The sequence below is a fragment of the Granulicella tundricola MP5ACTX9 genome (assembly GCF_000178975.2).
Lineage (GTDB): Bacteria > Acidobacteriota > Terriglobia > Terriglobales > Acidobacteriaceae > Edaphobacter > Edaphobacter tundricola.
In genome coordinates, this window is sequence record NC_015057.1 from 173015 (window position 1) to 229995 (window position 56981).

The 56981-nt window shown below is 58.8% G+C and carries 56 protein-coding genes (1 of these 56 cut by a window edge); 7 read left to right on the forward strand and 49 right to left on the reverse strand.

The features are described from left to right. From ACIX9_RS19420 to ACIX9_RS19455, 8 genes are all read right to left on the reverse strand, one after another. Positions 1-730, reverse strand: the 5' portion of a protein-coding gene (locus tag ACIX9_RS19420) for a hypothetical protein (RefSeq protein WP_013572794.1). 77 nt of this gene lie to the left of the window's left edge; 730 of the gene's 807 nt are visible here — the first part of the coding sequence; it begins with the start codon at positions 728-730; its stop codon lies beyond the left edge, outside the window. 79 nt (positions 731-809) lie between these two features. After that, positions 810-1859, reverse strand: a complete 1050-nt coding sequence (locus tag ACIX9_RS19425) for a DUF6807 domain-containing protein (RefSeq protein ID WP_013572795.1) — start codon at positions 1857-1859, stop codon at positions 810-812. Beyond that, a complete protein-coding gene (locus tag ACIX9_RS19430; protein WP_013572796.1) occupies positions 1852-3219 on the reverse strand; it encodes a Gfo/Idh/MocA family protein in 1368 nt (455 codons plus the stop codon). The genes ACIX9_RS19425 and ACIX9_RS19430 overlap by 8 nt, the downstream gene beginning before the upstream one ends. Before the next feature lie 96 nt (positions 3220-3315). Then, a complete protein-coding gene (locus tag ACIX9_RS19435) occupies positions 3316-6774 on the reverse strand; it encodes a TonB-dependent receptor (protein WP_013572797.1) in 3459 nt (1152 codons plus the stop codon). Between the two features lie 405 nt (positions 6775-7179). After that, positions 7180-7812, reverse strand: coding sequence for a response regulator (locus ACIX9_RS19440; RefSeq protein ID WP_013572798.1), 633 nt, complete (start codon positions 7810-7812; stop codon positions 7180-7182). 111 nt (positions 7813-7923) lie between these two features. Beyond that, positions 7924-8901: an NADP-dependent oxidoreductase gene (locus ACIX9_RS19445; protein WP_013572799.1), complete on the reverse strand. Its 978-nt coding sequence runs from the start codon at positions 8899-8901 to the stop codon at positions 7924-7926. Positions 8902-9064: 163 nt separating this feature from the next. After that, the gene (locus ACIX9_RS19450) at positions 9065-12103 is read right to left on the reverse strand and encodes a sensor histidine kinase (RefSeq protein WP_013572800.1); all 3039 of its coding nucleotides are present in this window, start codon (positions 12101-12103) and stop codon (positions 9065-9067) included. Continuing rightward, the gene (locus tag ACIX9_RS19455; RefSeq protein WP_013572801.1) at positions 12078-13175 is read right to left on the reverse strand and encodes a LamG domain-containing protein; all 1098 of its coding nucleotides are present in this window, start codon (positions 13173-13175) and stop codon (positions 12078-12080) included. Before ACIX9_RS19455 ends, ACIX9_RS19450 begins: the two co-directional genes overlap by 26 nt. A 158-nt stretch (positions 13176-13333) precedes the next feature. Between ACIX9_RS19455 and ACIX9_RS19460 the strand changes: the two genes are divergently transcribed. Next, positions 13334-15478 carry a mechanosensitive ion channel family protein gene (locus tag ACIX9_RS19460; protein WP_013572802.1) on the forward strand — a complete coding sequence of 715 codons (2145 nt, stop codon included), beginning with the start codon at positions 13334-13336 and terminating at the stop codon, positions 15476-15478. 88 nt (positions 15479-15566) lie between these two features. After that, a complete protein-coding gene (locus ACIX9_RS19465) occupies positions 15567-17459 on the forward strand; it encodes an APC family permease (protein WP_013572803.1) in 1893 nt (630 codons plus the stop codon). Positions 17460-17477: 18 nt separating this feature from the next. Here ACIX9_RS19465 and ACIX9_RS19470 read toward each other — a convergent pair whose 3' ends face one another. The 3 genes from ACIX9_RS19470 to ACIX9_RS19480 are packed head-to-tail and all read right to left on the reverse strand — an operon-like array spanning position 17478 to position 19232. Then, positions 17478-18221, reverse strand: a complete 744-nt coding sequence (locus ACIX9_RS19470; RefSeq protein WP_083808532.1) for an OmpA/MotB family protein — start codon at positions 18219-18221, stop codon at positions 17478-17480. Then, complete coding sequence (locus ACIX9_RS19475; protein WP_013572805.1) at positions 18221-19024, reverse strand: flagellar motor protein; 804 nt, start codon at positions 19022-19024, stop codon at positions 18221-18223. Before ACIX9_RS19475 ends, ACIX9_RS19470 begins: the two co-directional genes overlap by 1 nt. Next, positions 19017-19232, reverse strand: a complete 216-nt coding sequence (locus ACIX9_RS19480) for a flagellar FlbD family protein (protein ID WP_013572806.1) — start codon at positions 19230-19232, stop codon at positions 19017-19019. Before ACIX9_RS19480 ends, ACIX9_RS19475 begins: the two co-directional genes overlap by 8 nt. Before the next feature lie 408 nt (positions 19233-19640). Between ACIX9_RS19480 and ACIX9_RS19485 the strand changes: the two genes are divergently transcribed. The 3 genes from ACIX9_RS19485 to ACIX9_RS19495 all read left to right on the forward strand — a co-directional run bounded on the left by ACIX9_RS19485 (position 19641) and on the right by ACIX9_RS19495 (position 22432). Beyond that, positions 19641-20459 carry a flagellin gene (locus ACIX9_RS19485; protein WP_013572807.1) on the forward strand — a complete coding sequence of 273 codons (819 nt, stop codon included), beginning with the start codon at positions 19641-19643 and terminating at the stop codon, positions 20457-20459. A 146-nt stretch (positions 20460-20605) separates the two neighbouring features. Continuing rightward, positions 20606-21955 (forward strand): flagellar filament capping protein FliD, encoded by a 1350-nt coding sequence (fliD, locus tag ACIX9_RS19490; protein WP_013572808.1) that lies wholly within the window; start codon positions 20606-20608, stop codon positions 21953-21955. Positions 21956-21961: 6 nt separating this feature from the next. Beyond that, positions 21962-22432 carry a flagellar export chaperone FliS gene (locus ACIX9_RS19495; RefSeq protein ID WP_013572809.1) on the forward strand — a complete coding sequence of 157 codons (471 nt, stop codon included), beginning with the start codon at positions 21962-21964 and terminating at the stop codon, positions 22430-22432. Between the two features lie 520 nt (positions 22433-22952). On the opposite strand, the gene flgL is transcribed toward ACIX9_RS19495, so the two are convergent. From flgL to ACIX9_RS25040, 25 genes are all read right to left on the reverse strand, one after another. Next, complete coding sequence (flgL, locus tag ACIX9_RS19500; RefSeq protein WP_013572810.1) at positions 22953-23846, reverse strand: flagellar hook-associated protein FlgL; 894 nt, start codon at positions 23844-23846, stop codon at positions 22953-22955. A gap of 5 nt (positions 23847-23851) precedes the next feature. Further along, positions 23852-25225, reverse strand: a complete 1374-nt coding sequence (gene flgK / locus ACIX9_RS19505) for a flagellar hook-associated protein FlgK (RefSeq protein ID WP_013572811.1) — start codon at positions 25223-25225, stop codon at positions 23852-23854. Positions 25226-25256: 31 nt separating this feature from the next. Beyond that, positions 25257-25691 (reverse strand): hypothetical protein, encoded by a 435-nt coding sequence (locus tag ACIX9_RS19510; protein ID WP_013572812.1) that lies wholly within the window; start codon positions 25689-25691, stop codon positions 25257-25259. Positions 25692-25735: 44 nt separating this feature from the next. Beyond that, positions 25736-26035, reverse strand: coding sequence for a flagellar biosynthesis anti-sigma factor FlgM (locus ACIX9_RS19515; protein ID WP_013572813.1), 300 nt, complete (start codon positions 26033-26035; stop codon positions 25736-25738). Between the two features lie 74 nt (positions 26036-26109). Next, positions 26110-26529 (reverse strand): rod-binding protein, encoded by a 420-nt coding sequence (locus ACIX9_RS19520; RefSeq protein ID WP_013572814.1) that lies wholly within the window; start codon positions 26527-26529, stop codon positions 26110-26112. Continuing rightward, entirely contained in the window at positions 26530-27678 is a 1149-nt protein-coding gene (locus ACIX9_RS19525) for a flagellar basal body P-ring protein FlgI (protein ID WP_013572815.1), read from the reverse strand. It abuts the gene before it with no gap. A gap of 4 nt (positions 27679-27682) precedes the next feature. Then, entirely contained in the window at positions 27683-28378 is a 696-nt protein-coding gene (locus tag ACIX9_RS19530) for a flagellar basal body L-ring protein FlgH (RefSeq protein ID WP_013572816.1), read from the reverse strand. A gap of 1 nt (position 28379) precedes the next feature. After that, positions 28380-29012 carry a hypothetical protein gene (locus tag ACIX9_RS19535; RefSeq protein WP_013572817.1) on the reverse strand — a complete coding sequence of 211 codons (633 nt, stop codon included), beginning with the start codon at positions 29010-29012 and terminating at the stop codon, positions 28380-28382. Positions 29013-29021: 9 nt separating this feature from the next. Beyond that, positions 29022-29813: a flagellar basal-body rod protein FlgG gene (gene flgG / locus ACIX9_RS19540; protein WP_013572818.1), complete on the reverse strand. Its 792-nt coding sequence runs from the start codon at positions 29811-29813 to the stop codon at positions 29022-29024. A 29-nt stretch (positions 29814-29842) separates the two neighbouring features. Then, entirely contained in the window at positions 29843-30583 is a 741-nt protein-coding gene (gene flgF, locus ACIX9_RS19545) for a flagellar basal-body rod protein FlgF (protein ID WP_013572819.1), read from the reverse strand. 188 nt (positions 30584-30771) lie between these two features. Beyond that, complete coding sequence (locus ACIX9_RS19550) at positions 30772-31458, reverse strand: HDOD domain-containing protein (RefSeq protein ID WP_013572820.1); 687 nt, start codon at positions 31456-31458, stop codon at positions 30772-30774. A gap of 97 nt (positions 31459-31555) precedes the next feature. Further along, entirely contained in the window at positions 31556-32341 is a 786-nt protein-coding gene (locus ACIX9_RS19555) for a FliM/FliN family flagellar motor switch protein (protein WP_013572821.1), read from the reverse strand. Then, positions 32328-33293 carry a flagellar motor switch protein FliM gene (locus tag ACIX9_RS19560; protein WP_013572822.1) on the reverse strand — a complete coding sequence of 322 codons (966 nt, stop codon included), beginning with the start codon at positions 33291-33293 and terminating at the stop codon, positions 32328-32330. Before ACIX9_RS19560 ends, ACIX9_RS19555 begins: the two co-directional genes overlap by 14 nt. Beyond that, positions 33290-34126: a sigma-70 family RNA polymerase sigma factor gene (locus ACIX9_RS19565; RefSeq protein WP_013572823.1), complete on the reverse strand. Its 837-nt coding sequence runs from the start codon at positions 34124-34126 to the stop codon at positions 33290-33292. Before ACIX9_RS19565 ends, ACIX9_RS19560 begins: the two co-directional genes overlap by 4 nt. A 41-nt stretch (positions 34127-34167) precedes the next feature. Beyond that, a complete protein-coding gene (flhA, locus tag ACIX9_RS19570) occupies positions 34168-36303 on the reverse strand; it encodes a flagellar biosynthesis protein FlhA (protein WP_013572824.1) in 2136 nt (711 codons plus the stop codon). Continuing rightward, entirely contained in the window at positions 36300-37403 is a 1104-nt protein-coding gene (locus ACIX9_RS19575; protein ID WP_013572825.1) for an EscU/YscU/HrcU family type III secretion system export apparatus switch protein, read from the reverse strand. Before ACIX9_RS19575 ends, flhA begins: the two co-directional genes overlap by 4 nt. Positions 37404-37409: 6 nt before the next feature. Then, a complete protein-coding gene (fliR, locus tag ACIX9_RS19580; protein ID WP_013572826.1) occupies positions 37410-38186 on the reverse strand; it encodes a flagellar biosynthetic protein FliR in 777 nt (258 codons plus the stop codon). Then, positions 38186-38455: a flagellar biosynthetic protein FliQ gene (locus tag ACIX9_RS19585; RefSeq protein ID WP_013572827.1), complete on the reverse strand. Its 270-nt coding sequence runs from the start codon at positions 38453-38455 to the stop codon at positions 38186-38188. Before ACIX9_RS19585 ends, fliR begins: the two co-directional genes overlap by 1 nt. Further along, the gene (fliP, locus tag ACIX9_RS19590; protein ID WP_013572828.1) at positions 38455-39165 is read right to left on the reverse strand and encodes a flagellar type III secretion system pore protein FliP; all 711 of its coding nucleotides are present in this window, start codon (positions 39163-39165) and stop codon (positions 38455-38457) included. The genes ACIX9_RS19585 and fliP overlap by 1 nt, the downstream gene beginning before the upstream one ends. Further along, positions 39162-39521, reverse strand: coding sequence for a flagellar biosynthetic protein FliO (locus tag ACIX9_RS19595; RefSeq protein WP_013572829.1), 360 nt, complete (start codon positions 39519-39521; stop codon positions 39162-39164). Before ACIX9_RS19595 ends, fliP begins: the two co-directional genes overlap by 4 nt. After that, positions 39518-39820, reverse strand: coding sequence for a FliM/FliN family flagellar motor switch protein (locus ACIX9_RS19600; RefSeq protein WP_013572830.1), 303 nt, complete (start codon positions 39818-39820; stop codon positions 39518-39520). The genes ACIX9_RS19595 and ACIX9_RS19600 overlap by 4 nt, the downstream gene beginning before the upstream one ends. Positions 39821-40198: 378 nt before the next feature. Then, entirely contained in the window at positions 40199-41437 is a 1239-nt protein-coding gene (locus ACIX9_RS19605; RefSeq protein WP_013572832.1) for a flagellar hook protein FlgE, read from the reverse strand. Continuing rightward, the gene (locus ACIX9_RS24150) at positions 41437-41910 is read right to left on the reverse strand and encodes a flagellar hook capping FlgD N-terminal domain-containing protein (protein ID WP_049789448.1); all 474 of its coding nucleotides are present in this window, start codon (positions 41908-41910) and stop codon (positions 41437-41439) included. Before ACIX9_RS24150 ends, ACIX9_RS19605 begins: the two co-directional genes overlap by 1 nt. Before the next feature lie 39 nt (positions 41911-41949). Continuing rightward, positions 41950-43509, reverse strand: a complete 1560-nt coding sequence (locus ACIX9_RS19615) for a hypothetical protein (protein ID WP_013572834.1) — start codon at positions 43507-43509, stop codon at positions 41950-41952. A gap of 156 nt (positions 43510-43665) precedes the next feature. Next, a complete protein-coding gene (locus ACIX9_RS25040) occupies positions 43666-43989 on the reverse strand; it encodes a hypothetical protein (protein ID WP_232298906.1) in 324 nt (107 codons plus the stop codon). Here ACIX9_RS25040 and ACIX9_RS27090 point away from each other — a divergent pair. Further along, a complete protein-coding gene (locus ACIX9_RS27090; RefSeq protein ID WP_041597997.1) occupies positions 43903-44088 on the forward strand; it encodes a hypothetical protein in 186 nt (61 codons plus the stop codon). The two genes, ACIX9_RS25040 and ACIX9_RS27090, sit on opposite strands and share 87 nt — an antisense overlap. Before the next feature lie 16 nt (positions 44089-44104). Here ACIX9_RS27090 and ACIX9_RS19630 read toward each other — a convergent pair whose 3' ends face one another. The 11 genes from ACIX9_RS19630 to ACIX9_RS19680 all read right to left on the reverse strand — a co-directional run bounded on the left by ACIX9_RS19630 (position 44105) and on the right by ACIX9_RS19680 (position 54559). Then, a complete protein-coding gene (locus ACIX9_RS19630; RefSeq protein WP_013572836.1) occupies positions 44105-45409 on the reverse strand; it encodes a FliI/YscN family ATPase in 1305 nt (434 codons plus the stop codon). After that, a complete protein-coding gene (locus ACIX9_RS19635) occupies positions 45409-45999 on the reverse strand; it encodes a FliH/SctL family protein (protein WP_041597998.1) in 591 nt (196 codons plus the stop codon). The genes ACIX9_RS19630 and ACIX9_RS19635 overlap by 1 nt, the downstream gene beginning before the upstream one ends. A gap of 58 nt (positions 46000-46057) precedes the next feature. Next, a complete protein-coding gene (gene fliG, locus ACIX9_RS19640) occupies positions 46058-47083 on the reverse strand; it encodes a flagellar motor switch protein FliG (RefSeq protein WP_013572838.1) in 1026 nt (341 codons plus the stop codon). Next, positions 47080-48657 carry a flagellar basal-body MS-ring/collar protein FliF gene (gene fliF / locus ACIX9_RS19645; RefSeq protein ID WP_013572839.1) on the reverse strand — a complete coding sequence of 526 codons (1578 nt, stop codon included), beginning with the start codon at positions 48655-48657 and terminating at the stop codon, positions 47080-47082. Before fliF ends, fliG begins: the two co-directional genes overlap by 4 nt. Before the next feature lie 26 nt (positions 48658-48683). Continuing rightward, complete coding sequence (gene fliE, locus ACIX9_RS19650; RefSeq protein ID WP_013572840.1) at positions 48684-48992, reverse strand: flagellar hook-basal body complex protein FliE; 309 nt, start codon at positions 48990-48992, stop codon at positions 48684-48686. Positions 48993-49018: 26 nt separating this feature from the next. Next, on the reverse strand, positions 49019-49465 hold the full coding sequence (flgC, locus tag ACIX9_RS19655) for a flagellar basal body rod protein FlgC (RefSeq protein ID WP_013572841.1): 447 nt from the start codon (positions 49463-49465) through the stop codon (positions 49019-49021). A gap of 2 nt (positions 49466-49467) precedes the next feature. After that, positions 49468-49779 (reverse strand): flagellar basal body rod protein FlgB, encoded by a 312-nt coding sequence (locus ACIX9_RS19660; protein ID WP_049789450.1) that lies wholly within the window; start codon positions 49777-49779, stop codon positions 49468-49470. Between the two features lie 41 nt (positions 49780-49820). Continuing rightward, the gene (locus ACIX9_RS19665; RefSeq protein ID WP_013572843.1) at positions 49821-51185 is read right to left on the reverse strand and encodes a sigma-54-dependent transcriptional regulator; all 1365 of its coding nucleotides are present in this window, start codon (positions 51183-51185) and stop codon (positions 49821-49823) included. Next, positions 51182-52438 carry a sensor histidine kinase gene (locus ACIX9_RS19670; RefSeq protein WP_013572844.1) on the reverse strand — a complete coding sequence of 419 codons (1257 nt, stop codon included), beginning with the start codon at positions 52436-52438 and terminating at the stop codon, positions 51182-51184. The genes ACIX9_RS19665 and ACIX9_RS19670 overlap by 4 nt, the downstream gene beginning before the upstream one ends. Positions 52439-52475: 37 nt before the next feature. Further along, positions 52476-53534, reverse strand: coding sequence for a sigma-54 interaction domain-containing protein (locus tag ACIX9_RS19675; protein ID WP_013572845.1), 1059 nt, complete (start codon positions 53532-53534; stop codon positions 52476-52478). A 236-nt stretch (positions 53535-53770) separates the two neighbouring features. Next, entirely contained in the window at positions 53771-54559 is a 789-nt protein-coding gene (locus ACIX9_RS19680; RefSeq protein ID WP_013572846.1) for a response regulator transcription factor, read from the reverse strand. A 175-nt stretch (positions 54560-54734) separates the two neighbouring features. Between ACIX9_RS19680 and ACIX9_RS19685 the strand changes: the two genes are divergently transcribed. Next, positions 54735-55064, forward strand: coding sequence for a PilZ domain-containing protein (locus tag ACIX9_RS19685; RefSeq protein WP_083808533.1), 330 nt, complete (start codon positions 54735-54737; stop codon positions 55062-55064). A 15-nt stretch (positions 55065-55079) separates the two neighbouring features. Here ACIX9_RS19685 and ACIX9_RS19690 read toward each other — a convergent pair whose 3' ends face one another. Both ACIX9_RS19690 and motA read right to left on the reverse strand, forming a co-directional pair. Then, positions 55080-56009: a flagellar motor protein MotB gene (locus tag ACIX9_RS19690; RefSeq protein WP_013572848.1), complete on the reverse strand. Its 930-nt coding sequence runs from the start codon at positions 56007-56009 to the stop codon at positions 55080-55082. A 15-nt stretch (positions 56010-56024) separates the two neighbouring features. Further along, entirely contained in the window at positions 56025-56897 is an 873-nt protein-coding gene (motA, locus tag ACIX9_RS19695) for a flagellar motor stator protein MotA (RefSeq protein WP_013572849.1), read from the reverse strand. Between the last annotated feature and the right edge of the window lie 84 nt (positions 56898-56981).

A 56981-nucleotide genomic window follows, 5' to 3' on the forward strand; every position in this document is an offset into this window, starting at 1 on the left:
CGTTGCTGACGCCGAAGCGCAACCCACCGTCGATACCGAAAGCGTCGTTGAACTGGTGATAGAAGCCGCCGAAGAGATAGGTGCCCGGCGGCGTGTTGGACTCCGAGTTGTTCTGCCCGAAGACCTCCGCGTAGACCCGTGTGATCTTCGACGTGTGAAAGCTGAGTGCCAGCGACTGCTGTCCTCCATAGCTACATCCGGCCTGGGTCTGGCAGTTGGCCTGGACGATGGAGCCATTGAGCATGACGTCGATATTGCCGTCTTTGCCGTAGTGATGATTGATAAGGAAGACAGCCTGCTGGCCGTAGTTCTGCAGAGCGGTGCCGGAGGCGGTGGGCAGCTCCGCCTCATACTGTACGGCGATACCAGGCGCGGGGCGATGATAGTCCTCTTTTTTCAGCTCCACCTTGCCGCCGATGGTGATGGTCCCCACGCCATTGGCTGCGCCAACATCCTGCTGGATGTGATCGAAGTTGGACCAGCCGAAGTCCAGGCGGAGACGTGGGAGCGGGGTGTAGTAGATGGAGGTGGCGAGCGTCTGAAGATTGCCGGGTGGGTTGCGCGGATAGGCATCGTAACCCTGCTCCACCTGGATGACCCCGGCATCCTGGATGGTGGCGCTGTTAGCGATGGTAGGGCGCGAAGGGCTGAGGTTGAGATCCTGCGCGGACGCGGACAGAGACGGGAAGAAGCTGAACGATGCGATAAAAACGATTGATCGGGGGACCATGAGCAGGTTAGATGTGCTGTAGTAGCGAAAAGAGGGTAGCCGCAGATGAGCGGCTGCCCTCTTGCACTGATGAAGGCGTTTAGTTGTACTCAGCGTCGTAGGCCGCGCTCTCCTTGTTCATCTCCGCGGTGATTGCGCTATGGGAGAAGATGATGACGCGATACTTGAAGGTTGCCGACTGGCCCTTGGCGATGGTGAACTTATGCTCCGGTGCCTTGGGGTCGAATATATGGTCGCCGAGCGGGTTGGCGGCGAAGAGACCGTAGCCGCGTGCGTGCCAATAGGTGGGATAGCCGGGATTGCCCTTATGATCGAGGATCGCAATCGACAGCGTCTTGCCGTCCGTGGTCCCGGTGAGCGTACACCATTTGCCGCGGGTCGACCAGACCTTCTCACCTTCGACTCCTTCGCTGGTCCGATAGACGCCAGTCGCGCCGGATGTATCGACGGCATCGACCTTGGTGGGCCGGCCCTCGGCATCCATGAAGATGCCGCCCTTCTCGTTCGGCGACTCCAGGAAGTGCGCGACGCGGATGCCGAGAACGCCTTCCTTGTCGTCGTTGAAGACGGCCTGGTCGAGCGCCTTCAACGTAGTCACGCGGTCGATGATGCGGGCGTCCCCGCGCTTGATGAAGACGTAGCGTGTGGTTTCTTTCAGGATGTCCGTGCCCTTGCCGGTGGTCCAGGTCGATTCGACCGTGAGCTCCCCGCGATCCTTACCGCTCTTGGTGGACACGATGCGGTCCTGATGGATGGAGCCCATCTTCTCGCGGTCGGCCTCCTTGATGGCGTCAGAGTTGTTCCAGAAGTCGAAGCCGTTGACGTTGCCGTAGTTGAACCACATGCCGGCGTGGTGCGGGTGATCGACGCGTTCCTTCGGCCGCGGCTCCAGCGGATACCCACGTGTGACAGTAACGCCGTCCGACGCGATCAGCGGATAGAGCACAGGCTTCTTGAGCGAGGTGGGCCAGACGTAGGAGGTGAAGCGTTCGCCGTCGATGGTGATATCGACACGGCGATCCGCCTCGTTGGGCGTGACCTGCACTCCCTTCCCTGCCTGCGCTTTGAGCGCCGACACAGACATAAGCAGCGCCACAGATGCGATGCCGAAGATGCGTCGGCTATACATGCTTACCTCCGGCGACGACCTGCTGGGTCTTGTCGTCGAAGGTGACGCGCGTTCCCGTCTGCATGGCCGCGATGCACATGCACAGTGCGATGGAGTGGCTGTAACCCGCTTCAATGCTGGCGTTGGGCATCTTGCGCGAGCGGACACACTCCATCCAGTTACGCATATTGGCGCCCGTCTCTGGATCGCCTGAGCCGGTGTTGGCATCGGTTGAAACCTTCTCGCTGTGGTCGTCGAGGGAGAAGCTCTTGAGCAGCTTCGGCTCCATCTTCATCTCAGCCGCGTACTTCGCGGTGAGGCCGCCGTTGGGCGTGACAGTGCGCTTGTCCATATCCAGCATGCCGCCGGTGGAGTAGTAAAGCTCCTTGACGCCGCCGGCGGAGTTCGTCTGGCGTGTGCTGTAGACGACTTGGAAGCCCTTCGTCGGATCGTCCAACGGGCCGTAGTCGAAGACCGCGGTGAGAGTGTCCCAGTTCACGCGGCCATCCTTCCAAGCGTAGATGCCGCCATTGGCGACGACGCTGCGCGGATGCGGCAGCCCGGTGAACCAGTGGACCGTATCGATCTGGTGGACGAGCCACTGATCCGGCAGGCCGGAGGAGTACGGCCAGAAGAGGCGGAACTCAAGGTACTTGCGCGCGTCGAACGGAACCTTGGGCAGGTCGAGCTGGTAACGAGTCCAATCTGTATCCTGCTCCTTCAGCAATGGCACCACATCCGGACGACGCCAGCGCCCGGGCTGGTTGACGTTCCAGCTCATCTCCACCATGACGATATCGCCGAACTGACCGCTGTTGATGTACTCGTACGCCTTCTGGTAGCCGGGCGTGCTGCGGCGCTGCGTGCCCACCTGCACGATCTTTCCGGTCTTATGCACTGCTGCGCGGAAGTTGCGTGCATCCGGCATGGTGTGTGCGGTTGGTTTTTCCACGTAGGCGTCTCGACCAGCGTTGACAGCCTGGATGCCGTGCTGCGCATGCTGGAAATCAGCCGTGGCAATGAGGACCGCGTCGACATCCTTGCGGGCATAAAGCTCTTCGTTGTTGCGGACGGAGTCGACCTTATTTCCAGTCTTCTCGCTGAGCATAGCCGCACCCTGATCACGCCGCATGTTCCAGATATCGGAGACGGCAACGAACTGGAAGTTCAATTCCTTGGCATGGGATAAAAAAGCCGGGACGAGCGCGCCTTTCATGCGGTCGCCACAACCGACGATGGCAGTTCGGACACGGTCGTTGGCACCGACAATGGCGGCGTAGCTGGAGGCGTTCCAGGAGACCGTGGCTCCGGCTGCAAGGAGGCTGCTGGTCTTGAGAAAGTCCCTGCGATTGGTGTTGAGGTTCGTGTCTTTCAAATCCATCTTGCTCTCCTGAGGCTTTTGTTCTTGTTTGAACTGATGGGAGGGAAGATCTAGCCGCTCCGTGGGCTGCACATTGCAACCCACAGAGCGGAGAACTTAGAAGGTGATCTTGGCCGCCGCCTGGAAGATGCGAGCGCCGTAGTTGTTCACGGTTGAGGTGATCTGCCCGAAGGTGCTGGACAGGATCGAGCTGCTCGATCCTGCAAAACCAGTGCTTCCCGGACCGGCGAAGTTGGGATGGTTCAGCACGTTGAAGGCTTCAAACCGCAGATCCAGCGCAAGCCTGTCGTGGATCGGGAAGATGCGGCTCAAAGAGCTGTCCACCTGCAGGAAGTCCGGTCCACGGAAAGCGAAGCGCCCCGAGTTACCAAACGTTCCAGTGGCGTTCGCAGAGAACGCGGAGGGGTTGACGAATTGCGTGAAAGCAGCTCCGCTGGTTCCTGGCGCAACCACCTTGGTGTGGGTAAATACTGTGTTGGGATTGATCAGGTTCGCGCGGTCATTGTTCACGGCAGTCAGGGAATTATCCTGTCCTGCTGTCACCGTGAACGGCGCGCCATCGGTGATATGTACCAGGGGCGAAATCTCCCAGTTGTTGATCAACTGCGCCTTCCAGCCTGTCAGAGCAAAGTGGCTCGATGCCACGATGGTCGTGTTGAAGACATCGCGATAGTCGAAGCCACAGTTCGCCCTGTCTCCCTTGATGTTGCTCGGGTTCTGAACGCTCGTGCCTGCAACATCCGCGGTGTTATCCGAAATATCGATGCAATGCGACCAGGTGTAGTTCGCAAGGAATACGAACGTCGAAGACAGGCGATGCTGGATCGTCGTCACCATGCCGTTATAGCTCGCGTTTGCACCGGGCTTGATCAGGATCGAACCGCCGCCGCCACCGGAGTACTTTGGTCCCTGCGTCGCATTCGCAAGCGTGAGCGCATAGCGTGAAGCCGTGTTGCCAAGCGAGGAACATGGCGTTCCATTGCAAGTTCCCGGGATGTAGACTGCGGCATCCAGGGGATATCCATAAGGCAGGAAATCGGTCCTGTTGCCGATATAGTCGATCTGGAACTCCCAGCCTTTGCCGAACTCCTGCTGCATACTAGCCGTATATTGGATCGAATACGGCGAGTGGAACTGCGGAGTCAGCACAATGTATTGGCCGCCGTTCGGGAAGACCGTAGCCGCCGTAGGCTTGAAGGGTTGCGGAAACGGGTTCGTCGTCTGCGTGCCATTCGACCATGGATTCGTGAGGCTCAAAGGCACGTTGACTGGCGTATTGGCGATCGTCTGCGCAAATGGCGGATTCTGATTCGTCCGCTGGCCCGTGAAGAAGTTCGGCTCATCATAGACCAGGGCTGCGCCGGCACGAAACACCGTCTTGCCCCCGCCGGTCGGATCGAAGGTCACACCGACACGAGGTGAAAACTGGTAAGGCGAGTTCTTCGTAAACGCCTTCGGTACTCCCGGATCACCATAGAACGAGCTTCCGGCCGGAGCGTTCGGATAGACGCTGCTGATCGTGCCGGCAAGGAGCCCGGCCATGCTGAACTCGCTTCCACGACCGAAATAATCCGCCGGGAAGAACTCAGGGTCCCAGCGAACTCCCGCTGAAAGGACCAGCCTCTTCGTCGGATGATAGACGTCCTGGACATAAAGGCTCGGAATTGAACCGCGCAACGCGTTCTGCTGTGCCTTGCTCTGTTCGTATCCGCTCATGGAGCCTGTCAGGAAGTCCAGGTTGGCATCCGCGCCTGTGCCGCCCGCGCTCTTGCCCGCAGGTCCCTTCTGGCTGTAGGTCCCGGAAAAGGTGAACTTACCGTCAGATTCATAAATGTTGGAGATGTTGAGCTGAGACCGAACGAACTCGCCACCGAAGGCAATCTGATGCTTTCCGATGAGCCAGTTGACATCGTCGCTGAAGGAGAAGGTGTTGTCGTTGAAGTGGGCAACCGCGCAGGTTCCGCAGTACGTGCTGAACTTGTTCGTTACAGTGAGCAGAAGCCCCGGATCCACAGGCACATATACGTTCACGCCGAGTGTGGTTGGGCTGATACCGGTCGCTGCAGGCCCACGATTATCCCTGCGCCGTGTCGCCGTGGCATGGAACGCATTCACCAGGTTGCTGTTGATGACGAACGTCTCGCCAATCGTCAGACCCTGTGCGCGCTCGATGTTGCCGGGCTGCGTCGTCAGCAAAACGTTGGTGGGCGAGAAGTAGGCCGGGCTGGTGTACCCATCCAGCAGGTAGCGGCCATACAGACTGTTCCGGGCATTGATCGTCGCATCCACACGCGAGATAAATTGGTTCTCCTGAACCTGCAGCGGAATCGCGTACGTCACCTTGCCGCAAGGGTCACTCGTGGCAGGCAGGTACTTCAGAAGAGCGAGCGCCTGCGGATTGAAGGCGGTTGGACTGATCTGGTTATTCGCCAGGACTGCGCCCGTCTGGGGATTCAGCAGTTGAAGACCGGTCTTCTGGCAGTTGGGTCCGTCTGTTACAGAAAAGTCACCGGCCAGATTCGCCGCCGTTGGAACAAACGCAGTCGTCGAAGCCTGGGTCGATGACTGATTGGTGCGCTGATAGCCGCCAAAGAAAAACAGCTTGTCCCGCATAATCTTGCCGCCGATGGTCCCGCCAAACTGGTTCTGGTGCAGGGTATCTTTGGCGCTGCAAGTGGTAGCAGGTGCAACGATCTTGCAGGTGGAAAAGAAGTTGGTTGCGTTGAGATAGTTATTGCGCAGGAACTCGAACGCCGTCCCATGCCACTGGTTGGAACCAGACCGTGTCACCACGTTTACCAGGCCGCCGGGATGCAGGCCGCTCTGTGCGCCCAGCGCCGTCGTCTCCACGCTGAATTGGCTGACCGCGTCCGGAAAAGGGAACGGCAGATTGATGTTGGTCATGTAGTCGTTGTGGTCCCCACCGTCCAGGCGGTAGTCGGTCTGATTACCCTGACCACCTGCAACTGAGACGACAGCCGACGTCGCAAAAGTCTTGCTTCCCTGCTGGTCGTTGTTCTCGTTCGCGTTGACTGAGCCGCCCGAGAGCGTAATCAACTGCGTCATCAGGCGACCGTTCAGAGGCAATTCGGTCACGGTCTTCTGATCGATGGTCTGCTTGAAGGAGCTATCCTCGGTCTGCAGCGCTATGCCGGTGGCCTGGACTTCGATGGTCTGGCTTTCCGTTCCAATCGTCAGCGAGACGTTGACCGCGATGCTGCTGCCAACCTCCAGCGCGATGTTTGATTGTTTGTAGCCTTGGAAGCCTTTGGCTCCCACCTCAACCGTGTACGTGCCAACGTCGAGATTCGGGAAGCTGTACGAGCCATTGCCTTCCGTGACCGCGGTGTGTTTGGTCTGGGTCGCCGTATTCGTGGCCGTGACCGCGGCGCCCTGGACGATGGCTCCCGTCGCGTCGACAACGTTGCCCTGAATGTTTCCGGTGCCGGCAGTCTGTGCGTTCGACGCCACTGCGGTGAGCGAGAGAGCCAGGAGAAAGAGAACGACGAACCGCCCTTTTGCCGTCCAAAGCGAATTCCAGATGCGTGCTGTCATATTGCCTCCGAAGCGAGTCGAGCAGGTGCAACTCACGGATCATGATCCGGTAACGGAACCAGGCCGGAAGGACGTCGCCGTCCAAGGCTTGAACTCTTTCATTACCGGAATCTGTCCTGATTAACTTCGTGCGGAAAGCTACAGTGGTCATACCGCATTAGTCAAGATGTCGTCGAAAAAGAGTTCTTCGGGCGACACGGCAAAGCCCACCCGCTAGGTACGGGCGGCCTTGCGGGCGCAGGAATGAACCAGCTTTCTTGCAGATTGCTGTGGGAACAGAGATTTATCTGGAGATCGGGCGGCGGAGAGTAGCGGCGGCCCGGGAGAAGCTCATACCGGAGGGGTAGGTCGGACCACGGCCGCGCGGAAGGGGTCTGCAATCCAGCCATAGGTCAGCATGTCGGTTCAGCCCATGTCGAGGAAACCACGCCGCAGCGCGATCATCACCGCGTGGGTGCGGTCGCTGGCGCCAAGCTTGGAGAGGATGTTCTTGATGTGGCCCTTGACGGTGTGTTCCGACAACGTCAGGTTGCTCGCAATGATCTTGTTCGAGTTCCCCGCCGCGACATGGCGGAGGACCTCAATCTCACGTGCGCTGAGAATATCGTCACCGGCGTGCTCCGCCATCTCTGCCGCAATCTCCGGCGGAATACGCCGCTGCCCTGCATGAACGCGGCGGATGGTGTCGATCAGTTCCGCGCGCAGCATGCTCTTCAGCAGGTAGCCCGAAGCACCGGACTTGAACGCACGTAGCGCCTGCACGTCCCCGGCATAAGTCGTCAGCACGATGATCCGCGCCGCCGGGAATTCCTTGCGAATCGTGACGATGGCCTCAATGCCGCTGGTCTTGGGCAGCCGAAGGTCCATTAGGGTGATGTCCGGCAGATGAGTGCGGAAAGACAAGATGGCCTCGTCGCCATCGGACGCCTCCGCCACCACGGTCATTCCAGGCTGCGCGTTGACGACGCCGGAGATGCCTTCACGCAGCAGAGGGTGGTCATCCACAGTGAGCACACGGATGGATTGTGATGAGTTCATGCTGAAATCTCCTTGACTTTGAATCTGAGGATGCCAAGCCCGGAGACCTTGAGAATACACCCTATGTTCGTAACCCGACGTTGCTCTCGCGGTCGTAGGAATGCTTATGAGTCAGACGCGACGGGAAGAGCTGTTTCGTGTGCCGACATCCTTCTCCTCAAAGTCCGGCATCAACAGCACGACCTTGCCACGTCCATCCTTCCGTGCGATTCGTCCGCCATAAGCGTCCGCGGCGGCGCTAAGCGGCACAGCTGCTCCGACGAACGGACGGAGAGAGCCGCCGTCGATCAGAAGTCCAATATCCAGCAACTGTTCCCGACTCGCGTCCACGATAAAGAAGGCCGCCTTAATCCGTGCATCCTCAACGCCCTCACTCTGCGCCGCGACGGTGATCGCGCGACCGCCGGCACGAAGCAGAGGCCAGGATCTCTGGAGCGTCTCGCCACCGATAGCGTCGAAGAGGACGTCCACCGGTTCAATCTGATCTTCAAAACGCGTCGCCCGATAGTTGATCACCTCATCCGCCTTGAGCGAGGTCAGAAAATCCATATTCGCCGCCGAAGCCGTCGCAATCACCTCCGCGCCATGCAGCTTCGCCAACTGGATCACAAACGTCCCGACGGCTCCCGCGCCGCCGTGTACCAGAACCCGCTCTCCGGCCTGGAGATCGGCACGATCGAAGAGAGCCTGCCATGCGGTCAACGCGCCAATTGGCACCGCCGCAGCCTCTGCATAGGACAAGGTACGTGGTTTTGGCGCCAGGGTTAGTGGCGACGCGATACAGTACTCGGCCGAGGCGCCCTGCGAGAACCAGTCATTCATGCCAAAGACCTTATCGCCCGGAAAGAAGCCATGCACCCCCGCCCCAATCGCCTCCACGATGCCGGAAAACTCGTGGCCCGGCACGACGCCGATCCTCCGTTCTCCTTCTTTGGTATGGGTGGTGGGGTACCAGAGTAGTTCGCTGGGCGTCACGCCGGCGGCGGCGACCCGCACCAGAATCTCGCCCCGGCCGACAAGCGGCAGGTCAACATCTTCTAAATCCAGTTCAGACGATCTGGACGGATCGGCCAGGCGAGCGGCTTTCATCAGCGACCTCTTCTGCCGCCTGAAACCCGGATCGGCATTCCCTACCGGTGCAGTTGTGGCAACAGCTACTACAACGTAGCAGCCCTCCCAGACCACGGACAGACTCCTCAGGATCGATCCGGACCCACCCTTTTTGGGTGTTGCGCGACCGTGGCATCGCGGGTTACCACAAGCGAAATCTGTCCGCCTCCTTCGTCCGGCCTCCCCAGGGCTCGTCAGGGTAAGCGATGCCCGCGGGCACGTTGAGCACGATGCGAGTCCCCTGTCCCAGCCGGCTGATGATCTGCAACCGAGCGCCCATGCGCTCGGCCCGCTCCCTCATCCCCAGCAGACCCCAATGTCCTTCGCGGCCATGCGAGACGGTGGCCACATCCATGCCGGTTCCATCGTCCGTCACCTCCAGCCCCAGGCGGCCGCTCATGTACTCCAGCCGCACGGTGACGTGTTCGGCATCGGCATGACGCCAGGCGTTGATGACGGCTTCCCGCCCAATGCGACTGACCTCTTCATAGATTGCGGGACGCAGCGTACGGTACTCGCCTTCCACCACCACGACGTAGCCGGTGGCCTCCGCCTCATCCACCTCCAGCACCAGCTCACGGAAGATCTGCTCCAGCCGAGGCGTCGACGAGCCATCGAACGTGCGCAGCCCCTTCACGGCCTGCCGCGCCTCTTCAATCACCCGCTCCATGATCAGAAGCACACGTTGCAGCGACCGTTGGACAGGCGACTCGGAAGGCAAGGCCTCAGCCGTTACATGTAGATGAAGCGACGCACTGATGAAGCCCTGCAGCAGGGTATCGTGCAGTTCGCGTGCAATGCGCGTCCGCTCCACCAGCCGTTCGTCAAAGCGCATGTTCGCCTGCGTGATCAGAAACTGCATGCGACGGCGGTAGATCCAGATGGAGATGAGCGTCAGCGTACACAGGCAGAGAAGCTGAAACTCCCAGCGCTGCCAGAGCATGGGCTCCACGCGGAAGGACAACATGCCTTCCTGGGCGTTCCAGCGACCCTCGCTATTAGCCGCCACAACGCGGAAGCGGTATCGCCCGGGCGGAAGGTTCGTATAGACCGCCTCCAAGCTCTCCACGACTTCGCTCCAGGCCTTATCGAACCCATCCAGTCGATAGCGAAAACGTACCCTCTCCGGCGCCCGCAGGTCCAGGCCGCTGAACTGAAAGACGATGCGTTGGGTATTGGGAGAGACGCGCACGTCGCCCATTAAATTGACCGCCACGCCATCGGAGATAATCTCCTCGACGTGCGGAATGGCAGGCAGGAGATGCTCGCCCACCCCGGATGAGGTGACGGAAAGACCACGGCCGGTGGAGATCCACACCCGGCCCAGGCCGTCGTTCACCACGGACCGAAAGCGCCGTACCCCCTCTGTGCTGCGCAAGCCGTCCTGTACACTGTAGCTGCGGATAGTCTCCGGATTGAGGTTGCCCGCCAGAAGAGCAGCCCGCGGCGCACTGAAGATGTGCAGCGCAGTGGCGATCCAGAGGAGCCCACGCTGATCGACCCCCATGCCCAGCACCGGCTCCTTACCCAGCGGCGATCCGCTGAAGCTGTGGACATGCCCCTTGTCCACGTAAGCCAGCCCATCCGATGTGCCGACCCACATGGCGCCGGCTGAATCAGCCAGCAGCGAGAAGACCTGCTGCGAGGGCAGGCCATCCTTGACCCCGAGGGAACGCCAGCTTGTGCCGCGCAACACATTGACTCCGGCAGGGGATGCAAACCACATCGCGCCGGAGCGATCCTCTTCAATCGCCGAGATGGTCTCGGACGAGAGTACGTTTCCATCAGTCCGAGCCTCGATTTTGCCGTTAACCAGGTGGCTTGCGCCCCGCGTCAGCGTGCCGGCCCAAACGCTGCCATCCCGCGACGCGCGCACGGAGAAGACGCTATCCTCGGCCAACCCGTCCGCGTGCGTCCAGGTTTGGGCCGTGAAGGTATCGCCAGAAGAATGCAGCCGCGTCAGGCCGCCCTGCTGCCTGCCCAGCCAGAGATTGTCGCCGGAGCCATCAATGGAATAGACAATGTCTTGGTTGAGCCCGTCCGCAGTCACCGCATGAATGGCGTCATCGCGCATCCAGAACAGTCCGCCGGTAATCGGTGCGAGCCACACACGACCATGGGCATCCACGTACGTCGGGCCGAACTGCTCGCCGGATGGCTGCTCGGCGTCGCCATAGGTGATCAGCGGACTATCGCGAAGCCGCTCCAGGCTGCCGCCGTTGCCGAACCACAAATCGCCTTCGCGATCCTCCATCAGGGCCGTGACCGCCTGATCCCGTTCTCTTGCATTCCTCTGCAGCCAAGCCATCCCAGCCGTGTTGTAGCGCAGCAGACCCTTTGAGGTTCCGAGCCACAGATTATGGTCGCGATCCTGCACCATCGCCAGGATCTGCAGGTGATCGAACTCCGCGGGAAACGGCACCGTCACCACCGTCTGCCCGTTCCATAAGCCGAGCCCATTGTCGGTTCCAATCCACAGGTGGCCGTCCGGCGTTGGAAGCAGGCAGTTGATCTTCCGGTCGGGGACGCCGGTCACCGCCGGTTGCAGCGTGCCGTCCTTCCAGCGGAAGAGACCAATCTCCCGCGTTCCGAGCCAGACCGTATCGTCAGTCGTCTGTGCCACCGAGATCAGCAGCGAACCTACACTAGGCCGCAGCCGCGTGACGCCGCCCGTGGTCACCTGCATCCCTCCGATCTTGAGTCCGGTGGCCAACAACCCGCCGCGATGCCCCGGCGCAATCGCTGTCAGACTCGTCTCTCCTTGGTTCACCGGAAAACCCAGCGTGAAGCGTCCATCGAAGTAGCGCAGCAGCCGAGCATTTTCCGCCCGAATCCACAACGCGCCATCCACATCCACGGCCAGGCTAATCACCCTTTCGATTGGCGAATACTCAGGCGAAGGTGGTTGCTTGGGCACGAAGCGCAGTCCGTTGAATCTCATCAGGCCGCGATCCGTGCCGATCCAGAGATAGCCAACCGGGGTCTGCGCTATAGCGTTGACGTGCCCCACCGCCAACCCCTGCTCCGCTCCCCATTGCTGAAGAAGATACTGTGCCATCGGGCGCGTTCCATCCACTGCGCGGGCCACGCCATGCAGCAGCAGAATCAACGCAAAGAGCAGCAGGCAGCGGAGGACGTGCAGAGCGGTTCGGCGGCTAGGGCCAGAACTGGAAGTTTTCAATCACCACCTCCGCCTCTTGCCGCAAGCCAACCTTTGCAAAGGGAAACTCGCAAAAATTGATATAGGTGTTTTCTCCGCTCGAGGCCGGAATCCCCGCTGTGAACGTCCACGTCGATACCGGCTTTGCATGCGGATTGCTCCCCTCCGCCGTCGTAAAGACCGCGCTGCCCGGCATCCAGTGGAAGGACGCCGTGATCTCGCCGGACGGAATCTCAAAGCGATAGACGTTGGCCGGAATGTAATACGGCTGGATCAGGTACTCGCCGTTTTTGTTCTCCGGATTTCCCATCCGGCTGATGTGGATATCCATCTCCCGGTAGTTCTGATCCGGAGAGCGATCGGACCACGTAAAAAATCCTAGGCTGGCAGAGGCATCCAGCTTGCCGACATCCTGCACCGTGAACCGATACGTCCCATAGCCCAGGTTCCGAATCGTATGAATCTCTGCGCAGGCCGCCTTGGTTCCCACGCGCGAAACCCGCAGATGAAGCGCTCCATCCGAATCGAGCCACACATTCTTCGTCAGGTACTGATGATCGATTCCGCCGTTGTTGCTGATGGTCGATCGAACCTCCCACTCATATCCGCCAAAGTGGATCGTCGCAGCATCCACGCGAGTTGGCTCGAATCGGTTCTTCGACGCAGCAGTGATGGCCACCGCCAGGATCTTGCCCCCAACCTTCGGAAGCTCCGGCACCATCTTCTGGTAGTCGTAGTCACCCTTCGTCAGCACCGCCGCATAGTCCGTCCCCAGGTGGGACGAGTTGCTCCAACTCCCGTCCGCCGCAATGACCGTATACGGGATATAACCGTACGGCTGTATCCACCACTTGCCGCCGGAGCGTGCATACAGCAGAATGCGTGAACCCTCCGCCGGCCCGGTGACCCGCCCGGAGATGACTCCGCTCGTGTCCGCACCGCCCAGGCTCGTCTTCGGAACCTGGGTAAACGTGATCTTAGTAGAGGGACGCCGGCAGCTCGTCAGAGCGAGGCACAGCAACGCCTCCGTCCCCAGGAGTATGCTCCACCGGGGCCGCCGGCTCTGCCCGGAGCGCAAGATCCACTGCATCATGCCAAAACACCAAAACCGAGGACTACGAAGGATTCCATCACACCCATTGGTTTCACACACCCCTCATTCGAGTAGAAGAACACGGATTCACACCGACACCACCCGCAGCGCAACTCGACCCTAAGAACCCACGGCCGCAAAATTGGCGTCTTATACCCATGGGTCTTTCCGCAGTCAGCACCAAGCCAGCCTCCCGCACGCTCCGTCGAGTCCTCCTCACGGCTACCACCGCCGCCCTCACCTGCGCCGCCGCGCTCCTCGCCCAGGCCAGCACAGCCGCCGCTCCAACGCCTCAGACGCCTGCACCTGCACCCCAGACAGCCGCGCCCACGACAAAAATCACGACGCCCACCACTCCCACCGTGCCGCTCCAGGTCCCACCCGCCAACTTCGATCTCGAAGCTCGCAGCAATCAGGTCCTGGCCCATCTCAGCGCCGTCATCCGCTACTACCGCACCGCCGTCACTCCCATTCAGAAGGTCGGTGAACCCACCGACGCCCTCTATCGCGAAGAGGCCGTCAGCGACGCCAAGCTCATCGCCGCCTACGCCTTCCAGTCCGGCATCGCGGAGGCCAAGCTGCTCGCCGCCTACCAGAAGCAACAGCCCGACACCCCGAACGCTGCCCCGTCCGACGGCAAGCAACCCCCCGTCGGCGAGGCCCAGAAGCTCCAGACCACGCTCATTGGCGTCAATAAACGCACAGAAGATCTCAAGACCCAGCAGAAGACGCTCGAAGATCAGCTTCAATCAGCGAAATCAGCAGAGATCCCCACCCTCCGCGCCCAGATCGAGCAAGTCCAGGGAGCCCTGCAGCTCAACGTCGCCATGAGCGACGCCCTCAGCAAGATCGTCAGCATGTCTGACACTCAGGGCCAGGCTGGCCTCGCCGGAGATATTGAGCAACTCTCCCGCACCGCGCCAGAACTCACCGATCCCAAATCCAAGGTCGTTCCCGCGCCGCTTGAAAACCTCAGCGCAGCCCGTTCCGCCGGCGTCAGCAGCCAGGCCACCGTCCTCTTCCAACTCCTCTCCACCCGGCGTGATATTGACCAGTGGACCCAGGAGACCGACGCTCTCCACGCCCAGGCGCTCGCCCTCCGCACGCCCGTCACCGATACCCTCCGTGGCACCATCCGCAAGGGTCAGGACCTCTCCCAGCAGGCAGCCGACGGTACCATCGCACCACCCCCCGCAGCCCCATCCGCAATTCCTGCGGTCAAGCTCACCGCAGCCCAGGCTCAGGCCGCCCAGGCAGCCGCGGCAGCAGCAGGTCTCGCTCAACTCAAGCAGACCCGCGCCACCTTTGACTCCATCACCGCCACCTTCAAGGTCCTCAGCGATGCCGCCGTACCGCTCAGCCAGGAGATCATCACGCTCGAGCAGTCACGCGCCAACCTCGTGGCCTGGCGCCTCGCCGTAGACTCCGAGTACCACAGCGTCATGCGCTCCTTGTTACTTCGCATCCTCGTCATCGCCATCGCACTCGGCGCCCTCTTCATCATCGGTGAGGTCTGGCGTCGTGCCACCAGCCGTTACGTCCATGACCTCCGCCGCCGCCGCCAGTTCCTCGGCATGCGGCGCATCGTCATCGGCTTTCTCAGCGGACTCGTCCTCATCCTGGGCTTCGTCAACCAGTTCAACTCACTGGCCACCTTCGCAGGCTTCATCACCGCCGGTATCGCGGTCGGCCTCCAGACCATCCTGCTCTCGGTCGCGGCATACTTCTTCATCATCGGCCGTTACGGCGTACGTGTCGGAGACCGAATCACCGTCGCAGGGGTCACCGGAGACGTCATTGAGGTCGGACTCGTCCGCTTCTACGTCATGGAACTCGCCGGCAACGGTCTGGAGCTCCAGACCACCGGGCGAGTCGCCGTCTTCTCCAACGCCATCCTCTTCCAGGCCGGAACCCCTCTTTATAAACAGATGCCCGGCACCGATTACGCCTGGCATGAACTGACCGTCAAGCTCCAGGATTCGGCCGATTACCGCCACGCCGCAAAGGTCCTCCTTGGCGGCGTGGAGAAGATCTACGCCGGCTACAAGCAGCTCATCGAGCAGCAGCACCGCAACGTCCAGGCCGGTGTGGACGCCGCCATCGACGCACCCACCGTAGAATCCCGCGTCCTCCTCGTCGATGGTGGCCTCCAGCTCCTTGTCCGCTTCCCCGTCGAGATTCGCGACGCCTCCCTCGTTACCCAGCAGGTCTCGGAGGCCCTCATCGCGCTCATCCAGGGAGATGAGGCCGTCAAACAGGCCGTCGCCGCCGCACCCGTCATCAAGGCAGCGGTAAAGGGGTAAGCTTGAGAGCGTCTGTGCCAAATCCAGCATCCCACGCACAGACGCTCCCTGTAATCACGAAGGAGCAGGACCACGTCAGGAAAACGAAGTGACGAAGACCGCCCTTGCCGATTGGCTCCTCTCTGACATTCGCCTCCCCAAAGGCGTTCAGGGCCACCCAGAACCCGAGCACCCTTGGTGGCGCGTCATGTGCCTTACCGGGGTAGATTACTTCTCCACCCTCGGCTATCAGCCGGGCATCGCCTTCCTCGCTGCGGGCTTCCTCTCTCCCATCGCCACCTTCGTTCTGGTCCTGGTCACCCTCTTCGCCGCGTTGCCCCTTTACAGCCGCGTAGCAGAGGTCAGTCCCAACGGTCAGGGCTCCATCGCCATGCTGGAGCGGCTCTTTCCCCAGTGGGGCGGAAAGGTCTTCGTCCTCGTCCTGCTCGGCTTCGCGTCGACTGACTTCATCATTACCATGACCCTCTCGGCCGCCGACGCAGCCGCCCACTTCATCCACAATCCCTTCGCGCCCCACTGGCTCACCAGCCAGATGCTCGTCACCCTGCTCCTGCTCGCCGGGCTCAGCGCCATCTTCCTCAAAGGCTTCAAGGAAGCCATCGGCATCGCCGTTGTACTGGTCGGGGCCTACCTGTTCCTGAATGCCATCGTCACGGTCGTAGCCTTCAACGTGCTCTTCCACCACCCGGAGGCCTTCCCCCGGTGGAAGTCCGCAGTCCACGAGCATCACCCCAACATCCTCGGAATGATCGGTCTCTCCCTGTTGCTCTTCCCCAAGCTCGCCCTCGGCCTCTCCGGATTCGAGACCGGCGTCGCCGTCATGCCGCTCATCGCCGGCAAGGACCTGCAGGATCGCATCCACAACACCCGCAAGCTCCTGGCCACCGCCGCCATCATCATGAGCGTCTTCCTCATGGCCACCAGCATCGTCACCACCATGCTCATCCCGCGCGCCGCCTTCGCGGAAGGTGGGGAAGCCAGCGGCCGAGCCATGGCCTACCTCGCCCACCAATACCTCGGCAACGGCTTCGGCACGGTCTACGACATCTCCACCATCCTTATCCTCGCCTTCGCCGGCGCGTCCGCCATGGCCGGCCTGCTCAATCTCATCCCGCGTTATCTCCCCCGCTTCGGCATGGCGCCGGAGTGGGCTCTCGCCTCGCGGCCCCTGGTCTTGGTCTTCATGACCACTGCCGTATTCGTCACCATCGCCTTTCACGCGGACGTCAATGCACAGGGCGGCGCCTACGCCACCGGCGTCCTGGTCCTCATCACCTCCGCCGCGGTCGCCGTCACCATCCACGTCTGGAAGAAGCCGCTCCTGCGCTTCGCCTTCGCAGCTATCACCGTCATCTTCATCTACACAACCGCGCTCAATATCTACGAGCGCCCTGAAGGCCTGAAGATCTCATCCTTCTTCATCCTCGCCATCATCACCACCTCCGTCGTCTCCCGAGCCATGCGCTCCACGGAGCTCCGTATCTCGGAGGTAGAACTCCTCCCGGAGGCCGTCTCCATGCTCGCCGAAGACGAAGACCAGGTCATCCGCCTCATCGCACGCAGCCCCAAGGAAGAGGAAGATAAGCACTGCGCGGATGAACTCGACGCACTCGACGCCTTCGTCCGCACCCGATACGGCATGACCCCCACCGAGTGCCTCTACTTCCTCGAGATCGAACGCATCGACGCCTCAGAGTTCGAACACTGTCTCTGCATCGAAGCCCGCCGCGTCGGCCGCCATCGCATCCTCTGCGCCAACAGCCCCGTCGTCGCCAACTCCATCGCAGCCTTGCTGATGCACCTGGAAGAGACCACAGGAAAACTTCCCCATGCCTACTTCAAGTGGAAGGAAGGCAATCCCGTCGTCAACATCATTCGCTTCATCTTCCTGGGCGAAGGCGACACCGCCCCTCTCACCCACGAGGTCCTGCGCCGCGCCGTCCCCAACCCGGATCGCCGCCCCATCATCCACGTCAGCTAGAAACACGTCAGCTAGAAATCAGTGCAGCTTCTCTTCCCGGCTGCGCGGCGATAGAACCACCAGGTCCACTCGCCGATTGCTCCGCCGCCCATCCAGCGTCGCGTTATCCGCCACCGGGTGGTACGGCCCATACCCCGCCACCGAAATCTTCGTCGGCGGGAATCCCGCCTCATCCACCAGAAGCGAGAGTACGCTCATCGCACGCGCCGTAGAAAGCTCCCAGTTCGACTGGAACTGCCCGTTATGAATCGGCTGGTCGTCCGAGTGGCCCTCCACCCGCACCTCCAGCCCATCCTCCATCAACACCTTCGCCGTATCCTGCAGCTTCGCCGCCGCACCCGGCAGCAGGGTAGCCTCCCCAGAGTTGAAGAATCCCAACTCCCGCAGGCTGATGATGAAGCCGTCCGCTGTCTGCTGCATCACGATCTCGTGCTTGTCGATCGCATCCCCCAGCACTCCCTGCAGCTGCTGACTCAACTTCGCCGTATCGAACCGCAGTGGATCGGCGCTCTGCGTCGGCCCCCTCAACTGATCCGGCACCGGTGTCTCCGGAGCCGTCTCCGTCTGCGCCGCGCTCATCGAATCGAAGCCCGACCGGATCGCCGTTGAAACAGTCCGGATCGCCTGCTTGCTATGCCACGAGTAAGCGAACAGCACTACGAACACCGCAAACAGCAGTGTCACAAGGTCTGCATACGAGATCAGCCACCGATCATGCGATGGCCCCGCCTCTCCCAACTCCGCTCTGCGTCTCCGTTTCACTAGGTCGTCATCTCCGGTTCAGCCCGCCCCTGAGCCTCCGAAGGCCCTTCCGTCAGATAAGCCTCCAGCCGCTGTCTCAGCGCACGTGCACTCACGCCCTCCATAATCGAGACCACAGCCTCAAGCGTCATCTCCCGTACAAGCTGACGCTCCCGCATCCGAATCTTCAGCTTGCCCGCCAGCGGCAGAAACACCAGGTTCGCCAGCCCGATGCCATACAGCGTCGACACAAACGCCACCGCAATGCCCTTCCCAATCTCTCCGACATTATCCATACGCTGCATCACCTGGATCAGCCCCAGCACCGCACCGATAATCCCCAGCGTAGGCGCAAACCCACCCGCGGCCTCCAGCACCTTGGCCACGCCCGCCTCGCGCTCATGCCATACATCCAGATCCACCTCCAGCGTGTCCCGCAGCTCGCGGACCCCCACCCCATCCACCGCCAGCATCATCCCCTTACGAAAGAACGGGTCTGCTATCTGTGGCAGATATGCATCCAGCGCGAGCATCCCCATCCGCCGCGCCTGCAGACACCAGCTCACCAGCTCTTCCACCAGCTCCCGATTCAAAGGCTTCGCATCCAGCAAAGCATGACGCAGCTCTTTAATAGTGGAGCGGATCGTCTGCATCGGGAACTGGATCATCACTGCACCCAGCGTGCCGCCAACCACAATCAACGCAGCCGTCGGCTGCAGGATCTGCCGCACCGTCCCGCCATCCAGCAGCAGCCCCGCCACAACGCCGGCTCCCGCCAGCATCACTCCCACCACCGTACTCTTATCGATCTGTCGTTTACCCATGGGTCGTATCGACTCCCAATCCCAGGCCCATCCGTACAGCATGTTTGAAAGCGATCACCTTATCGATCAACTCCTCAAGTCCTTCGCGTATGACAAGCTTGTTGCCGGTCGTCAAGGTGATCACAGTATCTGGAGTCGCTTCCGCATGCTCAATCAGATCGCTGTTGATCGCAAAGACCACGCCGTTAAGCCCCGTGACTGCAACCATCGTGTTAGTCCCGCTTTCATCAATCGCTCAGACCGCGCACATCCGCCGCGGTCTCACCATGACAAGTGCAAGTCTCATGCCAAAGCCACAGCTTCTCTACAAACTGTTAAAAGCGCATAAAACCCTTATATTGACAGGGTTTTATGCACCTGCCTCATTACAGTTCTTCCCGATGAGAGCTTCATGAGACCTGTCGTGGCACATAACGTGCAATGAACCCATATGCTGCGAACCAACGCTTCACATTCTCAGCAGGCAACTCCTTGCAGAAAGTTTCATCTGGGCCCTGAACGCAATTGCAACCCGTACCGATAGAGTTCCTGCAGCAAGATGGCTAAGCCCTAAAGAGCGATGCTCAGCAGTGGCCAAACAAGTTTAGAAATCTAAAAACCAACAAGGAGAAACACCATGTCACTCAGCATCCTCAACAACATCTCCGCTCTTCAGGCAGAGAACCAGCTCTCCATCACAACCGCAGCCGCCAACAAGAGCCTGCAGCAGCTCTCCTCCGGTTCGCGCATCAACTCCGGTTCGGATGACGCCGCCGGTCTCGCCATCTCGGACGGTCTCAACGCCAACGTTGCCGCTCTCAACCAGTCCTCGCTCAACGCCACCAACGCTGTCGGTTCGCTCCAGACCGCTGACGGCGCGCTCGCGCAGGTCACCGCTCTCCTCAACCGCTCCGTAACGCTCGCCACCGAGGCGTCCAACACCGGCCTCAGCTCCGCTCAGTCCACCGCCATCAACAACGAGTTCCAGGCTCTGCTCACGCAGATCGGCAACATCGGAACCTCCACCAACTTCAACGGCACCGCGGTATTCGGTTCCACCGTCTCCGCCTTCACCTCGGACGGAACCACCAACGGCACCGTCAGCATCGGCGGCGCGGTTGCGGCTCTCACCACCACCTCGCTCGGCCTCAATGCCTCCACTCTCGCCACCTCCTCCGGCGCGCAGGCTGCTCTGACCGTCATTACCGCAGCCATCTCCACCGTCTCGGCTCAGCGTGGCACCCTCGGCGCCACCGTCGAGCAGCTCCAGGCCGCTTCCACCGTCGACACCAACGAGAGCCAGAACCTGGTCTCCGCGTCCAGCAACATCACCTCTGCTGACATCAGCACGGTCGTTGCCAACGACACCAAGTACAGCATCCTTCAGCAGACCGGTATCTCCGCTCTGCAGCAGGCTAACCAGCAGGCTCAGACCGTTCTGAAGCTCCTGCAGTAAAAAGCACGGGCGGCGGCCGCTCAACCCAGCGGCCGCCGCTTCTTTTTCTTGAGTCATCAAGGCATAAGCCTTGAGCCAAGCATCCAGAGGCGCTCTCCACCTGCCTCCCGCATCCGTCCGCAAGCACCCAGGAGGGCCCGGCTCCGATGAGCACTACATCCTCAACACTCAATTCGGTTCTCTCTGCGCTCGGCGGTTCCAACGGAATCGACGTTACCTCGACCGTCGCCAGCATCCTTTATGCCGACCGTGCGCCGGAACGCGCCTGGCAAGCCCAGCAGACGACACTCGCCACGCAGACCGCGGCCATCCAGCAGATCGAGAGTGAATCCTCCTCTCTTTCGGACGCGCTCAGCGCCCTGCAGAGTTCCACTGGAGCCCTGACCTCAGCCGCCGCCACATCCTCCAATAGCGATGTGGTCACCGCTACCGCAGTCGCCGGAACCCCTGTCAGCAGCCATCTCATTGTTGTCAACAGTCTTGCCGCCACCGGCTCCTGGTACTCCGACCCACCCACGAGCAGCACCGCTACGCTGACGGCCGGCAGCTTCGACATCACCATTGGCGGAGCCACAAAAACCATCTCGGTCAGCAGCTCGGACACGCTTGCCACCGTCGCCGCCTCCATCAACAGCCAGTCGCTCGGGGTCACCGCCAACGTCGTCACCGATAGCACCGGCTCACGCCTCGCACTCGTCTCCACCACCTCAGGAACTGCCGGCGACTTTTCCATCGGCAACGACAGCACCACGACGTTCAAGCGTGCTAACACCGGCACCGACGCCTCTCTCACCGTCGACGGCGTCCCGATCAGCAGCTCCTCGAACACAGTGGAGGGCGCCCTCAGCGGAGTCACCCTCAATCTGGTCGGCGCTGCGCCCAACTCAGAGATCTCACTCAACGTCGCTCCGGACACCAGCTCCATCACGGATGCTGTCAACACCTTCGTGACCGCGTACAACACCCTCATCACAGATGTGAACTCGCAGTTCAAATACGACAGCAGCACGGCCACCGCCGGCACGCTGCAGAGCGATAGCGCCGTCCAGGGCCTGCAGTCCGCCCTGCTGGCTGCGACCAACTATAGCTCTGGTTCCGCCACACTTTCCAATCTCAACGCCCTAGGCATCAGCACCAACGCCGACGGAACTTTGACCCTTAACTCCACCCTTCTCGGCGTCGCCGTTCAGAGCAACAGCGCAGCGGTCACCAACTTCTTTCAGGGATCGGCGTTGGACGGATTCGCCGCCTCCCTCACCTCCACCCTCAACACCTACACCGATCCTACCCAGGGTGCCTTTACCGTCGATCTCAAGAGCATCTCCAACGAGTACAGCGACCTGAGCGACCAGACCAGCACCCTTGAGCTCTATCTCGCCTCGCAGCAGATCATCCTGACCGCACAGTACAACGCAGCCGATATCGCCATCCAGCAGCTCCCACAAAAACTCAAGCAGATCCAGGCTCTGCTCAACCCCAACGCCAGCTCCTCCTAAACTCCTATGACAAACTTGGCTTCTCTCGAGTATCGGCGCGCGGCCACCCAGCAGGCATCAGTTGTCGGTCTGGTCATCGCACTCCACGACACCCTCATCGGCAATCTTAAGCGCGCAGCAGACGCGATGGATCGCAATGACATCGCAACCCGCTGCGACCAGCTCATCCACGGCTTCAAGGTCATCACCCAGCTTGAAGCCATGCTGGATAGAAACAACGGCGGCGCGGCGGCCGTCAGCATTGAGCGCTTCTACAAGCACGTCCGCGCGCAGATGTTGAACGCCCAGTTCAAGCTCGATCCCGCCATCCTGCGCGATCAGGTCAGGGTCGTCATGGAGGTTCGCCAGGCTTGGCAGCAGGTCGATAGCGCCCCCATGGAAGCCCGCCGCACCCAGCCCAACTACCCGTCCGCTCCGGTGGAGATCCTACAGCCGATCGAGACGGAAGCCCACACCTCCTTCTCCTGCTCCGGCTGATCTTGGTCGGAAACACAAACCACGGCGGCGACCTGCATCCAGGTCGCCGCTTTTGCTTGCCCGCAGATAATCAGTTCGCCAGATGGATCGCCCTGAGGATTCCGTAGGCACGTCCTCACTTGGTGTCCTCATTGGGGACTAACCGAAAGCGTCGGGCAAAATAATTGCCTCAAAGACCCTTAAAAACACAAGCAAATCCGCATGTCAAGACCCTGGGATCACGAGATATCGCGTATCTCATTGTATCCAAACGGCTTACGCGCAAAAGAAAAATGGGGTATTCACCCCTTCCGCTTTAGTAAAATGGAAGTGTAGCTGGAGTCTCAGTCCGATGCCGAACGGCCGTTGAAACCTTTGAGACTGAACTATAACCCTTTTATAATGAATACTTTGCCCCTAAGCTATTTAGAATGAATACTTTGCGAGTAATTTTGTGCGTAAACTCTTCATTCTAGATACTTAAGCAGAAACACCCCCGGGAGGGGGTGCCCCTAGGGGTGTCTCGAAACCAGAGCCAGACCTAGTGTAGATACGTCAGCAGGTTGTTCTGGAGAACGCGAGCCGATGCCGACAAGATCGCCGTGTTGCTGGTCTCCGCTTGGGTCAGGTTCTCAGCCGCCGTCGCCGTGTCGATTCCGACCAGGGACGTCTCGCGAGAGCTCAGAGTCACCTTGTCGGAGGCCAGGTACGTCTCCTGCGCGTTCAGTTGATTGATCGTGTTGCCGTAGACGACGTGCTGCTGGGTCACGTAGTTCAAAGCCGTCGTGACTGCCGTCGTCGCCGTGCCGATGTCGGTGCTGGAACCGCTTGTCAGAGCCGTGGCAAGCCCGCTCAACGCACCCAGGACGCTTGCGCTGGAGTTGTCGAACAGGGTGTTGCCCGGGATGTTCGCCTGCACGCTCAATGAGTCGCCAACGGAGACCGAGTTGACTCCGCTGTTTCCGTTGTACTTGTACCCGGTGGCAGAGGTGGAGTCCGCCGTGAACGCAGCCTGGCCGCTCACCGTCCCGCCGAACAGCGAGATGCCTTGGAAGCTTGTATTGGCCAGTGACACGACGTTCGAGAGCAGGCCTTGCACCTCGGTCGCAATCGAAGCACGGTTCGCCGTGGAGGACGTGCTGTTCGCGCCTTCCGTGCCAAGGGTGATGGCACGGTTCAGCAGAGACACAACCGAGCTCACCACGGAGTCCGCGCTCTGCGCCTGTGAGAGCGCAGACGAGGCGTTCGTCGTGTACTGGTCTATGTTCGCCGACTGCGCCTGTAGCTGCACCAGGGCGGCGGATGCGGCTGGGTCATCCGAGGGCAATGAGACTCGAAGGCCTGAAGACACCTGTTGCAGAGCGGTCTGGACGTTCTGGTCGCTCGCTTGGATGTCGGTAATGACGTTGGAGGCAATATTGGGAACAAAGCGCATGTCAGTTAACTCCCGCTGATCATATTGATGGTTGTGTCGAACAGGGTGGAGATGGTGCTCACCACCTTGGCCGCCGCCTCATAAGCCTGCTGATAGCGGATAAGATTTGCGGACTCTTCGTCGATCGAGACTCCGGAGACTGAACTCTGCTGCGTCGTCAGACTGCTCAAGCTCAGAGAAATTGAGCTCTGCTGCGTCGTCGCATTGGAAGTCAGATTGCCGATCTGGTAGACCAGGTTCGCCGACCCTGTCGTAACACTCTGCCCGGAAGGCAACGCCGAATTCTGTAACGCAACCAGATTCGCCACGTTGCCGCTGCTGCCGGAGGATCCGTCCGAGCTCGCCGCAATGGCGGTAGGGTCGGTCGTCGTCAGCGAGATCGCCGCTGCGGAGCCGGCGACGGTCGTCGGAATAGAAAACAGGGCGGCGCCGGCGGTTCCATTCTGCGTATAACCACTCGCCTGCGCGGAGTTGAACGCAGTCGCAAACTGATTCGCCAGCGTATCCAGCGAAGTCTGTAGGCCGGGAAGAACGGTATCGCGGATCTGGATCGTTCCGCCAAGATCGCCACTGCTGATCGCGGAGGTGATGTCGGTCCCGCTGGAGTCCAGGATATGCGTATTGCCATCGGAGCCGGTAGACGTCTGCAACGCATGGCTCTGGCCGGCCAGCACCAGTGGCGTCCCATTGCCGGTCGTAATGGTATCCCCACCGGTGCCATGGGTTACTGAGATATTGGTCAGCGACGCAAGCTGCGTCTCGACCTGGCCCAACTGATCCGTCAGAGTTCCGGAGCTTTGCCCGGTAGCGCTCTGCGACGTAATCTGCTGGTTCAGGCTGGCCGCTTCGCTGCTCAGTTCATTGATCTGCGCCACGTCGGTCTTCACCGTGGTGTTCAAGCTGCTGGCCGGCCCGCTCAACCCTGCCGAGACGGAGTTGAACTGCTGCACCAGCGTCTGTGCGCTGGAAAGAACGGTCTGCCGGTTCGCTGCATCCGTCGGATTGGACGAAAGCGCGGATAGGCTGGTGAAGAAGCCGGAAAGGCTGCTCGCCAGGCTGGTGCCGGTGCTCGGAAAGAGGGTTTGGATCTGCGTCAGGGCGGTCACCTGCGCATCCGAGCTGCCCTGCTCTGAGGTCTGCTGTTGAATGCGTGAGGTGAGAAGCTCGTTCCGGACCGAGGTAATGCCGGCAACCTCCACGCCATTGCCTACGCTCAGGGCGCCTTGGCTCGTGGGGGCGGCCTCCTGCAGGCTCACCGTCTCACGGGTGTACCCGGCTGTGCTCGCGTTTGCGATGTTATTGTTGGTGACCGAAATCTCGGCCTCCTGCGCCATAAGCGCCTCGCTCGCCGTATTGAGAGTGGACATCAAACTGATCATGAGGGTGAATCTCCTTCAAAGAAGCGAAACGTCAGAGTTCGCAGGACCAGGTGGAAAGCATTCCCGGTTGGGTCGTGCCTGTATAACTGCGGAAAAGTCCAGCAAACATGCGCAGCGTATCGCCGGAATGCTTCAGCAGGGCCGAGTAGCGCTTGTTCAGAGCTACCAGGGCTACCGAGGCAGCCGCAATGCGTCCCGTCAGTTCAGCATCCGGGGCGGCCTCTGAGCTCACGTCCCGCACGCGTCGTGCGGAGCGTTTGGGAAGCTCGGCCAGCTTGACGCACGCGGACATCTGCCTGGAGACGCTCTGCTCGAACGCCGGAAGCTCACGGGAGACGATAGCCTCCATGGCCCGGTCAAGCTCATGCGTGAGCGCCTGGATGGACTCCAGGTACTCCTGGGCTTCGAGCGGCGAAAGCGTGGTGACGACGGATTGTATCTGCGACTGAGTTAGGGCGGTCTGCATAGTGTTTGTCCGATCGATCGCCGGAGAACTCAGTCGCGCGTTGCCTATACGTCAGCGTTCGCGAGTGCTTCGGCAATCTTGGCAGAATCAAGTTGATACGTTGCGTCGTTCACGGACTGCTTCAGCAAAGCCACCTTGGCTGCCCGGGAAGGAGTGGTCTCGAGTGCCGTCTTCGTCAGCGATTGAACTGGATCGCTTGCTGAAGTCAGCGTGGTCGTGTCTTCGGTTTCAGTCTTCTGGACGCCGGTTTTGGCCTGCGCGTTCAGGGACTTGTCTTGGGCAATCTTGCTTGCCTGTGTGGTTGCTTCTGTTGCGGCTGCCGAGTTGTAAAGGTCTACTCTCACAACGCACCTCCTGTGGAACGAACCCACTATCGGCACCTGCGGAAAATCTGTTCAGTCAAAGACAGAAAAAAAACTTAAGTTTCTTTTCTGCCGCTGATCGTTGTTGAATTCGCTCCCGGCTTCGCGTGCGCTCCGGCCTTCTCCGAGTCCGCAGCCGAGTGCAGATGAGAGGTGATCATCTTGGCGATCCCGATACCGCCAGACGCCGTCAGAGAGCCTGCCATGGCCTGCATGGCAATGCCTTGGAACTGGTCCTTACCGGAGCCGGCGTCATCGTCTTCGTCCCCGCCGGGGACGGAGCCAAAGGAGTTCTCCGCCTGCTGGAGCCAGCTACCCAATAGGATGGACTCAAAATCCTTCCCGGCCTTGGTGATCTTGGCGTCTTCGAGAGAAGGGGTTGCACTTGCGTTGGCGGCGGCCTGCGTTCGCTGTAGAAGCCGATCGGACTGCGTAGCAAGATCGTTGAATTGTGAAGATTGAACGTCGAACGTCATTTAGATCACCTCAAGATCGGCCTGAAGGCCGCCGGCTGATTTGATAGCTTGCAGAATCGCGACAATGTCATGCGAGGTTGCGCCGATGGCGTGAAGCCCACGGATCAGGTCATCCACATTCGCGCCGTTCTCCAACCGGATCGACTGCGCCGGAAGGTCTTTGACTGCGAGCACGGTATTCGCGACGGGCTGCGTCGTTCCACCGGAGCTGAAGGGTAACGGTTGTGAGACGGTATAGGTCGTCTCGACCTCAATACTCAAACTGCCGTGCAGGACAGAGACAGGCGAGAGGGTAACGCTTCCGCCCATGACGATCGTTCCGGTGCGCTCGTTGATGGTGACCTTCGCAGGCGAATGAAAGGGAATAGAAAGACTCTGGACCCGGGATATAAGGATGGGAACCGAAGATGCCCCAGCCCCGGCTACATCGATTTGGACAGTCCTGCTGTCAATGGGCGTGGCGACCGTATGCTGGAAGTCCTTGTTGATGGCCTCAGCCATATCCCGCGCAGCCGTGAAATCTGGATTGCGCAACATCAACGAAACAGTGTGAAAATGGCTGAGATCGACATTCGCATCCCGCTCGACGATTGCACCTTCAGGGATTCGTCCGACAGTGGGATGATTGACAGAATGCAACTGACCGGCTGTGCCCTCGGAGTAGCCGCCCAGTGCAAGCGGTCCCTGCGCCTCTGCATAGACCTGCCCGTCGGGCCCCCGAAGTGAGGTCATGAGCAACACCCCCCCTTCCAGACTCTTCGCGTCGCCAGCCGAAGATACGGTGATGTCCAGCTTGGAGCCGGGGCGAGCGAAGGGTGGAAGCGAACCTGTAATGAAGACGGCAGCCACGTTCTTGACGACGACCTGTCCAGGGGCAATCTGCACCCCCATCCGCTTCATGGCATTGGCAAGTGTCTGCACGGTGAAGTAAGTCTGCTGACGATCTCCAGTACCCCGGAGGCCGACCACCAGTCCGTACCCCACGAGTTGGTTATCGCGAACGCCTTCAATGTCCGTGATGTCACGCAAGAGTACTTGCCGTTCCGGCTGGGTGGCAAGAGCGAGCGGAGCGAACGAGAGCGCAAGCAGGCCAAGGAATAGAACGTGTGTAATCCGGATTAGGAGATGGGAGCGGAGGGAAAGTTTCATGAAGTTAGAACCCGAAGAGCCATAGAACAGCGCGAGTCAAAGCGTTAGGAGGACGGACACTATCCGAGATGATGCCCTTGCCCTTCATCTCAATCTCTAGATTGCTGAGCGATGAAGACGGAATGGTGTTGTTCGAGCTGATGTCACCAGGCCGGACGATACCGCGGATCACCAGATCCTCATGCTGGTTGTTCATGGAGATCTGGCGCTCGGCCTCGATCACCATGTTTCCATTTGCGAGCACTGCGATGATCTGACCGGTCAGGCTGGTCGCAAACGTGGTATTCGAAGCAGTCGCTCCGGAGCCCTTCAAGGTCGTCGCTGAATTCGCCGCAAAGAGAGGGTTGGTAGCATTTGTCGAAACGCCCCCCGGAAGACCGGTGATCGCAGACGCAGTATTGAAAGCCCTTGAACTGTTCACGTTTCCGCTTTGAGCGGCAGTCGTTTGTACTGAAACTTGTACAACGATCGTGTCGTTGACATTGCGAGCACGGTAGTCAGAAGAGAGATCGCCCAATGAATTTGCCGCCGCCCAAAGGCTGCCCATAGTTCGAGCATCAGGCGGTGGCATGTACTGCTCATGGAGACGTGTCAGGTAATCTGCTCGTAGTTCCTGAGCAGTTTTCTTCACCGGCTTGATCCCTGCGTATCCAGGAATTGCCGTAATCAGGACAAGCGAGAACAACAGTACTCGTCTCATATCAAAAGCTTCCTTTCAACAAGGTAGGCGTGACGATCTCAGCCACATAGGCCTGCTTGCGATCTGGCGTGGTGACCCGCACTTTGTCACCCGTGATTCCACCGTCGAGACAGACGACTCGCAAGCGAACATGCACGCGATCGTGATCCATCATGAGCATTGCGGCCGAGCCGACTCGCAAGGTGGTGGGTGCGGAAGAACGCGTCGATGAATCAGAGGCAGGAGCCCCCGAGGAAAGCAGAAGATTCGGCTGCTTTGAACGCCCCTCTTGTTTCACCGAAGCAGGCAGCACCAGATTAGGAGACGTTTCCGGCCACACCGCATTCACATAAAACGGCAAGCATTCCCTGTGATCCCGGCAGCTCATTTTGAGTTGGGCGGTATGGTTGTTTACCAGAGCGATCGTTTGAATTTCCAGGACTGGAGCTGAAACAGCTGCGGTGATCGGCGCTGAAAGAATAACCTTCACACCCTCTACAGGAAGCTGACGCACCTGCATCGCTGCGATAATTTGGTCGGGAGTCAGCGGGAAACGGATGTCTACTTTCTGAGCGGCAGCCCACACAGCATTTGTAGCCGCTAGTGCGGCACAGAGAAGACGACAGAGGTACAAGTTGCTCTTACCCAATTTCATGCGTAGCCCCTACTGCGAAAGCTGGTTGAGTTGCTGCATCATTTCGTCTGCCGCCTTGACGACACGGGAGTTGGACTCATAGGAGCGCTGCGCGACGATCATCTCTACAAACTCGTCGACGACGCTCACGTTTGAAGCTTCGAGTGTTCCCTGCTGAATCGTTCCAAGACCTTCAGAGCCACCGGGCGTACCGATGATCGGATCTCCGGAAGCGGTGGTGGCAAGGTAGATGTTGTTCCCCACGCTGTTCAAGCCGCCAGGGTTTACAAACAGTGCCATCTGAATGCTGCCGATCTGCGCGCTCTGCGTCGTCCCGGGCTGTACTACGCTGACCGTGCCATCGCTGCCAATCGTAATATTGGTCGCGTCCGGGGGAATGGTGATCGCCGGCTGCAAAGGATTGCCGTCCGCTGTAACAACATTCCCGGTGGAGTCCATGTGGAATGAGCCAGAACGCGAATAACCGGTCTGCCCGTTCGGAAGAAGAACCTGGAAGAAGCCGCCGCCGGAGATGGCGAGGTCCAGAGGATTACCCGTTGAATTGAAATCGCCCTGGGTCTGGATGGTTTCTGTCGAAGTGGGTCGAACGCCGAGACCGACTTGGAGACCGGCTGCATTGGTCGTCTGCTGGGTTGCGGCAGAGCCCGGGGATGTTGTGTTCTGGTAGAGCATGTCTGAAAATGCCAGCCGACGCTGCTGGAAGCCTGTGGTGCTGGAGTTCGCCAGATTATTGGCGATGTTATCTAGATTGAGTTGCTGAGCCGTCATACCGCTCGCCGCTGTATAGAGTGCACGAATCATAGTAAGAGCCTTTCTGTAACGGTTTAGGGTTAGCTAACGCGAGGGAGATCCTGCGCGGCAGTCTTATCAATCTCTGTATCGATCATGGTCATGGCATGCCGCATCCCTTCAGCAGCACGCTGTGCGTTGATCAGTTCAATCACGCTGGCAACCGGGTTGACGTTCGATCCCTCCAGCATGCCCTGGCGCACCTCCGACTTCGACGCTGCAACAACGTCTTTATCCGGCACCGTGTAGTAGCTGCTGCCCATACTTTGAGGGTCTGCCGTGGCGGAGAACTCGACGAGCTTCAGCTTGCCGGCAATGGCGCCATTTGCGGAGATCGTGCCGTCTGCGCTGATCGTGACGCTGGAGTTGCGAGGTATGGTGATCGGACCATTCTCTCCGAGGACTGGTTCACCCGTGGCAGTGATGAGTTGCCCTTGCGTGGAAACCTGTAAGCTCCCGTTCCGCGTGTAAGCGTTTCCGCTGGCCGTCTTTACAGTAAGGAAGCCAGGACCGTCGATGCCTACGTCGAGGTCACTGCCGGTGCGTGCCAGCGATCCTTGCTGCATATCCAGATGAGATCCGCCCAGAAGGCCGTAGCTGTTCGTAGCTTCGTTGAGTTGCGATGCAAGTGGCCGACCGGACCCCGCCAGCACAGAGCTAAAAGTAGTATGCCGAGCCCTGAAGCCGCCTGTGCTGCTGTTCGCAAGATTGTTGGCGATTGTATCCAAGGCGTCGGTGCGCGCCATCAGCGCCGTGCATGCTGCGTAAAGTCCGCTATCCATGAAGAATCCTCATGCATAGACTTGTTGCAACCTACGGGCCAATTGAAAACGGCAGAATTTGCCTACTAAAACACCCAATGTGCAGACTTTAGCTCGCTGTCTGAGTCGAAAGTGAGAAGAAGAACTTACTGACTAAGTAGATGAACAAATCTTGCTCTAATCTTCTTGGCCAGGACCTACTTGGCTATCTAATCCTGAAATGCGGCTGGTTCTGACTTGATAGCAACCGCCTGGGCCATCTGCAATATTTCTCCCCACCGGGATGAACTTGCCGGGCTCTGGAGTTCCTGGATGGCACAACAAAAATAGGTCGGGAGATGCCAGTAATCCGCCAACATGACCCCAACTGCGCTGTGTTCAGCCGACGAGCCGGTATCGTTGTTCCAGCCAAGGATATGCGGCAGGGTCCCCAGTTGTGAAAGCAACCCCACTAGGTATGCCTCTTCCGGCGACAGCCCATCCACACACTTCGCGAGCTCTCTGGCGCATTGAGCAACCCGGCGCCAGTATTCCCAATGCGCCAAGACATGGCTGCTTTGTGGGATGCTCAGCGCGCACACGACTTCGTACCATCGGTTTGAATTAAAGCTGACGATGCAGTCTTCGATACGAGTCGGGCGGTCCTCATCATTGGGATACTCTTCGCCAATCAGGCGTAGCAGCTGAAGAGTTGCACCTGGGTCCGAAAGAATGACCTCTGACACGGCGCTGAGATCGATCGACGGCTCCTGCAGCAACAACTCCAAACGCAACCTTGTCGTCATCATCGTTGGGATATTCGGCAACGAATCCAACAAACGGTTCGGGCTCGAGCTGCTTAGTATATCTGAAATGTATAAACTCGTTTCAACAACTGCGTACTGATCTTCTTGCATGAAGCCCTCAGCCGTCGACGGTCTAGTTCACTATCGGTACTTTTGCGCCAGACTTTTAGCTGGCCGCCAGACTTTCGTGTGGAGGCGCGTTACTTTCTCAGGCAGTGACTTGTTGAAGCACCTGTGTGATTCGCATTCCATAGTTTCCGTCGATGATAACCGCTTCACCACGTGCGACAACCTTGCCATCGAGCACAAGCTCTACCGGTTCATCAACCTGGCGGTCCAATTCAACGACAGAACCGCTGGTCAGATCGAGCACTTCACGCAATGACAACTGCCGCTGCCCGAAGCGTAGGGTGACGTTCAGTTCAACGTCTAGCACCAAGTTCAGATTTGACGTTGATGTTCCAGTCACTTCGGGAAAGGAGAAAGTTTGCGCGGAGGCATTTTGATAGGTCGTCACAAGCTGCTGATCAAAGAAGAGGAGAATTGACACCCGAATTTTCGTACCCTCTGCCTCAAGGAACAGCTCGGCGAGACGATCGGTTGGAAGCTCGGGTGCACTCATGCGCTCAACCTGAACTGTCACGGGCGACTTCTGTGAGAGATGCTGGCAAAGCTCGTTGCAGGATGCCTCGAAGATACTCGACAACGCCATCGCGTGTTCATCACCGAAGGCGTCAGTATCATCGAGCATGTCCTGCAGTCCAAGCGTGACAACTTCGGCGTGACGCAACAGCGCAAACCCTTGGCCTGATACCTCCCCGCTGAACGTGCATCGAAAGATTACGGCATCTTCCAAAGCGGGCGCCGTCGGGACTGGTTCAGTAGAAAGCGCTAAATGCCAAGTTGAGGTGCAGGCATCCGAAAATGGCTTTGCCAGCGCACCGCAAAATAGAGATTCAAGCGTTTTCGTGGAGCTGATTTCAGGAGCCTGCATGATGTTCTTCCTCTTTCGCTTCAACATCCGTGTGTTTGGAATGAATGGCATTCATAAGTTGCATGGCTTTATTGTTGCCCTGGCGAACAGGCAGCGCCTCATAGTAGGTCTTGCCCTCCAAGGTCAGCTTTCCCGGCATCGACACTGGAGCCGATAACATGAGAACGCTCCCTACCTCGATGCGCGCCAGATCGCGGACGGGCACCTTGAGATTCGGGATGTCTCCTGACAAAGCGAACTGACAGTCCAATATTCTCTTTTGAAGCTTGGGCAGCGGCATGTAAACCACCCCGCCGGTCTTACCGGTCGAGTCAGCCCTGATATTGCGCACCAGATGGCTTGCCATCGAGGCCTGGAACGCAATGTAAAGTGCGCCTGTCACTCCTGCGACGCTCACCTCGAAGTGAATCCGCAAGACCTTTTCAGTGGGCGGGAAGACACGGTGAGCGAGATTTGGCTTGACGCATTTTCCTGGTGTCAGAACAAAACCCACTGGCTGCCAGGCTCGTTCAATCTGTTGAGCGATCAGAGAACCCACGCCTTCCATGATCTCCTCATCAATCTCAGTCAATTCTCGTGCGGACTCCGGGTTCTTGCCCGAGCCACCAAGAAGAAGATCGATGACCGTAAACATCAACGAGCTATCCATTTCCAGCAAGAGAGTGTTTGAAGAGGGCTTCGCGGAGCAGGGCAGCATGTACGCTGCAGACATGCAGGTAGCCTTGAAATCCTCCATCGAGAATTGCTCTAAATGAATGAGTCGAACTTCAAGGCCTGTTCCGAGGTACACATCCAAGGAATTGGTGAGATTGCGGGCCAGAGTTTCATGCACCGTTGTCAATGTTCGAGCGCTCTCGTTGGAGAGGCGGCCGGCTGAACGGAAGTTACATGGAAGAACGGTTGAATTTGCGCTCATTGCGTGCGGAGAAGATTTGCCTTGAATTGTTTTCATCTTGCCCTCTGAAGCTGTACGGTTTCGGCAGACTTGAGCACGGCTCGAGGGCCTACCCCCTTGGGCTTCGACACGTCTTCCGGTGCAAGATGTCCCAGGGCAGCCTTCAGCTTGGCCAGAACCGCAGAGTGGATCTGCGAGACACGTGAGACTGCCAGGCCGACAACCTCGGCAACTTCTTTCATCGTCAACTCTTCACGGTAGTAAAGCGAAAGAATCAGTTGCTCGCGCTCAGAGAGTTCTGAGATGGCACGAATGAGATGAGCCTTTGACTCCGCCTTGGCATACATCTCGAACGGGTTATCCCAGCTGCTCGGCGCCGACTCGATCAGGTCGTGCGCCGTCTCACCTTCAAAGGAAGACGTTACCTCTTGTCCCACCAGGTGTAGACCATTGAGTTGCGTCTGAATCTCATTGAGGTCGGCGATGGTGAGACCAAGTTCAGCGCTGATCTCTTCCTTGCTGGGCGACCTCCCGAGGGCGCCTTCAAGCTTCAGAGTTGCTTCGGCTATCTCACGGGCTTTACGACGGATTCCACGTGAACCCCAGTCGAGGGCACGCAAGCTATCGAGGATGGCACCCTTGATCCGAAACTTTGCAAAGGTCTTGAATTGCGCGTTCTTCGTGTTATCGAATGTGCGATAAGCCTCGAGAAGACCGATGACTCCCGCATGGACGAGGTCGCCCAGTTCCACATGCTGCGGAAGGCGCTCCATCATGCGTGATGCGATGTAATGCACCTGGGGAAGCTCCTGCAGAATGAGTTCATTGCGTTCTTCGAATCCGCCTTCTTCTTCGGCGATCATCTTGTAAATCGTGTGCGCTGATGCCATTCGCTCTCCTACATTTACTACTTAGCCTGACTGCTTTCGATCTATCGAACGACTCCCAACGATTGCACCAAAGTCATTGGCGGTATCTCACTGGGGGAGATCACAACCACCTTCGGAATGAACGGCTCAAGCAGCCGGCGAAGGTAAAAACGGCCGGGTGAAGAGCAGAGCAAGACAGGCGGTGCGTCGCCGATTGAATCTCCAAAAGTCGCTCGCAAACTATCTAGCACGCGGCGTGCCACATTGATCTGGAGAGCGCTTGAGGAAAGCTGACCGGCCTGCATATTCGCTGCTCGGGCACACTCTTCCTCGATCGAGCTGTCCAGCGTGACTACTCTGAGCTCCCCTCGCGGATCTAGAAGTGGGCGGATTAGCGCTCTTCCCATTGCCTGGCGCGCTGCTTCCACAAGTGCAACCTGATTCTTGTTCGTCGTAGCCGTATCGACCATTGACTCCAGAATGGTGCCGAGATCCCGGATCGAGACCTGTTCACGGAGGAGCTGCTGCAAAACCTTTTGCACCTCCCCGAGGCTCATAAGCTTGGGGACGAGCTCTTCAATGAGTTTTGGATGAGAGTCGTTGAGCCGATCTATGAGACGTTTCGTCTCAGAACGCGTGAGAAGCTCATAGGCGTTGCGCTTGATGAGTTCAGCAAGATGAGCTGCCAGGACAGACGTTGAGTCCACCACTGCATACCCCGCCGCAATGGCCTGGGCCTGCAACTCCCGGCTGATCCATTTGGCAGGCACATCAAACGCAGGCTCCCGGGTCTCTTCACCAGGCAGATTTGGAACCCCAGTATCTGAGCTGATTGCGAGAAGAAAACCTCGACGCAACTCCCACCGAGCAATCTCAACACCACGAAGATGAACGACGTACTCCCCTTCGCGCAGGGAAAGGTTATCGGTGATGTGGATTGAAGGGACAAGAAATCCCAACTGCTGGGCAAGACTCTTGCGCAATGCCTTGACTCTGGAGAGCAGCTGGCCGCCCTGTTTAGCATCTACAAGAGGAACCAAGCCGACGCCCACCTCCAGCATGAGTTCGTCAAGCTTCAGGACGGAGTCCATGGCTTCAGCCGCCGAAGCGGCCGTTCCGACCTTAGCTGCGGTAGGCGAGGATACCTCAACCGATTCGAGCTCTTCGAATGGCTTCTCGACCTTCATCTTGTACGCAGCGAACATCATGGCGCCGGCTACGGGAAAGAAGGCCAGCTTGGGTAGGCCGGGGATGAGTCCCAGAGCACCTAGTACACCGCCACCAATCCAAAGCAGGCGGGGGCTATTGAGGATCTGCTTCCGGACGTTGACGCCGAGTGACTCCTTGGAAGCTGCCCGGGTCACCACAATACCGCCCGCAACGGAGACGAGCAACGAAGGCAAAATGGAGACCAGGCCATCTCCTACGGTGAGGATGGTGTAGGTCTTCAAAGCCTCCTGGAACGGAATCCCCTGCTGGAAGACGCCGATGAGGAACCCGGCAATGATATTGATCGCCATGATCAGGATCGTGGCCAGCGAGTCACGCTGGGAGAAGCGCGCCGCACCATCCATTGCACCGCAGAATTCTGCTTCGCGCGAGACGCCTTCGCGTCGCTTACGTGCTTGCTGCTCAGTGATAAGGCCGGCGTTGAGGTCGGCGTCAATCGCCATCTGTTTACCGGGCATCGCATCCAGCGTGAACCGGGCAGTGACCTCAGCGGTTCTGACAGCTCCGTGACTCACCACAAGGTATTGAATCGCAATGAGTGCAAGGAAGAGGACGAACCCGACGATGTAGTTTCCGCCGACTACAAACTGGCCGAAGGCTTCAATGACCTTACCGGCAGCCGAAGCGCCTTCATTCCCGTGCAAGAGGATCCGGCGGGTGCTCGCAAGGTCAAGGGAGAGACGAAGCAAGGTCAAAAGAAGCAAAAGACTTGGGAATACGGAGAACTCAACCGGCTTGAGAATCTGGACGGCGGTGAGGAGTACCAGAACAGAAGCTGTAATGCTGACGGTCAACATCAGATCCAGCAGGAAGCTGGGCAGCGGCACGAGCATGACGAAGACCATCGCCACGGCTGCGATTGGCACGACCCACTCGCCGGATGAACTGAGCATCTTGAGCAGGCCATTGCTCTGTTTTCCTGAAGGTATCGTAGATACGTTGATTGCGGGACTCATTGCCTGGCTCATCGTCTGACCAACTCTCCTGATGCATTGCGGTTGCGGCGCATGGCCTCTTGTTGACGGACTTCAGCCTGCGCGCGGAAGACGATGACGAGAATGTCAGCGACTGCCTGGTAGAGGGTTGAGGGTATGACCTCACCCACCTCCACCGTTTTATAAAGTGCCTGCGCCAGAGGCTTGTTTTCCAAAATCATGATCCCGTTCTCAGCGCCAAGCGCTTTGATTTGCTGCGCGAGTAGGTTCATACCCTTTGAAACAACCTCCGGAGCTGCCATCTCCGGGGTGTATCGCAGGGCAACGGCGTAGTGTGTAGGATTAGTGACAATGACTGTCGCGGTCGCGGCCGCCGCAAGGGCCTGCTTCTTCCGCATTCTTCTCTGCAGTCTGCGGATGCGGCTCTTGATCAATGGATTTCCATCGTTCTGCTTGTACTCTTCCTTGATCTCTTCCTTCGACATCTTGAGATCACCTTCCATCTTTTTCCAGGTGAGGAGATAGTCGACGCCAGCCCACGCCACGAGGACCAAGGCCGACTTCCAAGCGACTTCAAAGATCATGCCTCCAAGGGTTGTCACCAACTGGCGCAAGCCGAAGGATGACGCGCGGATCAGCATACCCCAGTTCGAACGGATACAGGCTTCCCCAATCCAGGCGATCGCTCCGAACGGCAACAGCGACTTGAGCATGTTGCTTACGCCGGCAAGCGAGAATATCTGTCCGACCTTGCTTGCAGGATTGAAGCGCTCAAATTTGAGCTGCATCGCCTCAGGTGCGATGCTGAGTCCGCCCTGGGCCAGACCCGCGGCCACTGAGAGCACCGTGGCCGACATCAGCACCGGGATGATCCAGCGGAAGACTTCAACCGAACCCCAGAACAAGATGGGACCGTTGCTTTCGAGATCGCTCGTCGAAGCCGTGTCCAGCATGGAGCGGTAGAATGTAGTCCAATGCGTCACCGCGCTTTGCGACATCATGCAAAGCGCGCCGATTGCCCCTGCTATGGCGAGAACACTCGGAAGTTCTTTAGACCGTGCGACCTGACCCTGCTCACGGGCCTTTTGCCGTCGTTTGGGTGTCGCTTCTTCTGTTTTATTCGAATCTGCCATTGTCGCCTACCGAGCCACAGCTGCCAGGTGAAGGAGACGATCGGCGAAGCCCATCGAATCGATAAAGAGAACGCGGAACATATCCGGCCAGTACTTGAGCGAGGTGAAGAGAATTGCAAGACCAAGGAGGCTCTTAACCGCGGGGCCAAGAAGCATGAGAGGAAGCTGAGGAGACGCCTTGCCGAGTAACCCGAGAACGATATCTGTGAGAAGAGTGGCTGAGAGTACAGGCGCGGCGATCTGGACTCCGATAGACAGGATCGCTGAACCAGCACCGATCAAGGTGAACATGAAGGGGCGCGAAAGCTGTGCTCCGCCGGGAGGCAAGTAGGTAAAGCTATTGCCAATAGCGCGAATCAACCAGAGGTGAACGTCCAGGCGTAGAAAGATGAGCATCGCAATCGACTGGTGGAACATCGCGATCACGGTGGTGTCCACCTGCGTATTGGGATCAAGGATGTTGATCAGTGAGTAGCCCATTTGGATGCTCAGGATCTGGCCAGCCATTTGAACCGCCTCAAATACAACTGACGTCGCGATCCCTATTGACACGCCGACCAGCAGTTCCCGAAAGACTAGTAAGGGCCAGTCATTCAGAGGCTGGGGCGTGAGGGAACGTGAGACCAGGGGATAGATCACGAAAGTAAGTGCCACGACGAGGACTGCTTTGATTCGAGCGGGGATGACAGCACTGCCGAGGAATGGCGCAAACAGCATCAGCCCCGAGAGTCGAACTCCGATGGCGAGAAAGGCTTGAATGATGTCTGCGAAGGGGATCTGCATTACTCGAGAACCTTGTGAAAGTCGGAGAAAAGCAGCAGTGTATAGGTGCTGATGTGGCGCCACATCCAAGGCATCAGAATGAAGAGCGTGGCTCCCGTCGCCAGAAGACGCGGGACCGTGGATAAAGTCTGATCCTGCAGGGATGTCAGAACCTGAATGATGTTGACCACGAGGCTGACCGCGATGGCGACCAGCAAAATGGGCGCGGTGAGGATAATTACCTCTTCCAACATCATTCTTCCCATGGCTACTACTGCGTCGGCTCCCATCAGTTGAAGCTCCTCATGAGTGAACTGATCAGCAGGTGCCATCCGTCTACCATCAGGAAGAGCAGCAGCTTGAGCGGAGTCGAGATAACGACGGGCGGAAGCTGCATCATGCCGACCGAGGTCGTGATGGACGCCACCACCATGTCAACAACAAGGAATGGCAGAAAGAGGACCGTGCCGATCTGGAAGCCGGCCTTCAGCTCCGAGAGGATGTAAGCCGGAAGCATGACGCGGAAGGAAAGGTCCTGCACATTGTGAGGGCGGGGCTCCTTTGCCAGTTCGAGAAAGAGTGCTACATCTTTGTCCCGGACATAGTGGGCCATGAACTGACGCATCGGCGTTCCGGCGCGCTCCAATGCTTGAAGGGGAGTGATCGTTCCTGCTTGCAGCGGGGTTACTGCGGTGTCATAGATCACTGCGCCAACAGGCTGCATGAGGAAGAAGGTCATGATCATCGACAGTCCGATCAAGGTCTGATTGGACGGCGTAGTCTGTAAGCCCAGCGCCTGCCGCAAGAAGTGAAAGACGATCAGTAGTCTTGCGAACGGCGTGATGCAAAGAAGCAGTGAGGGGATGAGCGATAGAAATGTTAGGAGGACGACGATAGTCCAGGGGGCGGACGCCCCCCCGAGGCCGGTGATCTGGAGACCGTTGGCATTGGCGGTTGCACCGGGTGCGTGGAGGAAGACGGAGCCGAGGGCAGCGATCATGAAGGCTGCTCCATTGAGACGGCGTCTTGCTGCTTGTCGAGGATCGCGAGCAGGGTGACGTTGCCGGCGGCGCCTCCAATGAGGAACTGAGCACCATCAACCTGAAGGATGGAGACGAAGCGTTTTTCACCGAGAGAGACCGTCTCCGCGACTTTGAGACGCCGAGTCGCGATTTGCTGAGTGCGCTTCTGCTCCAGCCACTTCCAGGCGGAGGTCAGTTGCGCGATGAGGGGGCGCAGGGCGGTGATGGGCTGGCCCAGTGGGCTTCTGACGCCGTGAAGCGCCGATGTTCCGTCAACGCTGTCCAAGAGTGAGGTGTTGTCTTCCGTTCTCGCAACGGCTTGCCAGGCGCTCATACGAGATCCGTGATGCGTGCGGCAAGACGCTCACCGACGACTTCAAATTCAGTCCAGGCCATGAGGATCCCGTTGACGTGGAGGGGGATATCCGTGCTCTGGTGGCAGGAGGTCTGAACCAGGGAACCCTTGGTCAGTTTGAGGAGCGATCCGACCGTGAAGCCGACGACTGAGACCTCCAGGGCGAGGGTGCAGGGGAGCCAGGGGACGAGCTTTCCTGGATCCGGATCCTTGAAGACAGCGATCGTGGCCTGAGGAGCCGCCTGTTGTGTTGTCGAGACCGGTGATGCAGTTCCCATCGAAACCCCTTGCGCCAAGTTCGGCGATTTCTCTCGTCGCATCCGCGGATGGCGTGAGATACCAGGAGTAATGCAAGTGGGGTGCCAAACGGGCTGGCAGGCCTGAGCCGAGGCAGAGAGGATGAGGCGAGAGTTGTCGGCTGGGAAAAACGAGGGCTTCACCCCCACCCGGGTAAGAGGTCCCAAAGTCTTCAAAGCAAATGATTTAGGTCTGGACTTCCGGCTCCAGACCGATCATGCACCCCCGGCGAAACGGGAGGTGCTGGGCTGTTCCGAAACGGCTCGAAACCGTACCCCGGAAGCGCCTGCGGTTCCCCTTTTTGCGGGGGAACTGCAGGCTCTCATCCGGTCCTCATAATGCGGGAGCCTATCTTAGCGCTACCCGGTGATCATCTGCAGGGTGGCCTGCGAGATCTGGTCGAAGGTGGTGACGGTCTTTGCGTTGGCCTGGTAGGCCTGCTGGGCGACGATCATCTTGGCGAATTCCGCCGCGACATCGACGTTGGACGACTCCACCGATCCGCCGGTGATGACGCCACGGCCTCCGGTTTCAGCGGTCCCGACGCTGGCCGCGCCTGAACCCACAGTTGCCTGATAGTCGTTGTTGCCGGTGCGAAGCAGGCCCTGGGTGTTGGCGAAGCTGGCTACGGCGACCTGGCCGAGGGCTACGGGGTTTGAGATGTTCGAGAAGGTGCCTTCAACGGTTCCGTCGGCTGCTATGGAGTAGCCGGTCAGGGTGCCGCTGGCGTTTCCATTCTGGGTGGAGGTGCTGTTGGCGCTGACGAGGCTGGTCTGGGTGAGAGTGGGATTGCCGGAGGAGTCAGTCAGATTCCATGCGAAGTTCATGGATGCTGCCCCGTCAGTCAAGGTGGGAACATTGATGGCGACGGAACCGGTAGGCGAGGTGAGATTGCCGGAGGTATCGAAGTTCAAGGTGCCGCTGGCGACGGTCGTAGTGGCCGCGCCGGTGTCCGCGGTGGGCAGATCCACCGAATAGCTCCAGGTGTTGGTACCCGTCTTGGTGTAGTTGACGGTGAGGGTGTGCGCATCTCCGAGCGAGTCATAGACTGGCGTGGGGCTGGCGAAGGTTGACCCAACGGCGGCGCTAGAGTTCAGGTTTGCGGAGATGGTGAACTTGGTGGTGGCGCTGGCGGGAATGACGGTGCCTGTGCCGATCTGGATGGGCTGGAGTTCACCCGAGGTGTTGACGACACCGTTTGCCGCAGGGTATCCCATGACGAGATCTCCGGACGGGGTGACGAGCTGACCGCTGGAGTTCTTGGTGAAGTCTCCGGCACGGGTATATGCGGTTGCGCCAGTTGCCGTCTTGGTGACGAAGAAGCCGTTGCCGGTGAGCGCCATGTTGGACGCGATTCCGGTGGCACTGACCGCGCCATCTGTGAAGTCCGAGGTGGTCTGTGAGGCGTTGACGCCGAGGCCGGTCTGGACGGGATCATTGCTGCCGTTGTTCAGGCTGCTCTGAGCGAAGACGTCACTGAAGTTGACGTTCTGGTCTTTGAAGCCGACGGTATCAAGGTTGGCGAGGTTGTTGGAGACCGCCTGAAGCTGCGACTGGCTGGCGATAAGACCGGAAAGGGGAACACCGAAGAATGACATTATTTGCCTCCGTTGGGGATGTTGAGTTTCGAAAAGTCAAGGGTGGAGCCGGGATCGCTCGCGGCCGAGGTGGCAGCATCCGACGCACTGGGTGCGGAGCTGTTGAGAAGTGAGGCGCGCGCGGCCATGACAGCGGCCGAACTGGTTGAGCTCTGTCCGGCGGATGCGACGCTTGCGGTCGCAGTGCTGGATGAGCCACCGAGAGTCTGGTTGATGCTGATGAGCTGATCGAGCTGGTTGAGCGAGATCATCTGGCCGACCATGGCGGTGGAGTCCATGGGTGCGGTGGGGTCCTGATTCTGCAGCTCTTTGACGAGCAGGTTGAGAAAGGTCGTTCCAGCGGTTGAGCCGGTGAGCCCGTCACTTGTTGTGCTTGAGGTGGTGGCGGCGTTTGCCTTTGCCTTTGCTTTAGCCTGTGCGGCTGCGGCGCTCTGACCCAGCAGATTTGCTGGTGAAAGGGGTGAAGCTGCCATGAATGAAGAAGACATTGATTCCTCCTGAATGGAAAAGTGTTAGATACGAATGTCGAGCCGGGCATCGCTGGAGGCGACCGAGGCAGATGAACTTGAGTTTGCCGTGGATGAAGCGAGCAATGAAATTGGGGAGCCTGTCAGGGAACCGGTGCGGCCTTGACGGCGGCTATCGTTGTGCTGCGAGTTCGACTCCCGGGCGGATTCGCCGGAGGATGCCGAGCTACTGTTGTGAACCTCCACCTTTGCCTGAATCCCGTAGGCGTTGCCCAACTTCTCCTGGATGGCCGGCATGTGGACGGCGAGAGCACGGCTGAGTTCCGAGTGGTCTGTGGAAATCTGAGCCGAAAGAACCTGGCGGCTCAACGAGGTGTTGATGGAGATGGAACCAAACTCTGTGGAGTGCATGCCGAGACGCATCTCCGACCCATGCATGGACTGGATCAGCTGGGCGCTGCTGAGGGCGGGCGTTGATACAGCCTCCGGCTTCACGGTAACCGGCGTCTGGGTTGCCGCCGCGTCCGCACCAGAAGTTATGGTGGGAGTTACTGCTTGAATCGAGGCGTGTGCGGGAACTGAGCTTGACAGAGCAGCCTGCAACGCCTGCTGCGCAGCGGGGTCATTGGCGGCGGACTGATGATCCGGCGCTGAGTGATTCACCTGGGGCTCGGCCTGGATCAGGGTTGCAGAGTTCGACGCGGCGGACTCTGTTTCAGAGGCGTCCGTATCGGACTCGTCGACCTTGCGTCTGGCGGCTATGTCTGAGGATGGTGCGTGAGTTTTGCCGGCTACACCAGCGGGCTTTGCGCTGCCGAGGGCGGCGACTGCGTTCGAAGTACTCTGGCCCGCGCTCAAGGCGGGTAGCGTTGGGACGACCGCTGGGACAACGAATGTGGTTTGCGCTACAGAGGCCAAGAGGGCCGCAGGATCACTTGGGGCGGGCGGCTGCGTGGGCTGATTTGCCGTGCCGTCCGTTGCGGGTGCCTGGCTGCTGTCCGGCGAGGCAGGATCGAGGAGACCTGAAAGATCCGCGCCGGGTGCCTGTGGGATGGGGAGCGCGATGGGCAGCCGGTTTGGGGCTGCTGCATCCTCTTTCGCAGAGGCTTCCGAAGCTGACTTCACGGGCTGGGTTGGCTGGGCTGTTGCTGAAGATGAATCAGGAGTCTGTGCGGGCTTGCCGGTTACAGGGGTGTCTGAAAACTGGCCGACCCCATCTTCCACGCCAGCCTGAAGGGGATGAACGGTTGCTGAGAACGGTGCGGTGGTCTGTAGGGAGGGGCTGCTAGAGGATCCCGGACCGCTTGACTGGGCTGACTGGTCTTCGGAGCTGCTTCCGTTGTCGGGCAGCGATATGCCGGGCTGTGAGAGCGCTACGGGGACCGGCACGGGGAGCGTACCGAACTGGTGTGCGGGGACAGCTGCCTGATCCGTGGAATTTTTGGGATGATCGCTCTTCTTCTCAACCGGGGATGTGGGCGCAGGCATGGCTGTCTGGGAGGCAGCAACCAGAGCATGCTTGAAGATGGAATCCAATGCGGCGGGAGGATTCGACTTCAAGTTGCCGGTCGAGATGCTGCTTGCGATCTGTGAAGAGATATGCACGATATAAGTAAAAGCAGGTCAGGGGCCAAACTGGATTTTTCGACTTACTTACGATTTACTGGTGTTATTTCTATTTATTCGGGCTGTAGCATTTTCGACTTAGTTTGTTACTGGGCATTGCGGTAATGCTTGCCGCCTTTACCCGGCAAACGATGCCTAGCGCATGGCTCTTCGGGAGGCAAAGTTGTCATCCATGATGTTCTGCTCCTGCCGTGTCTGCTCCCGGCGATAGAGGTCAAGGTGATCTTCACGCATACCTGCGAGGAGTTCCTTGTTCCGATGGGCCTCTTCATACACTTTCATCTGCTTGAGGCGGAGATCTTCCAGCTTGATGAGCTGCTCCCTGGCCTGCTGCTGCATGCGCTCCAAGGAGTGAATCTGCCCATAGGAAACGTGAAGTTCCGCAGCGGCCATCTGTCTTTGAAGATCGGCTTCACGCAATGCCAGCAAGTGAATGCGATGTCTTCGCAGAGTCTCAATTCTCTGCTTCGCCTGCACGATCTGTTGAAGGATCTGTCCCAGAGCGCGTTCTTCACGCTCTTCCGCTATCTCTCTCAAGCGCAGCAAGGTGGCGAGTGAAAAGCGATAGGCCATATCAGCTTGCCATCTCGTTCAAACGCTTGGCGACAGCGGCGAATCGCGGCGTTTCCTCTGATGTCTGCTGCAGAAATCGATTGAGCTCAGGAAGCACTTCCACGGCTCGGTCAAGCACGGTGTCAAAGCCCTTCTGGTAAGCGCCGATGCGGATGAGATCCTCCGACCGCTTATAAGAAGCAAGCAGGATTCGGAGCGCGCGAGCCTTACCTAGATGCTCCGGAGCGGCGATGGAAGACATGAGCCGACTGAGACTATCGAGCACCGAGATGGGCGGATAATGATTCTGCAGCGCAAGATTGCGATCCAGGATGACGTGGCCATCCAGCAGGGATCGAACCGTGTCTACGACGGGATCCTGCTGATCATCCCCTTCCATCAGGACGGTATAAAAGGCTGTGATGCTTCCCTTGTTGAAGTTCCCCGCGCGCTCTACGAGACGGGCCAGGGTATTGATCACGGAAGGCGTGTAACCCTTGCTTGTGGGGGGCTCCCCGGCTGCGAGACCAATCTCACGTTGCGCCATGGCAAAGCGAGTGAGCGAATCGACGACGAGCAGAACGTTCTTGCCTTCGGCGGCGAAGTACTCCGCGATGGCCGTGGCAGCGAGTGCCGCACGCATCTTGAGAAGGGGCGACTGGTCAGAGGTTGAGACGACGAGGATCGATTTTTTTCGACCTTCTTCGCCGATGACTTCAAGGAACTCCTGCACCTCGCGGCCGCGTTCTCCGATGAGAGCCATGACGGTTAGATCCGCTTCCGTACCGCGGGCCATCATGCCAAGCAATGTACTTTTTCCAACGCCACTGCCGCCAAAGATTCCGAGACGCTGACCACGGCCGCAGGTGATGAAGGCGTCGATGGCACGTACGCCGCAGCCAAGCGTATTACGAATGGGAAGACGATCCAGTGGGAGGGGCGCTGCTGCATCGACAGGCATGGAACGACGCGAGCCGTATGGGCCGAGGGAGTCAAGAGGCTCACCCGTACCGTCGATGACACGGCCGAGCAGCTCAGGTCCAACGCGAATGGAGGGACGGCTTCCAGTTGCAATGATGCGATCACCGTAGCGAATACCCTGGGGGAGTTGCAGGGTCATGGTGAGCATGGTGGAACCGCGAAAACCGACGACTTCGCCAGAGAAAGAGCGGCCTTCGCGAGTGATGATTTCGCACTCGTCGCCGACGGAGCAGGAGGGTCCTTCGGACTCGACGAGGTTGCCGATGACCTGGAGGACGCGACCGCTCCAACGCAGGCTGCTGCTGCGCTCAAGCTGGCTGAAGTAGGGTGCGAGAGGGGTCGGCATCAGAGGACGGGCTTGTGTGAGAGGACGTCGAAGAAGCCCTGCTGGACCTCCTTCAGTTGCACGTCGAGGCTAAAGTTGACGGAGCCGAGCTCGGTTTCCAGGATGCAATCGCCGGGCTGAAGCTCGGTGTCTTCAACGATCTCGATGGAGAGCTTCATGGAGAGCGAGGCGAAGTGTTGGTGCCAGCGCTGGGCATTGTCGGGACGGACACGGATCGTCGCCGCTGAACCTTCTTTCAGTTGACCCAGCGCGATCTGAACGAGGGCGGCGACCAGCATGGGATCGACCTGCGACTCACGATGAAGGATCTTTGCCGCGATGGCGAGCGCGAGGTGAACAACCTCTGATTCGACCTTGGCGAAGTAGTCTTTGCGTGTCTTCTCAAATTCGGCGATGGTTTTTGAGATCCGGGCTGTCTCATGCTGGGACCTGCCTTCGTACTCACCGCGAAGACAAGATTCTGTCTCTGCTGCTCCGCGGGCATGCTCCGCGGCGAGACGGCGGGTGAGGTCTTCTTCGCTGTGGTCCTCTGCGATTGCAAGTGCGGCATGGGCGGCCATGGCGGGCGCAGTGACTATCTGCGGCTGCATTTGGCGATACTTGAACTCTGCTACAGGAAATTGGAACAGATTCTTTGAGGGTGATTTGCTAGACGACATATTCATCGGCTCCTTCGCTCTTGAGGATGATCTTGCCTTCCATCTCCAGCTTGCGGGCGACGGCTACTATATCCAACTGTGCCTTGGCGACATCCTTGCTACGGACGGGACCGAGGAGGTCGGCTTCTTCCTTCATCATCTCAATGGCACGAGAGGACATGGTGGAATAGAAGTGGCCACGCAGTCTTTCGTTGGCACCCTTGAGAGCAAGCGTCAGGACCTTCTTGTCGACCGTGCTGGTGACGGTGCGGAGCTGAACCTCAGAGACCCCGAGGAAGTCGTCGAAGGTGAACATGAGATCGCGGATGCTGACGGCGAGAGTGGACTCTTCCTTCTCGATGGTCTCGAGGATCTCGCCCGATGTTGTTGCGTCGATGTTGTTCATCAGGTCAGCGACACTCTGGAAGCCGGAGTAGGTTTTCTTCTTCTGCTCTCCAACGGAACGTAGGCGCTTGTTGAGGACGATGGCTACTTTTTCAGCCATGGCGGGCGAGAACTGGCGAAGATTCGCGAGCCTTCTGACCGACTCGGCACGTACAGGATGAGGCAAGCACATCAGCAACGCGGAGGCCTGCTTGGTTTCAAGGTGGCCGAGGATCAAGGCGATCGTCTGAGGGTGTTCGCCTTCGAGGAAACGAGCCAGTTGCTTCGGATCGATTCGCTGCAGGGACTCTACCTTGGAGGAGTTGACCTCCTGCGAACGGATGAGCCGCTGGACCATGTCGCGAGCGCCGTTCTCTCCAAAGGCCCGATTCAAAAGGCGAGTCGCCATGTCATGCCCACCCTGAGCGATGTGATCCTGCGCAACCGTCATCTGCTGATACTCTTCCAGCACCTGTAAGGAGATGTCTTTAGACACACTTCCAAGGCGAGAGATCTCATGCGTCAGGCCTTGCAAGTCTTCTTCAGAAAGATGTGGGAAGATGCTGGCAGCTGTCTCCTCTCCGAGGAGAGCGATGAGGATTGCGGCCTTGCGCGTTCCGGTCATCTGGTTGAAATCTGTCTCCGGGTTCATTCTGCTTCTCCACGTAACCAGGCCTGCACAACACGTGCGCTTCCTTCTGGCTCAGACTTCACTTGTTGAACGACCTGTTCTTTCAGCGCGAGCGCCCGGGCCATGCTTGTGGATGGTGCAAGCAGCGGAAGGGCGGCGGCCATCTCAGGCAACAAAGGCTGTTGCGGGAGTTGTACGGAGACCGCAAGCACCTTCTTCTGAACGGGCCTGATCATGAGGACATAGGCGAGAACGAAAAGGATCAGCAGCATTGCATAACGAACGACTGAAGAGAAATCCGAGACTCCCTTACGCGCACGGTCGAGAGCTGTGACCGGTGCGACATCTGGTTCGTCTGGTCTATCGAAGGCAAGGTTTTCAACACTGATGACATCGCCTCGGGTTGTATCCAGACCGATGGCATTCTGCGCAAGCGTTTCAATCTGCTTCAACTCCTGTGGGGAACGTTTCGTACGAATCTCCGTCCACTTTCCGTTCGCGCCTAGTTTGCGCTTCACGGAATCATCCACAACCAGCGCGGCTGTGATGCGCTTGATTCGACCTGCCGGCTCAAGAGAATGACGCGTGATCTTGTTGACTCCATACGTTGCGTTCTCAGTCTTTGAGACCTGCGCTGAATCCTCTCCCACGGGTGGCGGAACGTTTGCCTTATTCTGCGGTACATTGCTTGTAGTTCCTGGGACTCCCCCGACGCCCGCACCTGCGCCGGTCGACTCGTCGGAACGCTGAATGGTGAGAGGAACACTCACGGCAGGATCGTATTTTTCCTGGTTCTCTTCCGTGGTTCCGGGGTCATACTCGACGTTGACGCTGGCTCGCAGATGATCGCCACCTACGACCGGAGTCAAGGTTGCCATGAGCCGCTGCGTGAGTTGACGCTCCGCGCCTTCTTCTCCCATGGCACCATCGCCTGCAGCGCCCATGGACTGGTTGGAATCTGCATCGATGATGGAAACATCGGTCGGCTTGAGTCCTTCTACCGCACCCGAGACGAGACGCTGAATGGACGCAGTTTCATCGTGAGAGAGTCCGCCGCGATTCAACTTCAATGTAACGGAGGCTTTGGCGCTCTTCTCACGATCGAGAAACACGGAATCGGTTGCCATCACTAGGTGGACGCGGGCGCTCTTGACACCGCCGAGCGTTACGATGGTGCGCTCAAGTTCGCCTTCAAGGGCACGCTGGTAGTTGACTTTTTCGTCAAACTCCGTCTGTCCCCAGGAGACCTTATCGAAGATCTCAAACCCAAGGCGACCGCTGTGCGTGGACTGATTGGATGCGACATCCAGCCTGGCAGCATCTACCTGGTCCGCCGGAACACTGATGCTCTTGCCGTCCGGACTTAGCTGGAAGGGGATCTTCTTTGCAGTGAGATCGGCCGAGATAGCCTGAGCATCTGCAGACTCCAAGCCGCTGATGAGAGGCTTATAGTCTGGCGTCACCATAAGGTTGGCGAACAGCGCGAGGAGACCGACGGTTGCCGCCGCACCTACGCCAAGGAAGAGGCGTTGGCTCTGCGTCCGGGTAGCCCAGAACTGCTTCGCTTGTACAAATATTTGATCGAATCCGGCCATAAGGGTCTCAACTCATCCAAATAACTTCAGAACTGCATCTTCTCGATATCCTGGTAGGCACTTACAATCTTGTTGCGTACCTGCATCATGAGTTGGAAGGCAACATCGGCTTTTTCAACCGAGATCATGACCTTGCTCATATCAGCATTGCCGCCCTGGATAAGCCTGTTGACTTGCTGATTTGCACTACCTTCAAGGTTGCTGACCTGGCTGATTGCCCCTTTCAGGACATCACTGAAGCCGCCGCTCTGACTGGGATCAGTCATGCCGCCGAAGGATGGAGTAGTCATTCCGGTGGGGATCGGGATCGACATACCGCCAATTGGAATATTCATATTTCTAACTCCTTAGTTACTTTTATCTAGCTCTTGAGAATGTCGATGGACTGCTGAATCATCTGCTTGGCCGCTGAGACAGCGGAGGCATTCAGTTGATAGGCACGGGTAGATCCCATAAGGTCCACCATCTCCTGCACAGGATTGATGGCCGGGTAAGCGACGAAGCCATCCTTATCCGCGTCCGGGTGGCCGGGCTCGTACCGCATTACAGGTGCGGCGGTATCATCGACAATCTGCGAAATGCGCACCGTTCCTGGTGTTTTTCCGGACAAGCCGCCCGTCTTGGCGAAGGTGAGGTGAAAGGAAGAGTCGCTGGCCGAGGAGAAGACCACCTCTTTACGCTTGAAGGGACCACCCGTATCGGTGTGAGTCGTTTCAGCGTTGGCCATGTTTGCTGCGATGACTTCTGAGCGCTGTCGTTCTGCGGAAAGAGCAGAACCACTGATTTGAAGCATGTCAAAGGGACCCATGACTAGCTACCTCCATTGATTGCGCTGAGTAACTGGTGAAATTGACCCTTAACTAACTGGGTGCCAAGTGAGTATTGAAGCTGGGACTGAGCGAGCAGCAAGCTCTCTCGATCAAGGTTGACGTTGTTTCCGTCAGGGCGCTCGAGGAGACCATTGACTTTGTTGACGACCGGCGTGAATTCAGAGCCATCCGCGCCTGAGCTCGCAGTCATCATCGCCTGCTTGAAGTTGACGTCCTTGGTGCGATACCCCGGGGTATCCACGTTGGCCATGTTGGAAGCGATGGTTTGTTCCCGGTCAGTGGTGAGTTCCAAAAACCGCTCCAAAGAGGGGGGAAGAAGAGATGTTGTGGCCATTATGCATACCTCCGGGGCGGGAGCCCGTATTCACGAATTCTGTTGCGCATGGTGCGGATGCTGATGCCGAGCATCTCGGCGGCCTGGGTGCGGTTGCCCTGTGTCATGGCCAATGTGTTCTCAAGATGAACTCGCTCAAGCTGGCGAATGGGTGCGCCGGCGATGACCAGAGGAGCGGAAGCAGCCGCTGGGATCGCCTTGGTGCGCGTCTGAAACTCCTGGTCGAAGCAATCAGCATCCAGCAGGACGCTAGGGTGAAGAGAGCAGACCCGACGCATGAAGTTACCGAGCTCACGAACATTGCCGGGCCAGTTATGTGCGTTGAGGCGATCTACAAACTCTGCACTCAGCCTGGGAGCCGGGCCTCCGAGCTTTGCTGCGAACTTCTCCACAAAGTAGTTCGCGAGAAGTTCGATATCACCTGCACGATCTTTTAGCGCAGGGATTGAAAGAGGAATGACATTAAGCCGATAGTAGAGATCGCTGCGGAACTTACCCTCATCGACCATGGAAGCTAAATTCACATTCGTCGTCGCGATCACCCGGATATCAACCTTGATGGACCGTGTCTCGCCAAGCCGCTCAAACTCACGCTCCTGGAGGGCACGCAGAAGCTTGGGCTGCAGATTCAGCGGCATCTCACCGATCTCGTCCAGAAGAAGCGTGCCGCCGTTGGCCAGCTCAAATTTGCCGGGCTTTGCTGTGGTGGCGCCGGTGAAGGCACCGCGTGCGTGCCCGAAGAGCTCGCTCTCCAGAAGATGCTCCGGGACGGCAGCGCAGTTGACTGCGATGAACGGCTTGCGCGCGCGATTGCTGGCTTCATGAATGAAGCGTGCGAGCAGTTCCTTGCCGGTGCCGCTTTCCGCTTCAACCAAGACATCAGCGTCCGTGCTGGAGGCGGCGCGGGCTCGGCTGATGGCGCGTAAAAGCTGGGGGGCGCGTCCGACGATGCTGCCAGTGTCTGAGGTGTCGGGACGAATGGCGTCCTTGACCGGCTGCATGACGCGGGCGGCAGCTTCTTCCAACTGCTCAAACGAGACCGGCTTGGTGAGGTAGTCGAAGGCCCCGCCACGCATGGCCTGAACTGCATCAGGAACACTGCCGAAGGCGGTAAGAAGAATCACGGCTGTGCTGGGGGAGACTTTGCGCGCGGAGCGCATGACTTCAAGGCCATTGCCATCCGGCATACGCATGTCACTGACAACGAGGTGAAACTCCTTGCTCTCTAGGAGTCGTGCGGCTTCAGTCACGCCGCTGGCCGTTTCGACGGTCCAACCGTTGCGTGCGAAGTTCACCCGCAACGCGGTGCGAATGCCGGCCTCGTCGTCTACGATGAGCACCGATGATGGTTGCGCGAAGTTCATAGGGTGGGAATCTCCACAAAGAAAGTTGTTCCGGTTCCAACGGTGCTGGTGACGCGAATGTTGCCTTCATGCTGCTTGACGATCTGGCTGCATACTGCGAGACCGAGTCCTGAACTGTTACCGCTGCCGCTAAAGCCGGGGCGAAAGATCTCCTCCAGATGCTCCTGGGTGATGCCGCTGCCTGTGTCCGCAAACTCGATGACGGCGAACGTGCTGTCCTGCCTCTCAGCCACAAGAACCGACACCTGAATCGTGCCGCCCTTTTCCGTGTGCCGAATCGCGTTGCAGATGATGTTGAGTACAACCTGCTGCAGGGCGCTGCTGTTCCCTCTGACCATGAGCTTCGATCCCGCCGAAGCGAAGAGGAGGGATACCCCTGCTTCGTCTGCGATGGGACGAACGAACTCTACGCTGCTACGGATTGAGGTGACGAGATCGATAGCGGTCAGCGAAGGGAAGCCCACACCATGGAAGCTAAGCACGTTGTTGACCGTTCCCGCTAAAGAGCGAATTCCGGCGCGAAGATGCGATATCCACTCGTCAGTTCCCTCTCCACCAGCGGCGATGAGGCCGGCGAAGAGCTCGAGGCTAGTGAGGGGGTTTCTAATTTCATGAGCGAGCGTGGTGGCGACTTCAGAGAGCGCTGTTGCTTTGCGTGCGCGCTCGCGCTCCTGTTCGGCCTGCTTGTGGACCGTAACATCACGAAGAATCAGGATGGTCTGTCTTACGCCACGGCCATAGGGGTCGGTTTCGTCACCGCGGAAGAGGCAGCGGTCATGGACAGAGAGCCAGCGCTTGCCACTGGTCGAGTTCCTGCAGAACTCCTGCTCTTCTTCTGAGCTGGTGTGGCGATGGAGAAATCCGGCGAGATCTATGCCGGTCTGCGCGGAAATAGTCTCCAGGCACTGGGCCGGAGCTTCGTCCAGATCAAGGAGGCGGCGGCACTCGGGATTGATCATCGAGATATCGCCATCCCCATCGACGACGAGAACGCCGCACGGCATGGAATCGACGATCTGTTGCAGGGCTCGGTGGACGCGTTCGTTCTCAGCGAGACTGGCCTTCAGGGCGAAGTTGCGATCTGCCAGTTCGTGGCTGAGATGTGTGACTTCAAGCTGGAGCTTTCCGTAGGACGCCTCAAGCCGAGACGAAGCGGAGATGAACTCGGAGAAAGCATCCGCGAGGACGAAGACGTCCGGGGGGGCGATCAGTCCGGGAACATTTATTGGCTCATGATGAGAGAGGTATTCCATCTACCAGTTCCAGATGCAAGCCAAGGGCCAATCTGAACTAGAGGAGGATTTCCTTTGCAGTTATCTCGCGTTCGGTCCCTGCAAGGATGCTGGCGCGCTCAATTACATTTCTAAGCTCACGGACGTTACCGGGCCAGTCATGTTTATAGAGCGCTTCAATCGCCCGCGCAGTTACTGTGACTCCGGGACAGAACTTAGTAGCGAAGAAATGCGCGAGGCTTGTGACATCCTGCTGCCGATCACGGAGCGGCGCGAGTTTGATGGGAAAGACGGCCAGACGATAGTAGAGGTCTTCCCGAAATAACTTATCTTTGACCATGGTAGGCAAAGCCGCATTGGTCGCCGCGACAACGCGGACGTCTACCCTGAGGTTATCGTTGCTGCCGAGTCTTTGTACTTCACCCTGCTCGACGAAGCGGAGGATCTTGCTTTGCAGCGATAAAGGCATGTCGCCGATCTCGTCAAGGAACAAGGTTCCACCGTGTGCGGCGTGGATGCGGCCGATGCGGGATTGCATTGCTCCGGTAAAGGCTCCTTTGGCATAACCGAAGAGCTCCGCCTCAAGCAGCGCTTCAGGAATTGCGGCGCAATTCACCACGATGAACGGCGACTTCTGACGTGGGCTGATCATATGAATCGCCTGTGCGATCAGATCTTTGCCAGTGCCGCTTTCCCCGGTGATCAGGACGGTGGTGTCACGGGGAGCAACCATGTGAACGAGCGCGTATGCGTTCTGCATGACGGGTGAATCGCCGATCATGCCGCGCAGGCCTGGACCTGCTTTGGACCTTCGCAAGTATTCGGTCGGCGTGACGGCAGGCTTCACAGAGACTGCTGCTGTCCCCTGATAGAGTAACTCCGCTAACTGCGACGCAAATGGGGTGGGGGATGAACTGCCAACCAGGACATGGCCCGTGTTCGCGTTCATTGTAAGTATTTCTATTCCGGGATAACGCTGGCGAACCATGCCGCAAAACTCAGCGGGCAGAAGGTCCGGCAAGAGAGGATCAAGGAGCAGAACATCTGTCCCCTTCTCCGCGTGCAGTAACTCCAGGGCTTCAGAACCACTTTGCGCTTCGATAACTTCCCAGCGCATCGAAGTAAGTCGTTCGTGTAACTGCTCGCGAAAGCCGGCATTCCCACTTACAAGTAGGATATGAACTGCACTACTATCTTCTCTGCGTGTGTGCATATTACCTGGGAATGTAATTCGGCAAATCCTTTCTCTTAGATCACCTAAGATAGGCTCTGCGGAACTAGATGCAGTGAAGACGTCTCACCGGAGAAACCTCCCCCAAAGGTAACCATCCTTTTCGAAATTCGCAAGTACACTTATTGAGTCTGGAAGAGGTATCCCATGCCGCGGACGGTACGGATCAGCTTCTCATCGTGGTCGCCATCGAGCTTGTCCCGAAGGTACTTGACGTAGACATCAACGATGTTCGTGTTGGCTTCCGCGGGCATGTTCCAGACCTCCTGCGTCAACATGGCGCGGGAGAGGGTCTTGCCGGCGTTGTCCATCATGTACTGCAGCAGGGCGAACTCGCGGGGCGTGAGGTCAATGTTCTTTCCGTCGCGCTGTACCCGGCACTGGTCATGGTTGAGCACGATCTTGCTGGACTTGGGAGCGGCGGCCTGCTGGGCCGGAGCATCGGACCGGCGACGAAGAGCCCGGATACGCGCCATCAGCTCGATCAGCGAGAAGGGCTTCATAAGGTAGTCATCCGCTCCGTGATCCAGGGCGGCGACAAGGCCTTCTACACCCGAGCGGCCGCTGAGGACCAGGACGCGGAGGTCAGGGCGGGTGGTGCGGATGGTCTGGAGGAGGTTGACGCCGTCTGCATCCGGCGGATCCATATCCATGATCATGAGGTTATAGGCGCGCGACTCGAGGAGGCGGGCTGCAGAGGCGACGTCGTGGGTGACGTCTACCGCGAGGGACTCGGCGGTGAGACCGGTTGCAAGGAGCTTGGCCAGCGAGGCACTGCTCTCCATGATCAGGACACGGTAGGCCGCTGAGGCGGTCTCTTCAGTCGCACGGGGGGCGAAGTTGAAGTCCTGGTTCATCATGGGAAGGAACTGTGCCAACAATCCGGAATGCTCAACCATCGCTGCCTGCATCGGGTATCTCCTTGGTGCGTTGGTTACCTTATAGCAGTCTGAAATCGGCATTGAAAGTGTTAGTCGTAGTACTTAAGTACCATGGATTTGTGACGGCAATTCGGCGGGTCTGCTATCATCTGGCAGCCGCGCGGGACTCCAGATGCACCCTTTTCCCCCGGCTCACAGACACCCTATGCGCCGGTTTCTCTACAGACTTCCCCGTTTCAAAACGGAGCTGCCCATGGACCTCATCCTGGGCGATGCCGTCATCCTGGGCGTATGCCTGAACCTCAGCGAGTCCGGCTTGCGCGGAACCTTCTCACACCCTGTATTGGCGGGGGCCGAAGGGCTTCTGACGATCTATCAGGGCGAACAGAACGTCCAGATTCATGCGCGGGTGTATTCCCTGAAAGGCGACGAGGCGAGGATTCGGTTTCGCTTCGACTCCGAGCAGGAGCAGCAAAACATCCGCGAGTTCCTGAAGCTGGTTACGCCTTCCTCGCCAAAGTCGTGGTGGCGCTGAGGCATAACACTTTCGTTACTTAAAGATTCCTTTCATACGGCCGAGTAGGCCTACCGGGGACTTGGCGGCTACCGGCGGTAACGCCATGGCAGTGGGCTTGGCCTCCTCAGCCTTTGGCTGGTCCGGTTTGGCCTCCGGAGCTGCCTCGGGCTTGGCTTCTGCGACGTTTGTCTTGGTCAGATCTGTCTTAGTCAGGCCCTTCGAGTCAGGCTTCCTGAGCGCGAAGTTCTGGACTACAAGCGAGATCCTGCGGTTCGAGGCATCCAGGGGCTTTTCCGGTACGTGGAGGCGTTGGTCGGCAAAGCCGCGGACCTGGGAGACCTGGTCGGTCCGGATGCCGTTCTCCTGCATCTCACGCCGGGCTACGTTGGCACGGTCGGTCGAGAGCTCCCAGTTTCCGTAGACGGTTGCGGTGGCGTAGGGCTGGGCGTCGGTGTGGCCTTCAATCGAGATGCTGTTGGGTAGGCTCTTAAGCTGTTCGGAGAGAACCTTCAGGATCTCTTCGAGAGCGGGAGTGGGCTTTGAGCTGCCGGTCTCGAAGAAGGTGCCCTTGGCGTCTTCGACGAGTTCGATGCGGAGACCCTCCTCGGTGACGGTCATCTCGATCTGCTTCTTGAGGCGGTTGAGGCTGTCGATCTTCTCGATCGCGCGCATCAGGTCCTTCTTCAGGGCGGCCAGATCGTCCTTCTTGCTCTCTTTTTCTTCCTTCTTCGATTCCTTGCCTTCGGTGCCGTGCTTGGTGGAGGTGCCCTTGGGGTCGTTGAAGTAGCCGGCGATCTCCTCCTGGGTCTGCTTGGAGGTGGAGCTCATGAGCCAGAGAACGATGAAGAGCGACATCATGGCGGTGACGAAGTCTGCGTAGGCGACCTTCCAGGCTCCGCCGTGGTGGCCGCCGTGGGCACCTTTCTTCTTGATGACGATGATTGGTTGGAGTTCGTCTGCCATGGGGTCTCCGGGGGGCTAAGCGGCGGCGGGTGCGGCGGACTTGTTGCGGCAGGCCTTTTCGACCTCCGAGAAGCTGGGGCGGAGGTGGGCGGGGATGGCGCGGCGGGCGAGCTCGACTGCCAGAATGGGGCTGGTGCCCTTGATGAAGGCGAGCATGACGACGCGGAGGATGTGGTAGTAGGCATGCTCCTCTTCGTTCATCTTGCCCATGAAAGAGGCGAGCGGTCCGAGGACTCCGTAGCAGAGGAGAATTCCGAGAAAGGTTCCGACGAGGGCGGCGGCTACTTTGTGGCCGATCTCTTCCGGGGGGCCACCCAAGGCTCCCATGGTGATGACGATGCCGAGGACGGCGGCTACGATGCCGAGGCCGGGGAGTGCGTCGGCTACGGTGTTGAGGGCGGTGGTGGGGAGCGACGAGGAGTGGTGGTGCGTGTCCATGTCGAGTTCCATCATCTGGTCCACGTCGAAGGGCAGGACGCCGCCGGTGATGGCCATGCGCATGGTGTCGCAGACGAAGTCCACGGCGTGGTGGTCCTTCATGAATTTGGGGTATGCGGTGAAGATGGGGCTCTTGTCGGCACCTTCAACGTCGGCTTCGATGGCAACCATGCCGTCTTTGCGGGCCTTGCTGAAGAGATCGAACATCATCTTCAGGGTGTCGAGGTAGCGCTGCTTTGTGAAGGGAGAGCCACCGATCACACCCATGAGGCCGGAGGCGATTCCCTTCAAGATGTGCATTGGGTTGGCAACGAGGAGGGTGCCGAGTGCGGCACCCCCAATGGTGACGAGTTCGGCGGGCTGGACGAGGACAGCGAGCTGTCCTTTTTCCATCATGAATCCGCCGATCACAGCGCCGAAGACAACAATTATTCCGATAATAGAAATCATGGGCACCCTCTCCCGGGGTCTCCTGCCTGCGTACACTTCCGGCAGCGAACCCTCTATCGACCGAAGTTCAGGACGATTTCATAG

Excerpts from the sequence above, each read along its gene's own strand:
- ACIX9_RS19425 (WP_013572795.1), bottom strand. The coding sequence starts at position 1,859 with ATGTATAGCCGACGCATCTTCGGCATCGCATCTGTGGCGCTGCTTATG.
- ACIX9_RS19430 (WP_013572796.1), bottom strand. The coding sequence starts at position 3,219 with ATGGATTTGAAAGACACGAACCTCAACACCAATCGCAGGGACTTTCTC.
- ACIX9_RS19435 (WP_013572797.1), bottom strand. The coding sequence starts at position 6,774 with ATGACAGCACGCATCTGGAATTCGCTTTGGACGGCAAAAGGGCGGTTC.
- ACIX9_RS19440 (WP_013572798.1), bottom strand. The coding sequence starts at position 7,812 with ATGAACTCATCACAATCCATCCGTGTGCTCACTGTGGATGACCACCCT.
- ACIX9_RS19445 (WP_013572799.1), bottom strand. The coding sequence starts at position 8,901 with ATGAAAGCCGCTCGCCTGGCCGATCCGTCCAGATCGTCTGAACTGGAT.
- ACIX9_RS19455 (WP_013572801.1), bottom strand. The coding sequence starts at position 13,175 with ATGATGCAGTGGATCTTGCGCTCCGGGCAGAGCCGGCGGCCCCGGTGG.
- ACIX9_RS19460 (WP_013572802.1), top strand. The coding sequence starts at position 13,334 with ATGGGTCTTTCCGCAGTCAGCACCAAGCCAGCCTCCCGCACGCTCCGT.
- ACIX9_RS19475 (WP_013572805.1), bottom strand. The coding sequence starts at position 19,024 with ATGGGTAAACGACAGATCGATAAGAGTACGGTGGTGGGAGTGATGCTG.
- ACIX9_RS19480 (WP_013572806.1), bottom strand. The coding sequence starts at position 19,232 with ATGGTTGCAGTCACGGGGCTTAACGGCGTGGTCTTTGCGATCAACAGC.
- ACIX9_RS19485 (WP_013572807.1), top strand. The coding sequence starts at position 19,641 with ATGTCACTCAGCATCCTCAACAACATCTCCGCTCTTCAGGCAGAGAAC.
- fliD (WP_013572808.1), top strand. The coding sequence starts at position 20,606 with ATGAGCACTACATCCTCAACACTCAATTCGGTTCTCTCTGCGCTCGGC.
- ACIX9_RS19495 (WP_013572809.1), top strand. The coding sequence starts at position 21,962 with ATGACAAACTTGGCTTCTCTCGAGTATCGGCGCGCGGCCACCCAGCAG.
- flgL (WP_013572810.1), bottom strand. The coding sequence starts at position 23,846 with ATGCGCTTTGTTCCCAATATTGCCTCCAACGTCATTACCGACATCCAA.
- flgK (WP_013572811.1), bottom strand. The coding sequence starts at position 25,225 with ATGATCAGTTTGATGTCCACTCTCAATACGGCGAGCGAGGCGCTTATG.
- ACIX9_RS19510 (WP_013572812.1), bottom strand. The coding sequence starts at position 25,691 with ATGCAGACCGCCCTAACTCAGTCGCAGATACAATCCGTCGTCACCACG.
- ACIX9_RS19520 (WP_013572814.1), bottom strand. The coding sequence starts at position 26,529 with ATGACGTTCGACGTTCAATCTTCACAATTCAACGATCTTGCTACGCAG.
- ACIX9_RS19525 (WP_013572815.1), bottom strand. The coding sequence starts at position 27,678 with ATGAAACTTTCCCTCCGCTCCCATCTCCTAATCCGGATTACACACGTT.
- ACIX9_RS19530 (WP_013572816.1), bottom strand. The coding sequence starts at position 28,378 with ATGAGACGAGTACTGTTGTTCTCGCTTGTCCTGATTACGGCAATTCCT.
- ACIX9_RS19535 (WP_013572817.1), bottom strand. The coding sequence starts at position 29,012 with ATGAAATTGGGTAAGAGCAACTTGTACCTCTGTCGTCTTCTCTGTGCC.
- flgG (WP_013572818.1), bottom strand. The coding sequence starts at position 29,813 with ATGATTCGTGCACTCTATACAGCGGCGAGCGGTATGACGGCTCAGCAA.
- flgF (WP_013572819.1), bottom strand. The coding sequence starts at position 30,583 with ATGGATAGCGGACTTTACGCAGCATGCACGGCGCTGATGGCGCGCACC.
- ACIX9_RS19550 (WP_013572820.1), bottom strand. The coding sequence starts at position 31,458 with ATGCAAGAAGATCAGTACGCAGTTGTTGAAACGAGTTTATACATTTCA.
- ACIX9_RS19555 (WP_013572821.1), bottom strand. The coding sequence starts at position 32,341 with ATGCAGGCTCCTGAAATCAGCTCCACGAAAACGCTTGAATCTCTATTT.
- ACIX9_RS19560 (WP_013572822.1), bottom strand. The coding sequence starts at position 33,293 with ATGAAAACAATTCAAGGCAAATCTTCTCCGCACGCAATGAGCGCAAAT.
- ACIX9_RS19565 (WP_013572823.1), bottom strand. The coding sequence starts at position 34,126 with ATGGCATCAGCGCACACGATTTACAAGATGATCGCCGAAGAAGAAGGC.
- flhA (WP_013572824.1), bottom strand. The coding sequence starts at position 36,303 with ATGAGCCAGGCAATGAGTCCCGCAATCAACGTATCTACGATACCTTCA.
- ACIX9_RS19575 (WP_013572825.1), bottom strand. The coding sequence starts at position 37,403 with ATGGCAGATTCGAATAAAACAGAAGAAGCGACACCCAAACGACGGCAA.
- fliR (WP_013572826.1), bottom strand. The coding sequence starts at position 38,186 with ATGCAGATCCCCTTCGCAGACATCATTCAAGCCTTTCTCGCCATCGGA.
- ACIX9_RS19585 (WP_013572827.1), bottom strand. The coding sequence starts at position 38,455 with ATGGGAGCCGACGCAGTAGTAGCCATGGGAAGAATGATGTTGGAAGAG.
- fliP (WP_013572828.1), bottom strand. The coding sequence starts at position 39,165 with ATGATCGCTGCCCTCGGCTCCGTCTTCCTCCACGCACCCGGTGCAACC.
- ACIX9_RS19595 (WP_013572829.1), bottom strand. The coding sequence starts at position 39,521 with ATGAGCGCCTGGCAAGCCGTTGCGAGAACGGAAGACAACACCTCACTC.
- ACIX9_RS19600 (WP_013572830.1), bottom strand. The coding sequence starts at position 39,820 with ATGGGAACTGCATCACCGGTCTCGACAACACAACAGGCGGCTCCTCAG.
- ACIX9_RS19605 (WP_013572832.1), bottom strand. The coding sequence starts at position 41,437 with ATGTCATTCTTCGGTGTTCCCCTTTCCGGTCTTATCGCCAGCCAGTCG.
- ACIX9_RS24150 (WP_049789448.1), bottom strand. The coding sequence starts at position 41,910 with ATGGCAGCTTCACCCCTTTCACCAGCAAATCTGCTGGGTCAGAGCGCC.
- ACIX9_RS19630 (WP_013572836.1), bottom strand. The coding sequence starts at position 45,409 with ATGCCGACCCCTCTCGCACCCTACTTCAGCCAGCTTGAGCGCAGCAGC.
- ACIX9_RS19635 (WP_041597998.1), bottom strand. The coding sequence starts at position 45,999 with ATGCAGCCGCAGATAGTCACTGCGCCCGCCATGGCCGCCCATGCCGCA.
- fliG (WP_013572838.1), bottom strand. The coding sequence starts at position 47,083 with ATGAACCCGGAGACAGATTTCAACCAGATGACCGGAACGCGCAAGGCC.
- fliF (WP_013572839.1), bottom strand. The coding sequence starts at position 48,657 with ATGGCCGGATTCGATCAAATATTTGTACAAGCGAAGCAGTTCTGGGCT.
- fliE (WP_013572840.1), bottom strand. The coding sequence starts at position 48,992 with ATGAATATTCCAATTGGCGGTATGTCGATCCCGATCCCCACCGGAATG.
- flgC (WP_013572841.1), bottom strand. The coding sequence starts at position 49,465 with ATGGGTCCCTTTGACATGCTTCAAATCAGTGGTTCTGCTCTTTCCGCA.
- ACIX9_RS19665 (WP_013572843.1), bottom strand. The coding sequence starts at position 51,185 with ATGAACTTCGCGCAACCATCATCGGTGCTCATCGTAGACGACGAGGCC.
- ACIX9_RS19670 (WP_013572844.1), bottom strand. The coding sequence starts at position 52,438 with ATGGAATACCTCTCTCATCATGAGCCAATAAATGTTCCCGGACTGATC.
- ACIX9_RS19675 (WP_013572845.1), bottom strand. The coding sequence starts at position 53,534 with ATGCGCTGGGAAGTTATCGAAGCGCAAAGTGGTTCTGAAGCCCTGGAG.
- ACIX9_RS19680 (WP_013572846.1), bottom strand. The coding sequence starts at position 54,559 with ATGCAGGCAGCGATGGTTGAGCATTCCGGATTGTTGGCACAGTTCCTT.
- ACIX9_RS19685 (WP_083808533.1), top strand. The coding sequence starts at position 54,735 with ATGCGCCGGTTTCTCTACAGACTTCCCCGTTTCAAAACGGAGCTGCCC.
- ACIX9_RS19690 (WP_013572848.1), bottom strand. The coding sequence starts at position 56,009 with ATGGCAGACGAACTCCAACCAATCATCGTCATCAAGAAGAAAGGTGCC.
- motA (WP_013572849.1), bottom strand. The coding sequence starts at position 56,897 with ATGATTTCTATTATCGGAATAATTGTTGTCTTCGGCGCTGTGATCGGC.